Origin of the sequence: Nocardia brevicatena NBRC 12119 (assembly GCF_000308495.1) — a bacterium.
GTDB classification, from domain to species: Bacteria; Actinomycetota; Actinomycetes; order Mycobacteriales; family Mycobacteriaceae; genus Nocardia; species Nocardia brevicatena.
The window spans coordinates 1-50,909 of the sequence record NZ_BAFU01000065.1; the positions used below are offsets into that span (position 1 = coordinate 1).

At 68.3% G+C, this 50,909-nt stretch carries 47 protein-coding genes and 2 tRNA genes; 12 read left to right on the forward strand and 37 right to left on the reverse strand.

What is annotated here, in order from left to right:
* The 18 genes from smc to ON20_RS17480 form a co-directional block, all read right to left on the reverse strand.
* Positions 1-2,522: chromosome segregation protein SMC (smc, locus tag ON20_RS17405; protein ID WP_040836893.1), on the reverse strand; the 2,522-nt coding region annotated here is incomplete at its 3' end.
* 382 nt (positions 2,523-2,904) lie between these two features.
* The gene (locus ON20_RS17410) at positions 2,905-3,339 is read right to left on the reverse strand and encodes a DUF1707 SHOCT-like domain-containing protein (RefSeq protein WP_040836851.1); all 435 of its coding nucleotides are present in this window, start codon (positions 3,337-3,339) and stop codon (positions 2,905-2,907) included.
* A gap of 151 nt (positions 3,340-3,490) precedes the next feature.
* Positions 3,491-3,940 (reverse strand): DUF350 domain-containing protein, encoded by a 450-nt coding sequence (locus ON20_RS17415; RefSeq protein ID WP_040836853.1) that lies wholly within the window; start codon positions 3,938-3,940, stop codon positions 3,491-3,493.
* A 52-nt stretch (positions 3,941-3,992) separates the two neighbouring features.
* A complete protein-coding gene (locus ON20_RS17420; RefSeq protein ID WP_040836856.1) occupies positions 3,993-5,156 on the reverse strand; it encodes a glutathionylspermidine synthase family protein in 1,164 nt (387 codons plus the stop codon).
* Position 5,157: 1 nt separating this feature from the next.
* Positions 5,158-5,796, reverse strand: a complete 639-nt coding sequence (locus ON20_RS17425) for a hypothetical protein (protein WP_245547288.1) — start codon at positions 5,794-5,796, stop codon at positions 5,158-5,160.
* 31 nt (positions 5,797-5,827) lie between these two features.
* Positions 5,828-6,127, reverse strand: coding sequence for an acylphosphatase (locus ON20_RS17430; RefSeq protein WP_040836857.1), 300 nt, complete (start codon positions 6,125-6,127; stop codon positions 5,828-5,830).
* Positions 6,124-6,645 (reverse strand): OsmC family protein, encoded by a 522-nt coding sequence (locus ON20_RS17435; RefSeq protein ID WP_040836859.1) that lies wholly within the window; start codon positions 6,643-6,645, stop codon positions 6,124-6,126. The genes ON20_RS17430 and ON20_RS17435 overlap by 4 nt, the downstream gene beginning before the upstream one ends.
* A 68-nt stretch (positions 6,646-6,713) precedes the next feature.
* Positions 6,714-7,418, reverse strand: a complete 705-nt coding sequence (locus ON20_RS17440) for a response regulator (RefSeq protein ID WP_040836895.1) — start codon at positions 7,416-7,418, stop codon at positions 6,714-6,716.
* 64 nt (positions 7,419-7,482) lie between these two features.
* The gene (locus tag ON20_RS17445; RefSeq protein WP_083865001.1) at positions 7,483-10,137 is read right to left on the reverse strand and encodes a sensor histidine kinase; all 2,655 of its coding nucleotides are present in this window, start codon (positions 10,135-10,137) and stop codon (positions 7,483-7,485) included.
* 7 nt (positions 10,138-10,144) lie between these two features.
* A complete protein-coding gene (locus ON20_RS39930) occupies positions 10,145-10,270 on the reverse strand; it encodes a hypothetical protein (protein WP_281032884.1) in 126 nt (41 codons plus the stop codon).
* Positions 10,271-10,444: 174 nt separating this feature from the next.
* Positions 10,445-11,965 carry a substrate-binding domain-containing protein gene (locus ON20_RS17450; RefSeq protein WP_040836897.1) on the reverse strand — a complete coding sequence of 507 codons (1,521 nt, stop codon included), beginning with the start codon at positions 11,963-11,965 and terminating at the stop codon, positions 10,445-10,447.
* A gap of 120 nt (positions 11,966-12,085) precedes the next feature.
* Positions 12,086-13,207 (reverse strand): PHP domain-containing protein, encoded by a 1,122-nt coding sequence (locus ON20_RS17455; protein ID WP_083865002.1) that lies wholly within the window; start codon positions 13,205-13,207, stop codon positions 12,086-12,088.
* A gap of 7 nt (positions 13,208-13,214) precedes the next feature.
* Positions 13,215-13,796, reverse strand: coding sequence for a dihydrofolate reductase family protein (locus tag ON20_RS17460; RefSeq protein ID WP_040836860.1), 582 nt, complete (start codon positions 13,794-13,796; stop codon positions 13,215-13,217).
* Between the two features lie 208 nt (positions 13,797-14,004).
* A complete protein-coding gene (gene mutM, locus ON20_RS17465) occupies positions 14,005-14,895 on the reverse strand; it encodes a bifunctional DNA-formamidopyrimidine glycosylase/DNA-(apurinic or apyrimidinic site) lyase (RefSeq protein ID WP_040836863.1) in 891 nt (296 codons plus the stop codon).
* Between the two features lies 1 nt (position 14,896).
* Positions 14,897-15,619, reverse strand: coding sequence for a ribonuclease III (gene rnc / locus ON20_RS17470; RefSeq protein ID WP_040836864.1), 723 nt, complete (start codon positions 15,617-15,619; stop codon positions 14,897-14,899).
* A 17-nt stretch (positions 15,620-15,636) separates the two neighbouring features.
* The gene (gene rpmF / locus ON20_RS34530; RefSeq protein WP_083865003.1) at positions 15,637-15,819 is read right to left on the reverse strand and encodes a 50S ribosomal protein L32; all 183 of its coding nucleotides are present in this window, start codon (positions 15,817-15,819) and stop codon (positions 15,637-15,639) included.
* A 2-nt stretch (positions 15,820-15,821) separates the two neighbouring features.
* Positions 15,822-16,481 carry a YceD family protein gene (locus ON20_RS17475; protein ID WP_040836900.1) on the reverse strand — a complete coding sequence of 220 codons (660 nt, stop codon included), beginning with the start codon at positions 16,479-16,481 and terminating at the stop codon, positions 15,822-15,824.
* Positions 16,482-17,052: 571 nt separating this feature from the next.
* Positions 17,053-17,799 carry a flotillin family protein gene (locus ON20_RS17480; protein ID WP_040836865.1) on the reverse strand — a complete coding sequence of 249 codons (747 nt, stop codon included), beginning with the start codon at positions 17,797-17,799 and terminating at the stop codon, positions 17,053-17,055.
* 223 nt (positions 17,800-18,022) lie between these two features.
* Between ON20_RS17480 and ON20_RS17485 the strand changes: the two genes are divergently transcribed.
* Complete coding sequence (locus ON20_RS17485; protein ID WP_157228875.1) at positions 18,023-18,550, forward strand: GtrA family protein; 528 nt, start codon at positions 18,023-18,025, stop codon at positions 18,548-18,550.
* A 58-nt stretch (positions 18,551-18,608) separates the two neighbouring features.
* Here ON20_RS17485 and coaD read toward each other — a convergent pair whose 3' ends face one another.
* The 3 genes from coaD to ON20_RS17500 are packed head-to-tail and all read right to left on the reverse strand — an operon-like array spanning position 18,609 to position 23,083.
* Positions 18,609-19,094: a pantetheine-phosphate adenylyltransferase gene (gene coaD / locus ON20_RS17490; protein ID WP_040836866.1), complete on the reverse strand. Its 486-nt coding sequence runs from the start codon at positions 19,092-19,094 to the stop codon at positions 18,609-18,611.
* Positions 19,095-19,097: 3 nt separating this feature from the next.
* Positions 19,098-19,688 carry a 16S rRNA (guanine(966)-N(2))-methyltransferase RsmD gene (gene rsmD / locus ON20_RS17495; protein ID WP_040836867.1) on the reverse strand — a complete coding sequence of 197 codons (591 nt, stop codon included), beginning with the start codon at positions 19,686-19,688 and terminating at the stop codon, positions 19,098-19,100.
* Positions 19,685-23,083 carry a pyruvate carboxylase gene (locus ON20_RS17500; protein WP_040836868.1) on the reverse strand — a complete coding sequence of 1,133 codons (3,399 nt, stop codon included), beginning with the start codon at positions 23,081-23,083 and terminating at the stop codon, positions 19,685-19,687. Before ON20_RS17500 ends, rsmD begins: the two co-directional genes overlap by 4 nt.
* Before the next feature lie 566 nt (positions 23,084-23,649).
* Between ON20_RS17500 and ON20_RS17505 the strand changes: the two genes are divergently transcribed.
* Complete coding sequence (locus ON20_RS17505) at positions 23,650-25,146, forward strand: short-chain fatty acyl-CoA regulator family protein (protein ID WP_174361904.1); 1,497 nt, start codon at positions 23,650-23,652, stop codon at positions 25,144-25,146.
* Positions 25,147-25,149: 3 nt separating this feature from the next.
* Here ON20_RS17505 and recG read toward each other — a convergent pair whose 3' ends face one another.
* Complete coding sequence (recG, locus tag ON20_RS17510) at positions 25,150-27,417, reverse strand: ATP-dependent DNA helicase RecG (protein ID WP_040836869.1); 2,268 nt, start codon at positions 27,415-27,417, stop codon at positions 25,150-25,152.
* 69 nt (positions 27,418-27,486) lie between these two features.
* The gene (locus ON20_RS17515; RefSeq protein WP_083865007.1) at positions 27,487-29,187 is read right to left on the reverse strand and encodes a DAK2 domain-containing protein; all 1,701 of its coding nucleotides are present in this window, start codon (positions 29,185-29,187) and stop codon (positions 27,487-27,489) included.
* 435 nt (positions 29,188-29,622) lie between these two features.
* On the opposite strand from ON20_RS17515, the gene rpmB reads away from it, so the two are divergent.
* Positions 29,623-29,814 carry a 50S ribosomal protein L28 gene (rpmB, locus tag ON20_RS17520; protein WP_040791580.1) on the forward strand — a complete coding sequence of 64 codons (192 nt, stop codon included), beginning with the start codon at positions 29,623-29,625 and terminating at the stop codon, positions 29,812-29,814.
* Positions 29,815-29,928: 114 nt separating this feature from the next.
* Positions 29,929-30,462, forward strand: coding sequence for a GNAT family N-acetyltransferase (locus tag ON20_RS17525; protein WP_051162701.1), 534 nt, complete (start codon positions 29,929-29,931; stop codon positions 30,460-30,462).
* Between the two features lie 143 nt (positions 30,463-30,605).
* Here the strand turns inward: ON20_RS17525 and ON20_RS17530 are convergent, their stop codons facing one another.
* From ON20_RS17530 to ON20_RS17545, 4 genes are read right to left on the reverse strand one after another with little or no spacing between them, the layout of a single operon-like run.
* Positions 30,606-31,487 carry an alpha/beta fold hydrolase gene (locus ON20_RS17530; protein WP_040836870.1) on the reverse strand — a complete coding sequence of 294 codons (882 nt, stop codon included), beginning with the start codon at positions 31,485-31,487 and terminating at the stop codon, positions 30,606-30,608.
* Positions 31,488-31,535: 48 nt separating this feature from the next.
* Positions 31,536-31,799: a hypothetical protein gene (locus tag ON20_RS17535; protein WP_040836871.1), complete on the reverse strand. Its 264-nt coding sequence runs from the start codon at positions 31,797-31,799 to the stop codon at positions 31,536-31,538.
* Between the two features lie 36 nt (positions 31,800-31,835).
* The gene (locus tag ON20_RS17540) at positions 31,836-32,519 is read right to left on the reverse strand and encodes a uracil-DNA glycosylase (protein ID WP_040836872.1); all 684 of its coding nucleotides are present in this window, start codon (positions 32,517-32,519) and stop codon (positions 31,836-31,838) included.
* Between the two features lie 11 nt (positions 32,520-32,530).
* Positions 32,531-33,532 carry a thiamine-phosphate kinase gene (locus ON20_RS17545; protein ID WP_040836905.1) on the reverse strand — a complete coding sequence of 334 codons (1,002 nt, stop codon included), beginning with the start codon at positions 33,530-33,532 and terminating at the stop codon, positions 32,531-32,533.
* A 143-nt stretch (positions 33,533-33,675) separates the two neighbouring features.
* Here ON20_RS17545 and ON20_RS17550 point away from each other — a divergent pair, with 143 nt between their 5' ends.
* Positions 33,676-34,293, forward strand: a complete 618-nt coding sequence (locus ON20_RS17550) for a DUF3515 domain-containing protein (protein WP_040836873.1) — start codon at positions 33,676-33,678, stop codon at positions 34,291-34,293.
* Between the two features lie 9 nt (positions 34,294-34,302).
* Here ON20_RS17550 and ON20_RS17555 read toward each other — a convergent pair whose 3' ends face one another.
* Both ON20_RS17555 and ON20_RS17560 read right to left on the reverse strand, forming a co-directional pair.
* Complete coding sequence (locus ON20_RS17555) at positions 34,303-35,415, reverse strand: D-alanine--D-alanine ligase family protein (RefSeq protein WP_040836874.1); 1,113 nt, start codon at positions 35,413-35,415, stop codon at positions 34,303-34,305.
* Positions 35,416-35,482: 67 nt separating this feature from the next.
* Complete coding sequence (locus tag ON20_RS17560; RefSeq protein ID WP_040836875.1) at positions 35,483-36,478, reverse strand: NAD(P)H-dependent glycerol-3-phosphate dehydrogenase; 996 nt, start codon at positions 36,476-36,478, stop codon at positions 35,483-35,485.
* A gap of 30 nt (positions 36,479-36,508) precedes the next feature.
* Between ON20_RS17560 and cofC the strand changes: the two genes are divergently transcribed.
* The 3 genes from cofC to ON20_RS17575 all read left to right on the forward strand — a co-directional run bounded on the left by cofC (position 36,509) and on the right by ON20_RS17575 (position 40,456).
* Positions 36,509-37,246, forward strand: a complete 738-nt coding sequence (gene cofC / locus ON20_RS17565; RefSeq protein WP_083865004.1) for a 2-phospho-L-lactate guanylyltransferase — start codon at positions 36,509-36,511, stop codon at positions 37,244-37,246.
* Between the two features lie 70 nt (positions 37,247-37,316).
* Positions 37,317-39,488, forward strand: a complete 2,172-nt coding sequence (locus ON20_RS17570; protein ID WP_040836877.1) for an RNA degradosome polyphosphate kinase — start codon at positions 37,317-37,319, stop codon at positions 39,486-39,488.
* Positions 39,489-39,508: 20 nt separating this feature from the next.
* Entirely contained in the window at positions 39,509-40,456 is a 948-nt protein-coding gene (locus ON20_RS17575) for an NUDIX hydrolase (protein ID WP_040836908.1), read from the forward strand.
* 304 nt (positions 40,457-40,760) lie between these two features.
* On the opposite strand, the gene ON20_RS17580 is transcribed toward ON20_RS17575, so the two are convergent.
* From ON20_RS17580 to leuC, 3 genes are all read right to left on the reverse strand, one after another.
* Positions 40,761-41,390 (reverse strand): HU family DNA-binding protein, encoded by a 630-nt coding sequence (locus ON20_RS17580; RefSeq protein ID WP_040836878.1) that lies wholly within the window; start codon positions 41,388-41,390, stop codon positions 40,761-40,763.
* Positions 41,391-41,546: 156 nt separating this feature from the next.
* Positions 41,547-42,155 carry a 3-isopropylmalate dehydratase small subunit gene (gene leuD / locus ON20_RS17585; RefSeq protein ID WP_040836880.1) on the reverse strand — a complete coding sequence of 203 codons (609 nt, stop codon included), beginning with the start codon at positions 42,153-42,155 and terminating at the stop codon, positions 41,547-41,549.
* A 111-nt stretch (positions 42,156-42,266) separates the two neighbouring features.
* Positions 42,267-43,682 carry a 3-isopropylmalate dehydratase large subunit gene (gene leuC, locus ON20_RS17590; protein WP_040836883.1) on the reverse strand — a complete coding sequence of 472 codons (1,416 nt, stop codon included), beginning with the start codon at positions 43,680-43,682 and terminating at the stop codon, positions 42,267-42,269.
* Between the two features lie 172 nt (positions 43,683-43,854).
* Here leuC and ON20_RS17595 point away from each other — a divergent pair, with 172 nt between their 5' ends.
* From ON20_RS17595 to ON20_RS17605, 3 genes are all read left to right on the forward strand, one after another.
* Positions 43,855-44,556: an IclR family transcriptional regulator gene (locus ON20_RS17595; protein WP_040836884.1), complete on the forward strand. Its 702-nt coding sequence runs from the start codon at positions 43,855-43,857 to the stop codon at positions 44,554-44,556.
* Between the two features lie 83 nt (positions 44,557-44,639).
* Positions 44,640-45,164 carry a pyridoxamine 5'-phosphate oxidase family protein gene (locus ON20_RS17600; protein ID WP_040836886.1) on the forward strand — a complete coding sequence of 175 codons (525 nt, stop codon included), beginning with the start codon at positions 44,640-44,642 and terminating at the stop codon, positions 45,162-45,164.
* A gap of 170 nt (positions 45,165-45,334) precedes the next feature.
* Positions 45,335-45,517 carry a DUF5302 domain-containing protein gene (locus ON20_RS17605; protein ID WP_040836888.1) on the forward strand — a complete coding sequence of 61 codons (183 nt, stop codon included), beginning with the start codon at positions 45,335-45,337 and terminating at the stop codon, positions 45,515-45,517.
* Between the two features lie 625 nt (positions 45,518-46,142).
* Here ON20_RS17605 and ON20_RS17610 read toward each other — a convergent pair.
* The 4 genes from ON20_RS17610 to ON20_RS17625 form a co-directional block, all read right to left on the reverse strand.
* Positions 46,143-46,215, reverse strand: a tRNA-Glu gene (locus tag ON20_RS17610).
* Positions 46,216-46,402: 187 nt separating this feature from the next.
* Positions 46,403-46,474, reverse strand: a tRNA-Gln gene (locus tag ON20_RS17615).
* A gap of 276 nt (positions 46,475-46,750) precedes the next feature.
* On the reverse strand, positions 46,751-48,223 hold the full coding sequence (gene gltX, locus ON20_RS17620) for a glutamate--tRNA ligase (protein ID WP_040836890.1): 1,473 nt from the start codon (positions 48,221-48,223) through the stop codon (positions 46,751-46,753).
* Between the two features lie 13 nt (positions 48,224-48,236).
* Positions 48,237-49,013 carry a fumarylacetoacetate hydrolase family protein gene (locus ON20_RS17625; RefSeq protein ID WP_040836891.1) on the reverse strand — a complete coding sequence of 259 codons (777 nt, stop codon included), beginning with the start codon at positions 49,011-49,013 and terminating at the stop codon, positions 48,237-48,239.
* A gap of 274 nt (positions 49,014-49,287) precedes the next feature.
* Here ON20_RS17625 and ON20_RS17630 point away from each other — a divergent pair, with 274 nt between their 5' ends.
* On the forward strand, positions 49,288-50,442 hold the full coding sequence (locus ON20_RS17630) for an MFS transporter (protein ID WP_169332352.1): 1,155 nt from the start codon (positions 49,288-49,290) through the stop codon (positions 50,440-50,442).
* A gap of 78 nt (positions 50,443-50,520) precedes the next feature.
* Here the strand turns inward: ON20_RS17630 and ON20_RS17635 are convergent.
* Positions 50,521-50,909 (reverse strand): Uma2 family endonuclease (locus ON20_RS17635; RefSeq protein WP_040836909.1); only part of this gene is annotated, 389 nt, incomplete at its 5' end.

Below are 50,909 nucleotides of genomic sequence, written 5' to 3' on the forward strand. Positions count from 1 at the left end.
TGGGCCCGCTCGGCGCGGGCGCGGGTCTCGCGTTCGATTCGGGCGGCGCGGCGCAGCGAATCGGCCTTACCCCGCACCGATTCCGCCCGCTCCTCGGCGGTGCGCACGGTGAGCCGGGCCTCCACCTCTATGGCGCGCGCCTCGGCCAGGGCGGCGGCGGCTTCCTCCCGGGCCTGGGCGGCGGATTCGGTACCGGCCGCACCGAGACCGTCGGCGTCGATACCATCCTGTTCCCGTTCGGCGTGGCGCAGCCGGTCCTCGAGTTCGGCGAGCGCGGTCACCGCCTCCTCTCGGCCCGTCTCGGCCTGCGCTCGCTGCGTGGTGAGCCGTTCACATTCGGCCTGCGCGGTGCGGGCGGCCTGGCCGAGGCGGCCGAGTCGGTCGTAGATGGCCACCAACGCCTGATCGGATTCATACAAGGCGAGCAGGGCGTGGTCGACGGCCTCCTTGCGTTCGGCCTGTTCCTCGAGCGCCCCGGCCAGAGCCGCCTCCAGTTCCTCGGCATGCCGGCGGGCCGCGACCAGTTCCGCCTCGGCCGCATCGATATCGGCTTGAATCTCCAACCGGTTGGGGGCCCGATCGGAACCACCGATGAGCCAGCCGGACCCGGCCAGGTCGCCGTCGCGGGTGACCGCCCGCAGAGTCGGATGCGCGACCAGCAGATCGGCGGCGGCATCCAGATCGTCCACCACGACGACCCGGTCGGTGAGGGCCACGATGGCGGCGCGCACCGAGTCCGGGCAGTCCACCACGTCGACCAGCCGGTGCGCCGTCGCCGGCAGTTCCGGAATCTCCGACTCGGCGAAACCGGCGGCGCTGCCGTAGACCAGCGCCGCGCGTCCGCCGTCGGCCTGTTTGAGGTCGCGAACGGCGGTGTAGGCGGTGGTACCGGATTCGGCGGCCACGGCGTCGGCGACCGGCCCCAGGACCGCGGCCGCGGCGGCCTCGAAACCGGCGTGCACCCGGAGCAGCCCGGACAACGGGCCCAGCAGTCCGTCGGAGTGGTGCTCGGCGAGCCAGGCGGCGCCGTCGCCGCGGGCCAGATTCATCCGGAGCGCATCGATGCGGGCGGTCAATGAGGCGACCCGTTTGCCGGCATCCCGGTCTTGGGCACGGAGTTCGGCGACCCGCTGATCGGCCAGGACCATGGCCTCGACGGCATGTTCGTGCTGAGCGTCCAGTCCGGCCTCGCCCGCGTCGAGTTCGGCGAGCTCGTCCTGGACGGCGTCGTATTCCACCTGCGCGTCCTCGCCGCGGGCCCGGGCCTCGGTGATGGCCGTGGACAGCCGAGCGATATCCGCATCCATCGATTGGGCCCTGGTGCGCATGTTCTCCACCTGCCCGGAAAGGCGGACCAGGCCCTCACGGCGGTCGGCGATGGCGCGGACGGCGGCCAGATGCGCCTGCTCGGCGGCCTTGGCGGCGCGCTCGCGTTCGGCGAGGGCGTCGCGGGCGGATTCCAGGGTTTCGATCGCGATCTCCACCGCCGCACGGAGCTCGGCCTCCTCGGCCTCCACCCGGTCGGCCTCGGCCTCGAGCTGTTCGGGATCGCGGCCGGTACCGGCCGGGGCGGCGGTGTCGAGGTGCCGGGCCCGCTCGCGGGCGATGCGGATGGTGGCGTTGACCCGTTCGGCCAGCGCCGACAGCTGGAACCACAGCCGGCCCGCGGCCTCCGCGCTGGGGGTGAGCCGGGACAGCTCGAACTCCTGCTCGGTCAGCGCGGCATTGGCGGCGTCCAGCTCCGCCCGCACCGTGATCTGCTGTTCCCGGGCGTAGGCTTCCTTGCTCTGTTGGCTTTCCAGCTCGGCGCGCCGGGTGACCAGGTCGTCGGCGGCCAGGCGCAGCCGAGCGTCACGCAGGTCGGCCTGGACGGTCTGGGCGCGGCGTGCGACCTCGGCCTGGCGCCCCAGCGGCTTGAGCTGGCGGCGCAGCTCGGTGGTGAGGTCGGTGAGTCGGGCCAGGTTGGCCTGCATGGCCTCCAGTTTGCGGAGAGCTTTTTCCTTGCGTTTGCGGTGTTTGAGGACGCCCGCGGCCTCTTCGATGAAGGCGCGGCGGTCCTCGGGGCGTGATTCCAGGATGGCCGAGAGTTGGCCTTGGCCGACGATCACGTGCATTTCCCGGCCGATACCGGAGTCGCTGAGCAGTTCCTGGACGTCCATCAGCCGGCAGGAGCTGCCGTTGATCTCGTATTCGCCCGCACCGTCGCGGAACATCCGCCGGGTGATGGACACCTCGGCGTAGTCGATGGGCAGCGCGCCGTCGGAATTGTCGATGGTGAGGGTGACCTCGGCGCGGCCCAGCGGCGCCCGGCCGGCCGTGCCGGCGAAAATGACGTCCTGCATCTTGCCGCCGCGCAGCGCCTTGGCGCCCTGCTCCCCCATCACCCAGGTGAGCGCGTCGACGACATTGGACTTACCGGAGCCGTTGGGCCCGACCACGCAGGTGATGCCCGGTTCGAACCGCAGTGTCGTCGCGGACGCGAAGGACTTGAAGCCCTTCAACGTCAAGCTCTTCAAGTGCAATCCGGCGACCCTTCTGTGTTCGATGGCGCCGCCTTCGACGGCGCGGGTCGGGGCCCTCGTGGCCTCGGGCCTTCCCTCCCTCCGCACCGCCGCCGACGCGACGTCGCTCCGGTCGGTCCGGATTCCGACCACCGAGGTGAGGCTTCCGCGAGGGCAGGGGTCGAGTATCGGCTGTCTCGATTTCCCTCCGCTCACCGCTCCGGTCGGTCCGGACCCGAGGCGGCCCCGGCCACCACGGCGAATGGTATAGACAGCGATGTTATGCGACCGGAGTATCGGGACAGGTTCGGGTCCATCCCCTGGTCCCGGCGCCGCCGCGCCTGCGGCCTACGGGACAGCCCTGGGGTGTTTCGGAAGAACTCGGTAGCTCGGGCGATACGGTTCAGGCCCGCCGTCTCCCCAAACCGGCTTCGATACCGGTGACGGCGCGGAATGCCAGGACAACGCCCCACGGGACGATCACCCAGAACGGCCAGAAGTAGGTGAACTCGCCGACCCCGATCGAGATGGCGGCCCAGATCAGGAGCACCAGCGCACTCACCGACAGCCAAGCGCCCGCTTCGATCCGCTGCCAGATCGGGATACGGGGCCGCCGCCGGGGGGAGCTCTTGTCGAGACCGGTGGATTCGACGGCCGGCGTGGGCAGATCCGATAGAACCAGCGTCAGCGCCTCACGGGTCGGCGTGCGGTAGACCTGCGCGACCCGCTGGTCGTATTCGGCCATCTCGATCCGGCCGTCGGCCATATGCCTGCCGAGCAGACGCACCACCTGATCACGTTCGGCATCGGAGGCCCGGGTGCCCGACGAGATATCCATAACCACCACTCCCTCGAGACAGGTCCACGCTCCATAGTGGAATGCAACCAGAATGGTCCTTCCACTATGGGATGTCAAGGTGTCGTGGTTGACGATCCGACCGGAACTCCCGAGCCGCCGCCGAACCGGGCCGAGACGTCCGGCGACAGGCTCAGAGGATCGCGAAGGCGATGACCAGCCCGAGCGCGAAATGCGCCGCCGCGACCACCAACACCTCGGTCGTATAGCCGTCCGCGTGCAGCACGGCGCCGATATCGACACCGGCCACCCGCTCGACCACCCGCACCGAGACCACCTGCGCGACAATGCCGACCAGACCGAAGATCAGCGCGGCGATGAGCCCCTCCAACAGCCGGCCCCCCGAAGAGAAGATCGCCAACACCACGATCAGCGCCATACTCACCATCCCAGCGGCCGCCACGATGATGGCGTTCGGCTTGCCCTCCAGCACCAGATCGCGCAGCCGGCCCGGGGTGGTCACATCGATGGCGAAGAAGCCGATCAACATCAGCACCAGACCGATGAGAGCGTAGAGGAGAATCGCCCCCACGCCCTCACCCAGCGAACTCCAGTAGCCCGATTCGAGGGCGAGTGCGGTCATCTATGTCCCTTCCGAGGAGTGACGAGAACGAGAGGGGAGCCCGGTGGCGCCCTCAGGTGACGATTCGGTGCGGTACGAAGGCGGCACCGTCATCGGTGATCAGGCCCGCGGTCTCGCGGATCCCAAGCCCGGCGGCGCTGTCACCGACGATCCAGGCGCCCAGCACCGGACGCATATCGTCGAAGACCGGCAGCGGATCGAGCAGCTGATACACATAGCCCTCTTCGCCGTAGACCCCACCGGTGGAGGTTTCCATTCCGGCGCCCACGATCGTCATATTCGCGCCTTCGCGCCCGAGTTTCGGCTTCTTGATGTACTCGGTCAGCTCATTCGGGCGATCCAGGTAGGCGGGCAGCAGATTCGGGTGACCGGGATACATCTCCCACAGCACGGCCAGAATCGCCTTGTTGCTGAGCAGGGTCTTCCACAGCGGCTCGATCCACAGCACCTCCGGCAGACTGTCCACCACCCGCCTGCCGAATTCGTCGTCGAGCGCCCATTCCCAGGGATACAGCTTGAAAATCGATTCGATCGGCGCCTCGGCCAGGTCCACGAACCGCCCCAGCTCGGTATCGAAGCCGACTTCCTCGATAGGCAGCGCGACGGTGTCGAACCCGGCCTCGGCCGCGGTCTCCTGCAGATAGGCCGTGGTGACATTGTCCTCACCGGTGGCGTCGGCACTCGACCAGCTGAAATGCAGATGGCTGCCGGGCAGCACCTCCCGCAGCGAACGCCAACGCTGCACCAGCTGTTCGTGCAGCGAATTCCACTGGTCGTCATCGGGGTACACATCGGTGAGCCAATGCCACTGTACGATAGCCGCTTCCAACAGCGAGGTCGGGGTATCGGCGTTGTACTCGAGCAGTGTGGGAGGACGACGGCCGTCGTAGCGCAGGTCGAACCGTCCGTAGACGTGCGGATCGGCACGCCGCCAGGATTCGGTGATCGGACCCCAACTCCATTCGGGCAGGCCGAAATCGGCGAACCGCTCGGTGAGCACGATCTGTTCGACCGCCTTCAGGCACATGGTGTGCAGCAGTTCGACAGCGGCCTCGAGCGCGAGGATCTCGTCCATCTCGAACTCGTAGTACACCGACTCGTCCCAGTAGGGTCGCGGCTGCCCACTCGCGTCCCGACCCGGCGCGCCGTACACCAGTCCCTGGTTCTCGATGGTCTGTTGCCACCCCGGCCTGGGGTTCGCGCGGACACGACGCATATCAGGTGCTCCCGCCGGACCGGCTGCCGAGCCCACCGCGCTGGATCACCATTCCGCTCTTGGTCTTGATCTCGGCACTCTTGGGTTTGACGGTGGTGCCGCCGGTGGGCGGTTTGCCGATCGTATTGGGGCCGCCGTAGTAGTACCGGTACTGCGTCCCGTGCAGCAGCAGGATCCCGCCGACCCCGGTGGAACCGGAGCGCGAAGCCCGCTCGCAGTAGTCGTCGTCCACGACGACCTCGTTGCCCTTCTCATCGAGCACGGTGCAGTAGGCGGTGACCCGGTCCGGAGCGGCGATCGCCCGGTAGGCGAGATAGCCGCCCCCCACCAGCGCGGCGACACCGACCACGGCGGCCCCGCCCATCATCACCCGCTTGCGGGTGCGCCGTTTGGCCTGCTCCGCCGCCTCCTCGGCCCGGGCCGCCTCCTCGGCACGTCTGCGGGCCTTGTCCCTGGCCCGCGCCTCGGCGACCGTCGGCGGGCGTGGGCGGGTGACACCTGGCTCCTGGCGTTCGATACTGCCCGGCGGCTGTTCCGGCGGTCCCGGTGGCCGTTGATCCGGCCGGGGCTCGTCCCCGCCCGACGTACCACCGCTATTCGGGTCCTGCGGACCATCCGCACCTGGGTACTGGTCGCTCATCGCCGCCTCCCCCGAGTCACCGAACCCTGCACTACCGCTCCTCGAATCCACGCAGATCTCCCCGCGCGGGCTCCCAGCTTTCCACAACCAGAGTCACCCGACCGGGGGTTTCGCCGGATCGCAACAACTCGAGCAACCTTCCGGCCGCGGACCGCGGTCCCTCCGCGACCACCCGCACCCGTCCGTCGGCGGTATTGGTGGCATGCCCGACCAGACCCAGTTCCAGTGCCCGGGAGCGGGTCCACCAACGGAAACCCACACCCTGGACCAGCCCGTGCACCCAGGCGGCGAGCCGGACGGTTTCCGCGTCGCTCGACGGAAGGGGCGTCACGCGGGTGTCTCGCGCTCGTCGAGGGTATCGATATCGAACGACAACGTCACCGTGGTACCCGCCTTCAGGGTCCGGCCCACGGTGCAGACCTTGTCGACGGCGCGCTGGACGGTCACCAGCAGCCGCTCCCGCGCCTGTTCGTCGAGCTCGCTCAGATCCAGTTCGACAACCTCGTCCAACTGCGGGTAGACCTCGTTCTCCCGATCGGCGGCGCCGGAGACCCGGATGGTGGTGTCGTAGTCGTCACCCAGCCGGCGCGAGAGCGGGAAATCCGAGCTCATACCGGTGCACGCGGCCAAGGCGATCTTGAGCAGTTCGCCGGGTGTGAAGACACCGGGAACACCCTCCGACCCGATCAACACCTCGGCACCGCGGGAGCTGCGGCCGGTATAGCGCCTGGTTCCGGTGCGTTCCACCCACAACGTGGTGGGACCGGGCGCGGGTGTCGCGGACGGTCCCGCACCGGCGGTCGGCGCGGCGGTATCTGTTGTCACTGGGGTGGCGGTGTGTTCGGCCATGGCTCCGATCCTGCCATCCGGAAAGCGGCACCTGTTCGCCCGCCGTGCGCCGGCCGTGGGCGCCGCGGTCATTCTTGGAAGCGATACCCCATCCCGGCCTCGGTGAGCAGGTGCTTGGGTCGGGACGGGTCGTCTTCGAGTTTGCGCCGCAGCTGCGCCAGATACACCCGCAGGTAATGCGTTTCGGTGGCATACGACGGCCCCCACACCTCGCGCAGCAACTCCCGGCGCCCGACAAGTTTGCCGCGGTGGCGAACCAGCATCTCGAGCATGCCCCACTCGGTGGGCGTCAGATGCACGGGAACGCCGTTGCGGATCACCTGTTTGGCGGCCAGGTCGACGGTGAACGAGGCCGTGACCACCACCGGCTCCGCGGGCGGCGCGTCGGTGGCGCCCCGCCGCACCGCGGCGCGCAGCCGGGCGAGGAGTTCGTCCATGCCGAAGGGTTTGGTGACGTAGTCGTCCGCGCCGGCGTCGAGCGCCTCGACCTTGTCCGCGGAATCGGTACGGGCCGAGAGCACGATCACCGGCACCGAGGTCCAGCCGCGGAGTCCGGCCAGCACCTCGAACCCGTCCATATCCGGTAGACCGAGGTCGAGGATCACCACATCCGGATGCCTGTCCGCGGCGATCCGCAACGCCGCGGTTCCGGTGCCGGCGATATGCACCTCGTAACCACGCACCGACAGGTTGATACGCAGCGCACGCACGATCTGCGGTTCGTCGTCGACCACCAGCACCCTGGTCGTCGGTCCCGGTGAGGTCTCGGTCATCACAGTTTCCTGTTTCGGCGAAGGTATGCCGACCGTACCGTCCCCGACGGGTGCGACGGTGCGGTCAACGGTGGGCGTCGTCATGTGCGCCTCTCGAGGGGGACGATGCGCGGTCGGCGGAGCCGGCGGAGCGGACGGCGCCCGGCGATGCCGACCCATCGGCGGGCGCGGTATCGACGGCCCCCGCGCACGCGGTATCGGGCGCATCCGAGGCGGACCGCGGCGGCACGGAATCCGCGGCCGGTAGCTCCACCAGCATGGTCAATCCCCCGCCGGGGGTCGGTTCGGCATGGACGGTGCCCGACATCGCCTCCACGAACCCGCGCACCACCGTCAAACCGAGTCCGATACCGGTGGTGTTGTCTCGATCCCCGAGCCGCTGGAACGGCTCGAACAGCCGATCCTCCGCCCCGTCCGGAACGCCGGGACCGCTATCGATGACGGCGATGAGAACCTGCTCACCGTCGCGCTCGGCGGTGACCCGCACCGGCGTGCCCGGAGGGGAATGCCGCAGCGCGTTATCGATCAGGTTGGCCAACACCCGTTCCAGCAGACCGCCGTCGGCGCGGACCGCGTGCGCGCCGACCGAGACGCTCACCCGTTCCATCGCCGCCCGGCGCAGTCCCCGGGCACCCATCCCGACACCGATGAGCGCCTGGTGCACGACCTCGTCCAGGTACACCCGGCGCAGCTGCGGGGTCACCACCCCGACCGCGAGCCGCGACGAATCCAGCAGGTTGCCGACCAGGGCGGTGAGCTGGTCCACCGATTCCTCCACGGTCTCCAGGAGTTCGGCGGTGTCCTCGGCCGAGAACTCCACCTCGTCGCTGCGCAGGCTCGATACCGCGGCCTTGGCGCCCGCCAGCGGCGTACGCAGATCGTGGCCCACGGCCTCCAGCAACGCGCGCCGCAACCGGTCGGCCTCCAGCAACGCCGCCGCGGCACCGGCCTCTTCGGCCAGCAGGGCCTGACGCACCAGGCCCACCGCCTGATTGGCCACGGCCGCGAGCACGGGGCGGTCTCCCGGGGCCAGCGGACGCCCGGAGAGCAGCAACCAGTGCAACCCGTCGCCCGCCTCGACCGCGGTCTCGGCGGCCGCGGGGTCGCGCGGGGGGTCCGAACCGACAGAGGCATGCACCGTATCGCCGGCCACCAGGGCGACCGCGCGCTGACCGTAGGTCTCGCGTACCTGCTCCAAGAGCTTCGGCAGGTCCGCGCCGTGCAGTACCGCGCCGGCGAACATGGTCAGCAGTTGGGCCTGCCGCGACGCCTTGCGGGCCTGTCCGGCGCGTGCCGCCGCCATATCCACCAGCGCGGCGACCGCGACGGCGACGATGAGCAGCACCACAATGGTGATGAAACTGTCCGGGTCGGCAATGGTGAAGCTGCGGCGCGGCGGGGCGAAGAACCAGTTCAACAGCAGTCCCGCCAACAACGCGGAGACCGCGGCGGGAGCGACACCGCCGAGCAGCGCCACCGCGACGACCCCCACGAAGAACACCGCGCTCAGCCCGCCGAGCGCGAGCACCGGGTCCAGGATGGCGATACCGAGGCCGCAGACCATGGCGGGCACCGCGACCGCCGCGACCCACGCCCACAGGCGACGGTGCGTGGTGAAGGAACGCCGCCGCAGACCGCGCCGCCCCGCCTCCTCATGGGTGACCATGTGCACGTCGATCTTGCCGGACTGCTGCACCACCGCGGTGCCGATGCCCTCGTCGAGCACCCGCGCCCAGCGTGAGCGCCGCGAGGTTCCGAGCACCAGCTGGGTGGCGTTGACCTCGCGCGCGAACTCCAGCAGCGCCTCGGGCACGTCGTCGCCGGTCACCGTGTGCAGGGACGCGCCCAGGCCGGTGGCCAGTTCCCGCAGCCGGGCCAGACGCTCGGTCGACACCCCGGCAAGCCCGTCGCCGCGCACCACGTGCACGACCAGCAGGTCGGCACTGGACTTGCTCGCGATCCGTCCGGCCCGACGGACCACGGTCTCCGACTCGGGCCCGCCCGTGACCGCGACAACCACCCGTTCGCGCGCCTCCCACAGTTCGGTGATGTGATGGTCGGCCCGGTATTTCGCCAGCGCCGCATCGACCTGGTCGGCCAGCCACAACAGGGCCAACTCGCGCAGGGCGGTGAGATTGCCGGGCCGGAAATAGTTGCGCAGCGCGGCATCGACCCGTTCGGCGGCGTAGACATTGCCGTGGGAGAGCCGCCGGCGCAGGGCCTCGGGTGTGATGTCGACCAGTTCGATCTGCTCGGCGCGGCGTACCACCGCGTCCGGTACGGTTTCGCGCTGATGCACCCCGGTGATCTGTTCAACCACGTCGTTGAGGCTTTCCAGATGCTGGATATTCACCGTGGAGATGACATCGATCCCCGCGTCGAGCAGCTCTTCGATGTCCTGCCAGCGCTTGTCGTGCGCACTGCCGGGGACGTTGGTATGGGCCAGTTCGTCGACCAGTACCACCGCCGGGCGGCGCCGCAGCACCGCCTCGACATCGAGTTCACCGAATTCGGCACCCCGATAGCGCACAGTCTTCGACGGTATCCGTTCGATACCGGCCAGGAGTTCCGCCGTTTTGGCCCGACCGTGCGTCTCCACCACGGCCGCTACCACGTCACGGCCGCGTTCGATCCTGCGGTGCGCCTCGGCGAGCATGGCATAGGTCTTACCGACCCCGGGAGCGGCGCCGAGGTAGATCCGTAGTTTGCCGCGCCTCACCGTGCCGTCATCGCCTGCTGCGCACCGCCACCCGTACCCGGCGATCCCGAGCGGCCGCGGCCGTGCCCGCGGCCCGGATGAGCAGGGCGGCGCAGATGAAACCGACGATCAGCGCACATGTCACCAGCGACATCGCAATCCTCTCCGCATCCGATACAACGACCGGTTGCGCCGGAGTGTTTCCGTCTGGCCGGTCTCCTGTTTCTACCCGTGCGACCACGGCGCGAGACGGATCTTTACGGGGTCTTGACGCTTCGGCGACGGTGATGTGTACCACCGCGAGCCTCGTGACCTGGGGAAGGCGAGGTCATCGCCGGGGACTGCACAGCGACGGATCGGCCAGTTCCGCACAGGGCGTGTTGCCGTGGGCCCGTACCACGTCCTGACCGGTGTCGTGGGTGAGGAACCGCAGGAAACCGGCTCCCAGTGATCCGGCCGGAAAATCGCCGTGACCGAACGCGTACTCCACACCCCAGAACGGATAGGCGCGATCGGTGACCGTGGCCCGGTCGGCGCGGTGTCCACCGATCGTCACGGTCACCACCCCGGAGGTCGCCGAAGCGGTGCCGAACTCGCTGTAGCCGATGGCGCCGGGTGTCGCCGCCACCTCGGTGAGCACATTCTCGCTCACCGCCACCTGACAGCGCCCCGGCCCGGTCCCGCGTCGCAGGTCCCGACAGGTGATATCCGGGGTGGGCGGCTGTTGGGCGTCGAGCAGCCGAGCCTCGAACGTATAGCGGGTGCCCGAACCGGCGTATCGGTTGATCACCCGCACCGGCAGGTCGGCACCCCCGAGCCGGTTCCAATTGTCGACCCGGCCCAGGAACAGGTCACGGATCTGCTCGACCGTCAGGTCCCGGACGCCGGTACTCGGATGCACCACCATCGCGAACAGTGACAGCGCCAACGGCCGCTGCACCAGCGTCGGATAGTCGCCCCCCTTGGGGGCGTCCCCGATCACCAGCAGGCCGGGGTGTTCGGCGCCCTCGTCCTCGAGCCGGTTCATACCGAGCTCGCTGCCCTCGAAGTCGAACTCGAAGCGCGCACCGGGGCATGTGGTGGCGTACCTGTCCGCGGCATCCCGGATGACCGGCGCGAACGCCGTGGAGCCGATCACCGTGAGCTCACCGGTCGCACAGCCCAACGGCAGCCGATCCGGTTCGACGGCGGCGACGACGAACTGCGCGCCGATCACGAGCACCAGGAACGCGACGAGCGCCATCATGAGCAGCGACACCCGGCTCCGACTCTGGGTCAAGACGATCCGACCACCCTTGATCAGGCCGTGCAGCTGAGGGTCCGGGTATATCCCCGACCCGGCCGAGCGCTGCAGAATCGCCAGGATCTTGTAGTGATCGGCCCGGTTCAACGGCACCTTCGGCAGATCGATCATGCCGGTACGCGTGTCGGTGTCCTCGCGCACACCGATACCGGAGGCGGGGTCCAAACAGTCTCCGAGGCCCGGATCGCTCAGCTCGGTGACCGCCATCCCGATGACCCGCCGCTGCGGGAAACGCAGGTGCAGGCCGACCCTCGCGTTCGACGGCCCCGCGTAATCCTCGGCATCGATACTGGTAGCGCCGTTGTTCTCGATCCGAATCAGGACCACCGACAGATCTCGCAACGGTGGGCCGCTCCCGTCACCGGTCGGGCGCAACTGTGGCAGCACGCCGGGGTACACCGATTCGATCTCACCGGTGACCGGAGTATCCATCTGCACGCGCCAGCCGAGCTGTTTACGTCCGACGAATACGAACTCCCAGAGGAATGCCCCCACCGGCACCGCGATACCGATGATCGCGAGCACGATATTCACAGCGTCGCCCACCAGTTCCCCATCCCCGGATCCGGACACCGCACCCGAACTTTCGGCCGCCGATCACCGAATCAGCGCGGGCACCAAGACTATTCGACAGCCAGTAAACCCGAACACCGACGGCCGTGCCAGTCAGCTCCCGCGGCTGCCAGTCCACTCCAGCAGACCGTCCACGGGGAAGGTGTTGATGATCCGGGCCGGCGGTACACCGTTTGCCACGGCGCGAGCGCACCCGTACCCCTGCCAGTCGAGGTGGCCGGGGGCGTGCGCGTCGGTGTCGATGGCCAGATCACAGCCTGTCTCGACCGCGAGCCGAATCAGCCGCCCGGGCGGACCCCGCCGCTCCGGGCGGCTGTTGATCTCGACCGCCGTACCATGGCGGCGGCAGGCCTCGAACACCGCCTCGGCGTCGAACACCGATTCCGGGCGGGTGCCGCGCCCTCCTTCCACCAGCCGGCCGGTGCAGTGACCCAGGATGTCCACATTCGGGTTCGCCACCGCGGACACCATGCGGCGGGTCATCGTGTCGTGGTCGTCGCGCAACCGCGAATGCACGCTCGCCACAACGATATCCAGTTCGGCGAGGAGCTCGGCGTCCTGGTCGAGCCCCCCGTCGGCGAGGATATCGACCTCGATACCGGTGAGGACGCGGAAGGGGGCGAGTTCGGCGTTCAGCTCGGCGACCATCTCGAGTTGGCGGCGCAAACGCCGCGCCGGCAGGCCATTGGCGATGGTGAGCCGCGGCGAATGATCGGTGAGCGCACAGTATTCATGCCCGAGCGACCGGGCACAGGCCATCATCTCGACGATCGGACTACCGCCGTCCGACCAGTTGGAATGGGTGTGCAGATCGCCCCGCAGCAGGGTGCGCAGTGGGCGACCCTCCGGTCTGATCGGACGGGCCGCGGTGCGCAGCTCGCACAGGTACTCGGGCACCCGGCCCGCATATGCCTGTTCGATCACAGCGGCAGTCTTCGGGCCGATACCGGATAGTTCCCGCCAACTATCGACCTCACGGTGCCGAGCCAATTCTTCGTCGGTCAGCCCGGCCAGGGTATCGGCGGCCCGCCGGTACGCCTGTACCCGATGGGTCGACTCTCGGGCCCACTCCAACCAGAAACCGATTTCCCGCAGGGCCGCGATCGGGTCGGGAGGCCGTGGATCAGCGGCCGGACTCCCGGCCGTGCCGCCGGGACCGTCGTCGTCCGGTCCCGCGGTCGGACCGGACGATACGTCCTCGCCACCGTTGCCCATGCCGGTATCAGCGGGCCCGGGCGTATTTCACGAACACGACACCGTCGTCGAACATCTGACTGGTGACCACCCGGAACCGCTCCGGTTCGGGCAGCCGCCGACCGGTCCCGAACAATGACCGTCCCCGCCCGAGCACGATCGGATACAGCTTGAGGAAGAGCTGATCGATCTCCGGCAGCAGCGCTTGGGCCAGTTCACCGCCGCCACACAGCCAGATCCCCAGTCCGGGTTCTCGTTTGAGTTCCCGCACCCGGCCGACGGGGTCGGCCGGGATCAGCTCTACCGCCGGGTCCGGGCTCTCGGGCAGGGTGGTGGACACCACGAACTGGCGCAGATGCGCGTACGGGCTCGAGGTGCCGGTGCGCACGCCGAAGTCGTGGGTTTTGCGGCCCATCAGCACGGTGTCGAAAGTGGCGTTGCGTTTATCGATGCCGAGGGCCTCGCGCACCTTCGTCGGCAGTGTTTCCGGATACTGAGCGGTGATGGCCGGACTGTGGTCGCCACCGACCGGGAAGAAATCCACGGCCCCGTCCTCGGTGGCGATGAAACCGTCGATGGTCGCGGCGACGTAATAGGTGAGCTTGCGCATGGCTCCTTCCCGGGCGACCGGAATGGTCCGGTTCGTCAGGACACGAACGGGCGTGCTCCGCGGCCTCGACTGCCTCCTCCGGGACCGCCCCCTCGTGCCACTTTCCGGTTTGCCCGTTAAAACGGTAACTCGCCATCGGGCACTAGAGCGACCCTGTGACGTCGAACGGAAGACATCGCCACTGCCCGTGCGGGCGGTTCTCAGGGGACTACCGTCGCCGGGCCCGCTCGGCGGCCACCGCGGGCTGGCACCGGGGGCAGGAATACGAGGAACGGTTCATGAACTTCTCCCGCACGATCGGCGCGCCGCAGCGGGTGCAGGGTTCGTCACCCCGTCCGTACACGGCCAGTGATCGCTCGAAGTATCCGGACTGCCCGTTGACGTTCACATACAGGGCGTCGAACGAGGTGCCGCCCGCGGCCAGGGCGTCCGCCATCACGGCCCGGACCTCGGCGAGCAGGGTGCGGACCACGGGTCGGGTGAGGTCGGCGGCCATCCGCCCGCCGTGGATACGGGTACGCCACAGTGCCTCGTCGGCATAGATATTGCCGATACCCGAGACCACGGTCTGGTCCAACAGCACCCGTTTGATCTCGGTGCGTTTACCGCGCACGGCCGCCACCGCGGCCTCGATGTCGAACCGGGGATCGAGCGGATCTCGGGCGATGTGAGCGACCGGTTCGGGTACGGCGGCACCGTCCACCTCGACCAACGGTGCCAGCGCCCACCCGCCGAAGGTGCGCTGGTCGACGAACCGGAGTTGGGTGCCGTCGTCGAGGTCGGCACGGATATGGGCGTGCTTCTCCAAGGGGGCGTCCGCGGGCTGCACCAGCATCTGCCCGCTCATCCCCAGATGGACGACGAGCGCGGTGCCACCGGGGCCCGAGCCCGGCTCGTCGAAGGTCAACCACAGGTATTTGCCCCGCCGCCGAGCGGCGTCCACCCGCAGTCCGGTGAGCCGCGCCGCCAAATCCGCGGCACCGGCGATATGCCGACGCACCGAACGCGAATGGGTGACGGTGACCGACTCGATGACACGACCGCGCACATGCTCGTCCAGACCGCGCCGGACGACCTCGACCTCGGGTAGTTCCGGCATATCAGGATTCGGCTGTCAACGCCCGGTACGCCGCACCTGCGGCCTTCTGCTCGGCTTCCTTCTTCGACCGGCCGACGCCCTGACCGTAGGGGTTGCCGCTGATCACGGTGGTGGCGGTGAACTCCTTGTCGTGGTCGGGGCCGGTGGAAGTGATCTCGTAGCCGGGCACTCCGAGTCCGCGTTCGGCGGTCAGCTCCTGGAGGCTGGTCTTCCAGTCCAGGCCGGCGCCCATGCGGGGACCGCGTTCGAGCAGGTCGGCGAACAAACGCAGCACCACACCGCGGGCCACATCGATACCGTGCTCCAGGTGCACCGCGCCGAGCAGCGATTCCATCCCGTCGGCGAGGATGCTCGGTTTGTCCCGGCCGCCGGTGAGTTCCTCGCCCTTGCCGAGCAGCAGGTGCGCACCCAGTCCATCCTCGCCGAGCCCGCGGGCCACCTCGGCGAGCGCGTGCATGTTCACCACGCTCGCGCGCAGTTTCGCCAGCTCGCCCTCGGATTTGTCCGGGTGCTCGTGGTAGAGCCGCTCGGTGATGCTCAGGCCGAGCACCGAGTCACCGAGGAATTCGAGGCGCTCATTGGTCGGCAGGCCGCCGTTCTCGTACGCGTAGGAACGATGAGTGAGCGCCAGTCTCAGCAGATCCGGCGAGATCTCGACGCCGAGCGCCGCGAGCAGGCTCGTGTGGTCACCGGTGGCGCGGGGTGCGTCCTTGCTCGCTGTCACGAGTGCCCCGCCCCGAATCAGACGGCCGAGGCGACCTGACGGCCCCGGTAGGTACCGCAGGACGGGCACGCGATATGCGGCAGGGTCTTCTCGCCACAGGCCCGGTTCGGGCAGGTGATCAGGGTAGGCGCAGCGGCCTTCCACTGGCTGCGCCGCGACCTGGTGTTGGAACGGGACATCCGGCGCTTGGGAACGGCCACGACTACTTCTCCTCTGTGCTCTTACGTGATGTATGGGCGGTATGGTCCTCGGTGGCCGCACCCTCGTCGGGGCTGCCGCTGCCGGGCGATCCGGTGGCGAATCTCGCCAGCCCGGCCCAGCGGGGGTCAAGTATCTCATGCCGGTGATCGGGACCCGCAATCGCCATCCGCACGCCACATTCCGGGCACAGTCCCGCACAGTCGGGGGTGCACAGCGGCTGCAACGGCAGCTCCAGTCCGAGCGTGTCGACGATCAGCGGTCCCAGATCGATCAGGTCGTCGTCCATCCGATAGATCTCGTCGTCATCGGCGGTCTGATCGGTGGCGCTGTCGGGGTAGGCGAACAGCTCGGTCAGTGGCAGTTCGATGCGGTCGGTGAACGACTCCAGACAGCGCGAGCACTCACCGGCCAGCGGTGCCGCGACGGTTCCGGTGACGAGCACCCCTTCCGATACCGCCTGCAACCGCAGATCCAGGCCCACCTCGGCGTCGGCGGGCACCCCGATCAGGTCGAGGCCGATACGGTCGGTCGTGGTGACCGTCCGTCGCAGATCGCGCATGGATCCCGGCGCACGGCCGAGGCTGCGCACGTCCAGCGCGAAACCGGAGTCCGGCGCACGGCGCGTGCCGCTGCGTGAACGCGAAGCGGAGTCGGCGGGCATCGAGATCACTCCAGAAGGGGTCGGCTGTTCGGGACGGTTGACCAAAGGGCAACCACTCCACAGTACGCGAACAGAATATCGTCCACCACGGTGACCGGAACGGCCCCGACCCGTACCGCAGCCTGATGCCCGTCCGCACAGTCCACTTCGGGCCGGTGCCCACCGGAGCGACGTCGCGCCGGCGATATCGGCCGGCGAAGCCCACCGAGACACCGCCCCATCTCCACCCTCCCGGACACCTCACCACGGTGGGTGGAACCCCTGAGTCCGGATGACCGCAGCGATGTCGGGCAGCGGCGGCGCGGAGAGAAAGACCCGGGTCACGAGAGCCCGAACAGCACCCCGAAGGAGGCGAAATCCCACACCGCCTACCTCGGCCTCCGGACCGATCGCAGCAACACCACGCGGCGGCGCGTGGAAAAATCCGGGGCTACGAAAACCACAAAGGGTTGCGGCCCGTCTCGCGTTTCAGCGCCCGAAGCGCATGTGCCGAAGGCACGAGTCTCGGGCGCTGAAACGCGAGACCCGCCAGGGCCGCAACCCCGCGCCGGCGGAGCCGGCGCAATCGGATTCAGCGTCGGTACTCGGTGGCGTAGTCGGGGACGGCGATCCCGCTGCGCAGTTGCTGCCGGCCTCGGCCGACGGTGCGCAGGGTAGTGGTGAGCGTCTCCTCGAGTTCGGCGAGTTTGGTGTCGACATAATGGTCGCAGTCCGCGCGCATCCGGTCCGAATCGGCGTGCGCGGCATCGATGAGCCGCGCCGATTCGGCGTGCGCGGCCCGCACCACTTCGGTCTGCTCCACCAGCCGCGCCTGTTCCGCCCGGCCCTCGGCCACGGAACGGTCGTAGGACGCCTTGCCCGCTTCGGTCATCCGCTCGGATTCGACCCGGGCCCGCCCGGTCACCGTCTCGTATTCGGCCTTGGCCTCGGCCAGGACGCGGTCGGCCTCCTTCTGCGCGGTGTCGACCAGCCGGTCGGCGTGTGCGGTGGCCTCGGCGACCATCCGATCGGCGTGGGCCTTGGCCTCGGCGAGGATGCGGTCGGCCTCGATGCGGGATGTCTCGAGGGTTTCGGCGGCCCGTTCGTCGGCGGCGGCCACGGTCTGCTCGGCGCCCGCGCGAGCGTCGGAGACGATTTTGTCCCGATGGTCGAGCACATCCTGGGCATCGTCGATTTCGCTCGGCAGCGCGTCGCGCACATCGTCGAGTAGGTCGAGCACTTCACCGCGCGGCACGATGCAGTTGCGGGTGGGCGGGATACCACGCGCCTCTTCGACGATGGCGACCAGCTCGTCGAGCGCTTCGAATACCCGATACATGCTCTCTACCCTCCTGCGGACTTTCGGCGACATATCCCGCCGTGCCCAGTGTGCCTGCCGTTACGGCCTGCCGCCGGGGCAATTGTGGGTGTGTCGCGGATTGGACCGAATGTTCGATGTGACAGAAACCAAATGGAGGGATGCCCTCCACTTGGTGTTTAATGCATAAGAGTCCGACGTCACCGCGCCGGACCTTGTGTACCCGTGCCCGATCGGAACAACCATGACCGTCCTGCCACTGCCCCAGACACCCCTCACCGTGGGGGAGTTGGGCGCCGCGGTCGGGGAGTTGGGGGTCGAGTGGACCGATCGCTACACCGGACGGCGGGGCACCCGAGGGGCCGGGCGATTCCTGCATTATCTGCGCGGAGACCGCGTACTCCCCCAGCTGCTCCGGTTCGCTCTGGTGGGCGGCACCAGCAATATCGCCTACGTACTGCTGTTCCTGACCATGACCGCCGCCGGCCCCCTGGCGGCGAATATCGTCGGCTCGGTCGTCAGCACCGCGTTGGCCAATGAACTACACCGCCGGCTTACCTTCCACGCGGCCGCCCGGGTCGGCTGGTTCACCGCACAGTGGGAGGGCGGCGGGCTGGCGCTGGTCGGACTGGGTATCAGCACCGCCGCGCTGGCCGCACTGGAATTCTGGACCCCCGGCCTCGGCGAGCTCACCCAGGCCGCGGCCGTCCTGGCGATCACCGCGGCGGTCGGTGGGTTGCGCTTCCTGGCATTGCGGGGACTCGTCTTCTGAGCGGCCCACCGGCCACCGCGTCGTTCGGTCGACGCACGCGGCCGGCCGGAGGTACCGTTCAGCCCGCCCGTTCGGACAGGCGTTCCAACAGCCGCTTGTGCACCATCGGCGGCAGCATATCGCTCACATCCCCGCCGAAACTCGCCACTTCCTTGACCAGAGAACTGGACAGATAACCGAAGGCCGGGTTGGTGGCGACGAAGAAGGTGTCCACCCCCGACAGCTTCTTGTTCATCTGTGCCATCTGTAGTTCGTAGCCGAAATCGCCGGCATCGCGCAGACCCTTGACGATGGCGGTGATGCCCTGTTCGCGGGCGAAGTCGACGAGCAGGCCGTGCCAGGACGCGACCCGGACGTTCGGCAGATGCGCGGTGGCGTCACGCAGCATCTCCATGCGCTCGTCGACATCGAACATGCCCTTCTTGTTCTTGTTGATCATGACCGTGATGACGACTTCGTCGAATTGGGCCGCCACCCGCTCGAACACGTCGATATGTCCATTGGTCACCGGGTCGAACGAACCCGGGCACAGCGCTCCAGCCATGGCTCAGACGCTAGCAGGCGAGGCCGCACCGGACTCCGAGCGCTCGTACTCGGCCATTTCGATTCGCGTCTCGCCGTAGCGGCGCGCACGCCGGGCGAGAAAACCCGCGGGCCAGGTGATCTCCTCCGAGCGATCGGACCGTTCGACCACCACCAGGGCCTCGGACGCGAGCCACCCGGTCCCCGCCAGCGCGGTCAGGTCCGCGATCACGGCGGTCGTCGACAGGTCGTAGGGCGGATCGGAGAACACCAGATCGAATTCGCCGGCCCCGCCGGATGCCAACACCTGCGCCACCGCGCCGACGCGCACCTGCGCCCCGACCAGACCCAGGTCGGCGATATTGCCGCGCACCACCGCCGCCGCCCTGCGGTCGGATTCCACCAACAAGGCGGTGCTCGCGCCGCGAGACAGCGCCTCCAGGGCGAGCCCACCGGAGCCGGCGTACAGATCGAGCACCCGGGCGCCGTCGAGGTCCATTCGCGCCTCGATCGCGGAGAACAGCGCTTCGCGTACCCGGTCGGAGGTGGGGCGGGTACCGGCCGGCGGAACCCGCAATCGGCGCCCGCCCACCGTTCCGGCGACGATGCGGGTCATTCGGACTGGCGCACGGTGAGCTCGACCAGCAGGTCACCGCCTTCGACCTGTTGCACCCGGCCGATGGCCACGCGACCGACCACGCCGCCGCGCGGGGCGGTGATGGCGGCCTCCATCTTCATGGCCTCGATGGTGCCGACGGTGTCTCCGGCGGAGATGGTGTCGCCCTCGGTGACCGACAGTGTCACCACCCCGGCGAACGGGGCCGCGATATGGCCGGGGTTGGTTTTGTCGGCCTTCTCCGCCGTCGGGATCTCGCCGGCGACCGACCGGTCCCGCACCTCCACCGGACGCAGTTGGCCGTTCAGAATGCACATCACGGTACGCATACCGCGCTCGTCGGGTTCGGAGATGGCCTCGAGACCGATGAGCAGGGTGACACCCTTCTCGAGTTGTACCCGGTGTTCCTCGCCGCGGCGCAGGCCGTAGAAGAACTGGTTGGCCGACAGTCCGGAGGTGTCACCGTATTTCTCCCGATGCGCCAGGAATTCGGCGGTCGGCCCGGGGAACAGCAGGCGGTTGAGGGTGACGCGGCGCCGGCCGGGGTCACCGACGAGCCCGGCCTCGTCGTCGGGACTCAACGGGGTTTCCGGTTTGGCCGGACCGCGGCCTGTCAAGGCCTTGCTGCGGAACGGTTCGGGCCAGCCACCGGCGGGAGTGCCGAGTTCGCCGCGCAGGAATCCGATCACCGAATCCGGGATATCGTAACGGCCCGGGTCGGCGGCGAAATCCTCGATGTCGATACCGCTGCCGACCAGCGCCAACGCCAGGTCGCCGACCACCTTCGAGGAGGGGGTGACCTTGATCAGCCGGCCCAGCAGCCGGTCGGCCGCGGCGTATTTGGCCTCGACCTCCTCGAACCGGTCGCCCAATCCGAGCGCGATGGCCTGCTGGCGCAGATTCGACAGCTGACCGCCGGGGATCTCGTGGGTGTACACGCGGCCGGTGGGAGACGGCAGCCCGGATTCGAACGGCGCGTAGACCTTGCGCAGCGCCTCCCAGTACGGTTCCAGATCGCAGACGTTGCGCAGGCTCAGACCGGTGTCGTGGTCGCTGTTGGCCGCCGCCGCCACGATCGCCGACAGCGCCGGCTGGCTGGTGGTGCCGGCCATGGGGGCGGCCGCGCCGTCGACGGCGTCGGCCCCGGCGGTCCAGGCCGCCAGGTAGGTGGCCAGCTGACCGCCCGGGGTGTCGTGGGTGTGCACGTGCACCGGCAGATCGAAGTTGGCACGCAGCGCGGTCACCAGCTTGGTCGCCGCCGGGACGCGCAGCAGACCGGCCATGTCCTTGATCGCCAGCACGTGCGCGCCGGCATCCACGATCTGCTCGGCCAGTTTCAGGTAGTAGTCGAGGGTGTAGAGGGTCTCGCCCGGATCGGCCAGATCACCGGTGTAGGACAGGGCGACCTCGGCCACCGCCGTCCCGGTCTCGCGCACCGCGTCGATGGCCGGACGCATCTGGTCCACATTGTTGAGGGCGTCGAAGATCCGGAAGATATCGATACCCGTCGCGGTCGCCTCGGCGACGAACGCGCGGGTGACCCGTTCCGGATACGGCGTGTAGCCGACGGTGTTGCGCCCGCGCAGCAGCATCTGCAGGCAAATGTTCGGGATCGCCTCGCGCAATGCGGCCAGCCGCTCCCACGGATCCTCGTACAGAAACCGCAGCGCCACATCATAAGTGGCCCCACCCCAGCACTCCACCGACAACAGTTCGGGGGTCAACCGCGCGATATGCCCGGCCACATCCAACAAACCGTTCGTCCGCACCCGGGTGGCCAACAGCGACTGGTGCGCGTCCCGAAACGTGGTGTCGGTGACTCCGACCGCCTTCTGCTCCCGCAGCGCCCGCGCGAAACCCTCCGGCCCCAACCGCAGCAGCTTCTGGCGTGACCCGTCCGGCGGCGGCACCGACAGATCGATGGCCGGCAGCTTGTCGTGTGGATACACCGCGGTCGGCCGTTTGCCGTGCGGGGAGTTGACGGTGATATCCGCCAGGTATTTCAGGATCTTGGTGCCGCGGTCGGCCGGCTCCGGCAGCGCCAGCAGCTGCGGACGTTCATCGATGAACGAGGTGGTAACCCGGCCCGCCGTGAAATCGGGGTCGTCGAGCACCGCGAGCAGGAAAGGGATATTGGTGGTCACGCCGCGGATCCGGAATTCGGCCAGTGCGCGCCGCGCCCGGGCCACCGCGGCCGGGAAATCACGTCCCCGGCAGGTGAGCTTGACCAGCATGGAGTCGAAGTAGGCGCCGATCTCCGCGCCCAGATTCGCCCCACCGTCGAGCCGGATCCCCGCCCCGCCCGGAGTGCGGTAGCCGGTGATGCGGCCGGTGTCGGGCCGGAACCCGTTGGCCGGATCCTCGGTGGTGATCCGACACTGCAGCGCCGCACCGCGGATGGTCACCGAATCCTGGCTCAAACCCAGATCCGACAGGCTCTCCCCGGCCGCGATCCGTAGCTGCGCCTGCACCAGGTCCACATCGGTGACCTCCTCGGTCACCGTATGCTCCACCTGGATCCGCGGATTCATCTCGATGAACACGTGATTGCCGCGCTCGTCCAGCAAGAACTCCACCGTACCGGCGCAGCTGTAGCCGATCTGCCGGGCGAACGCCACCGCATCCGCGCAGATCCGTTCCCGCAGTTCCGGATCCAGATTCGGTGCCGGCGCCAACTCGATCACCTTCTGATGCCGCCGCTGCAGCGAACAGTCCCGCTCGAACAGGTGCATCACATTGCCCTGGGTATCGGCCAGGACCTGTACCTCGATATGACGTGGGTTCACCACCGCCTGCTCCAGGAACACCGTCGGATCGCCGAACGCCGACTCGGCCTCCCTACAGGCCGCCTCGATCGCCTCACGCAGCCCCTCCGGCGCGGCCACCCGGCGCATACCCCGCCCACCACCGCCGGCCACCGCCTTGACGAACACCGGGAACTCCAGTTCCTCGGCGGCCGTCAGCAACTCCTCGACATCGGAGGAAGGAGCACTGGACTGCAACACCGGCAGGCCCGCCGCCCGCGCCGCCTCCACCGCGCGGGCCTTGTTCCCCGCCAACTCCAGTACCCGTGCCGACGGGCCGATGAAGGTGATGCCCTCCCGTGCGCACGCCGCAGCGAGATCGGGGTTTTCCGACAGGAACCCGTATCCCGGGTAGATGGCATCCGCTCCCGCGGTCTTGGCCGCCTCGATGATCGCATCGATCGACAGGTACGCCCGGACCGGGTGTCCCTCCTCGCCGATCTGATACGCCTCGTCCGCCTTCAGGCGGTGAACCGAATTACGGTCCTCGTACGGGAACACGGCCACCGTACCGATGCCGAGCTCATAGGCCGCGCGAAAGGCGCGAATAGCGATCTCGCCACGATTGGCAACCAAGACTTTCGAGAACATTGACCCAAGGTACCCGGCCCTACTACCTGAGGGGACACCGAAGTCCCCTTCGCGGGGTTTTTCACAAGAAATCCTCGCAACGTTGCGAAGACGCGGCGATTCCGGCTCCCCCACTGCCGGAGCCGGAATCGCCCGCACCGCGTTCACGACGGAACACCCCGCTCAGTCGAGTTCCCCCGGTCCGCCCTTCCGACGGTGCCGACACCGGTACCCCCGATCACCGACCGCCCGAAACACCGGGCGCCGCCGCGGTGCGTTCCCCATTCGCCGTCCTACCGACCGGCAGCCGCGTTGTCGTTCCACGATCACCTCCTGTTCGCGCCGAAACATCCTTCTCGCCTTGTTTCGACGCGGCCGGCGCGTATCCGGTTCCCCTCCGCGCGATTTTCGACGGGCACCTCGGCTCGTCCGGTATTCCGCCGTCGAGGAATACGGCGATTCCGCGGCCCTGCTTCGCATGCTACGCATCCACCGGTAACAGCAAATCTCCATGCAAACCGACTAGTCTTGAACGACAAGTAGACACCTTGCGATGTTTGCGAAGCCACACTGGGTACGATCGCGCCGTGCGCAAGATGTACGCGGGGGCCCGACTTCGGCGGCTCCGTGAGGAACGCCGGATGACCCAGGCGGCGCTGGCGAAATCGCTGGACCTTTCGCCCAGCTATCTCAACCAGCTCGAGCGCGACCAGCGTCCGCTCACCATTCCCGTACTCCTCAAGTTGAACGCCACCTTCGATCTGGACGGAGATTTCTTCACCGCGGATGCCAACGCGCGACTGGTCTCGGACCTGCATGAGGTCCTGATGGACGCGGCCGGCGGCAGCGCACCGGTCGCGCAGGTCGAGGAGCTGGCGACCCGTCAGCCGGAGATCGCCCGATTGGTTGTCTCCATGCACCGACGACTCCGCGCGGCCACCGACCAGCTCGATCTCTTCTCGGCCCGGGCCACCGCGACCGACGGCGTATCGGCCCAGTCCATGCCGTATGAGGATGTCCGCGATTTCTTCTACGACCATCACAACCACATCGCCTCACTCGACCTGGCCGCCGAGCGGCTGTTCGACAAGTGTGGTCTCACGATCGGCTCACTGGATCGCCAGCTCGCCCGGGTCGCCGAGGAACGCGCCGGGGTGAAGGTACTGGTCCGCGGCGACGGGGCCGATACATCCATCCCGAAACGCCACTACGATCCGACCGCCCGCACCCTCATCCTGGCCCGACGGCTGCGGCCGGGACAGCGTGCCTTCCAGATCGCCGCCACCCTGGCCTTCCTGCTGTACGGCACCGAACTCGACGACGTGTTGAACGAAACCCCGTCGCTGACCGGTGAATCCCGTGCCCTCACCCGTGTCGCGCTGGCCAATTATTTCGCGGCGGCGCTGCTGCTGCCCTACGGACGGTTTCTGCGCTCGGCCGAGGAACTGCGCTACGACATCGACCTGCTCGGCTTGCGCTTCGAGGTGGGGTTCGAAACCGTCTGCCACCGGTTGACCACCCTGCAGCGGCAGGGGCAGCGCGGAGTGCCGTTCTTCTTCGTCCGCACCGACCGGGCGGGCAATATCTCCAAACGCCAATCCTCGGGTGCGTTCCATTTCTCCCGTGTCGGCGGCAGCTGCCCACTGTGGGTGGTGCACGAGGCCTTCACACACCCGGGGCAGACCCTCACCCAGATCGCCGAACTGCCGGACGGCCGCCGCTATTTCTGGGTCGCGCGCACCGTCGCGTCCGCGACCCAGGCCTTCGACGCCACCACACAGCATTTCGCGATCGGTCTCGGCTGCGATATCGAGTACGCCGACCGGCTGGCCTACGCCCGGAACACGCCACTCGACGATCCGACCGCCGCGGTCCCGATCGGGGCCGGCTGCAAGGTCTGCGACCGGCCGGCCTGCCCACAGCGGGCCTTCCCGCAGATCGGCACCCCACTGGCGGTTTCGGAGCACACCTCCATGGACCTGCCCTATCCTCGCGTGGTCCGCACGAACGGCCTCCCTGCCTCCATCTCCGACCCACCCACCGATCAGCAGCATTACGGGCCGCTCACGCGACGACGGCCCTGAATCTCAGGATTTGGCCAGATACTCGAGCCGTTCGGCATCGACCGCGGCATGCATCATGGCCGCCAGGCCCGGATGCCGCACCAACCCCGGGTCCTCGTCGACCACCCGCCGGGCGAGTTCCTGTGCGGTGGTGATGACCTCCAGATCGTCCAACAGCGACAGCAGCCGCAGCGACCGCGTGGTACCCGATTGGGCCGCGCCCAGCACATCACCCTCGCGACGCTGCCGCAGATCCAGTACCGCCAACTCGAACCCGTCGGTGGTGCCCGCCACCGCCTCCAGCCGCAGCATGGCCGAACTCCCCGGTCCCGCGTCGGTGACGAGCAGGCACAGACCCGGATGCCGCCCGCGTCCGACCCGTCCGCGCAGCTGGTGCAGCTGGCTCACCCCGAACCGGTCGGCGTCCACGATCACCATGACCGTCGCGTTCGGCACATCGACGCCGACCTCGATCACCGTGGTGCACACCAGCACATCGATCCGGCCCTCGGTGAAGGCACGCATCACCGTGTCCTTCTCGTCCGCCGGAAGCCGCCCGTGCAGCAGACCGACCCGCAGTCCCGACAGCGGCCCGGCGCGCAGCTTGTCGTACATATCCACCACAGCCTGCGTGGTGGGGGGCTCCTTGCCGTTCGAACCGGCCCGCCGGGACCTGCCGGTGCCCGCACCGTCCTCGTCGTCGCCGATCCGCGAACACACCACATACGCCTGACGCCCGGCCCGCACCTCCTCGGCAATCCGCTCCCAGGCGCGGTCCACCCAGTTCGGATGCACCCGGCGCGGAACGACCTTCGAGACGATGGGGGACCGTCCGCGCGGCAGTTGGGTGAGGGTGGAGGTCTCCAGATCCCCCAGGGTGGTCATGGCGATGGTGCGCGGGATGGGGGTGGCCGTCATCACCAGCAGATGCGGGCTCGTTCCGGGTTTCGCCTTGGCACGCAGGGCATCCCGCTGCTCCACGCCGAACCGGTGCTGTTCGTCGACCACCACCATGCCCAGATCGAAGAATTCCACCGCGTCCTGGATCAGGGCATGGGTACCGATCACGATGCCGGCGTCACCGTTCACGGCGGCCAGCAGCGCGGCCCGTTTCGCCGCGGCGGGCATGGAACCGGTCACCAACACCAGCTGCGTCGCCTGCTCGGCGGCACCCAGTTCTCCCGCCGTGCCGAGGTCGCCCAGCATCGAGCTCAGTGACCGATAGTGCTGGGCGGCAAGCACTTCGGTGGGCGCCAACAGAACACACTGCTGGCCGGCGTCGACCACCTGGAGCATGGCGTGCAGCGCGACGATGGTCTTGCCCGAACCCACCTCGCCCTGAAGCAGTCGGTGCATGGGCCGGCTACGGGACAGATCCGCGGAGATCTCCGCGATCACCTGTCGCTGCCCCTCGGTGAGTTCGAACGGCAGCCGTTCGTCGAAGGCGGTGGCGATACCGTCGGGGCGCGGCGGACACTGTCGGGCGGTACGGGCGGCGACCTCGTGCCGCCGGTCGGCCAGCACCAGTTGCAGGGCCAGGGCCTCGTCGAAGCGCAGCCGGGCACGCGCGGAATCGATATCGGATTTGCGTTCCGGCAGATGGATCAGTCGCAGCGCGTCGACGACGGGCAGCAGACCCTGTTCGTCCCGGATCCGCTGCGGCAGTGGGTCTTCGATCGGATCTAGCTGGTCGAGTACCTGCCGCACACAGGCCAGAATCTCCCAACTCTGCACCTTGGCGGTGGCCGGATAGACCGGGATGAACTCGCGCTCGAAAAACGACATGTCCACGCCGTCGGCGCCTTTCGCGCTCTGCGCCAGTCCGCGCAGATCCCCGCCACCGCGCACGGTGGTCAGGGCGAGTTCGTCGTCGCCGGCCTCGGGCAGGATCAGATAACCAGGGTGGCTCAGGTTCCACTGGCCGGGCCGCCAGTAGTTCACCGTGCCGGACATCATGGCCCGCACACCCTGGCGAACCGCGTATTTCACCTTGTCGCCATTGAAGAACGTCACATCGACGCCGCGACCGGAGCCGGTGTCGAGCACGACCTTGAGCAGCGACCCACGCCGCTGCCGCATCGGCCGCAGCTCCGCCTTGGCGACCCGGCCGATCACCGTGATATGCGAACCGTCCTCGGGCGCTTCCTCGGTGAGCGGCTGCCCCTGGGTGGCGTATCGCAGCGGATAGTGTCGCAGCAGATCCTCGACGGTGTGCATATCGAAGGCATCGGCCAGCGAGCCGGCGGCCTTCGCGCCGAGCAGATGGTCCAGCCGGTCGCTCAGGGTCGCCATGGCCTCGTTCCCGTCGTCATCCCGTGCCGTCGCACCCGACCACCTCGTTCCACACCCGTCCGTATCCGATTATTCGACGCCCAGCTGCACCAGATCACCGTGCTGGCCCCCGGTATACACGGTGACCTCGACACCGGGGAATTCCGCGCCGATATGCTCCACCAACTCGTCGACGAGCCCGGGCGGCGCGACCGCGCCCACCAGCAGGGTGACCAGTTCACCGCCCAGCCCGAGCATGCGATCCAGCAGTATCTGTCCGGCGGCCCGGACATCCCGGTCGATCACCACCACATCGTGGCCGACCAACCCCAGTCCGTCACCGGTCTCGCAGGTACCGACCATGGTGAGCGCACGGCCCCGCGCGACCCGCAGCGAACCCCAGCGGGTCGCCGCGGCCGCCTCGGACATGGCGAAGGCATCGTCCACCGCGATCCGCGCCCGGTCGTGAACGGCCAGCGCCGCCAGCCCCTGCACCATGCTGCCGCTCGGCAGCAACAGCACATCCCGACGCGCGTGGCGGGCCGCGACACCGACCGCGACCAACTCCTGTGCGGGCAGCGCGCCGTTCGGCAGCACCAGCACCTCCCGGTGCGGCATCCGGCGGATCGCCGCCAGTAGCGTCGCCGTATCGACCGGGCCGTCACCGCCCACCACCACCGCGCCCGACGCCTCGAACAGGGCAACGGCCCCCGCCCCCGAGGCCACCGCGAGCACCCCCCGGCCGTGCCCGGTATTCGGTTTCCGAGGCGGTGGCCCGGTGTCCGCGACCTCTTCGGCTCGCGGGGGACTCACCCGCTCGGTCCATAACCGCGCGTCGATACCCCCCGGGGACGCGGAACCGGCCCATGTCGATGGGGCACCGGGTTCCGCGCACTCGTGCGGGTCGACGGTGAAACTTTCGACCCGAATTCCGCGCAGCGACCCCGCCGCCAACCCGGCCTCCACCGCCGCGCCGGCGTCCGCGCAGTGCACATGCGCCGACCAGGTGCGCTCACCGTCACCGACGACGACCACTGAATCCCCCAGTTCCGCGAGCCGGCGCCGAAGGGCTGCCACCCGGCGTTCATCGGTCTCGGCGATCCGGTACATCACCTCGTATCCGATCGGCGGACGACGGTCGCGCGCGGCGGCGCCGGGCCCGTCGCGCCGATATTCCGGCCGGACGGGTGGTCGGCCCGTGATGAGCGCGACCGCGCTGTCCAGCAGCACCAGCAATCCGCGGGCACCCGCGTCGACGACGCCCGCCTCGGCCAGCACACCGAGCTGCGTGGGAGTATCCTCCAGCGCTCGCGCCGCGCCCTCGGCCGCCGCTGCCGCGACCGCGGCCAGTTCGGGATCGGTGCAGTCGGCGGCCGCGCGGCCGGCCCGGTCGAGCACGGTCAGCACGGTTCCCTCGACAGGCGTACTGAGGCCGGCACGCACCAGGGCGGCCGCGCGCGCCAGCGCCGCCCGATATGTCTCGCCGGTCAACGGTCCCGCCGCGGCCGCTTCGGCGATGCCCCGCAATACCTGGGACAGGATGATTCCCGAGTTTCCCCGCGCTCCCGCCGTCGCGCCCCGCGCCATGGCCGCCGCCACCGGATGGGCCGATACCCGCACCGCACCGTCCCCGAGCCCGGCCCGCTGTCGCGCCCCCGTTCCTTCCACGGTCCCGTCGGACGCCGCGACATATCCCCCGTCGCTCGGGACCGTGCGGGTCGATTCCCCGGCCACCGTATCGCCGTGGCCGGTGCGGACGGCCGACTCCGCGGCGGATACGGCGGCGCGCATGGTGGCCAGCAGGTTCGTACCGGTATCCCCATCGGGGATCGGGAAGACGTTGAGCGCGTCGATCTCCGCGCGCCGTTCCTCGAGCCCGGCCAGGCAGATCCGGCCCCAGTGCAGCAGCGCCGCACCATCGAGCGTTTCGTGCTCGAGGACCTCCGGACCGCTCACCTGCCGGGATTCGGGCAACGTCACCTCGTTCCTGTCGTCGGGTCGGTGCCCGCCAGGTTAGTCGGCGGCACCCGTGCCGCATCCGTCACCCGAGGACCAACCCGGTTTGGTGGATCGCCGCGGCGGCAGATACTCTTGCAGGGTTGCCGCGCGTGGCCGTTGCCGGCCTGCGCTCGCCGACCGATATCGGCAGGCATGAAGACATATGATCCCGGACCGGCTGTCGCACCACAGCGGGTCCCCCTCGAGGACACGAAGGAGTTCGCGACTATGGCTGCCGTCTGCGACGTCTGCGCCAAGGGCCCCGGCTTCGGGAAGTCGGTCTCGCACTCGCACCGACGCACCAACCGTCGTTGGAACCCGAACATCCAGACCGTGCGTGCGCAGGTCTCCCCGGGCAACACCCGCCGGATGAACGTGTGCACCTCCTGCCTGAAGGCGGGCAAGGTCGTCCGCGGCTGAATCGGCCGACAGAGCGCAGTTTCCCAGCGTCGCCCCGGCACCTGTACGGGTGGTCCGGGGCTTCCTCGTTCCCGCGCCCACCATGGGTTGGGCACCGGCCTGCAAGGGACACCGATGAACACCTCGCCCGAGCCCGACGGTCCGTGGCATATCGCCCCTCTCTCCGCCGGACACACCCGCTCGCTGGCCGAATGCCATATCGCCTGTTGGCGTGAGGCGTACCGCGGCCTGGTCCCCGACCACGTGCCGGCCGCGTTCGACGTGGACCGGCGCGCCGAACAGTGGGACCGGATATATCACGAAGGCCTCGGACAGACCTGGGTCGCGCTGCTGGGCGACGAGGTCATCGGATTCGCCGGTGCCGGGCCGCCCCGCGACGAACCGCCGGTGGCGGAGACCGAGCTCGGGGCCATGTACGTCCGCGCGATCTGGTACGGCACCGGCATCGCCCACGCGCTCATGCGCACCGCGCTGGACCCGCGCCGGTCGTGCTCACTGTGGGTCTTCGAACGTAACCCTCGGGCCAGGGCGTTCTACACCAAATACGGATTCGAACCCGACGGCACCGCCCGGGCCGAACGTTTCGCAGGCGTCACCGAGATCAGATTGGTGCGCCCGAGGGCCGACGCCCACTGTCCGACGGCGTAATCGGAGGTCCACGCCCCCGGACCGGGGCCCGGGTTCCCGATCGCGCACGGCCGCGGCCCCGGTGGAAACGGCCCGGCCGGTCGTGAGAACATCCGCCATGCGTGGTCCCGCCCCGCGGCGCTTCTCCGTCCGGTCGGCCCCGCTCAGCCCACCCGGAGCACGAATCCGGTGACCGCCTCGGTGAACGCGTCATTGTCGTCACCGGCCGCGGTATGCGCCGCGTCACCGATCTCCACCAACTCGGCGTGCGGCACCAACTCCCGGAACTCCGCGGCCGCCGCGGCGCTCACCACATCCGAGCGCAGGCCGCGGACCAGCAGTACCGGGATGGTCAGCGCCCGGGCGGCGCGCTCCATCGTGCGGGTCGTCTCCTCGGAGTCCACGAGTTGGGTCGTGTCCGCCGCGCGGTCGCCGAGCATGCCCGGGTCCCAGTGCCAGTACCACCGGCCGTCGCGTTGCCGCAGGTTGCGCAGCAGCCCGTGGGTGCTCTTCGGGCGTGGCCGGTGCGGCAGGTACGCGGCCACGGCGTCGGCGGCCTGATCGAGGGTGTCGAAACCGTCGCGGTGTCTGCCGAGGAAATCGAGCACCCGGGTCACTCCCTCGGGTTCGGGTCGGGTGACGATGTCGACCAGGACCAGCGCGGAGATCGCCTCCCCGCCCGGGGCGGCGGTGGCCAGCAGTCCGGTGATACCTCCCATACTGGCCCCCACCACGACAGCGGGGCCGCCGCCCAGTTGGTCCAGCACCTCGATCAGGTCGGCCACCATGACCTCGCGGCTGTAGTCGCGGTCCGGCGCCCACTGGCTGTCGCCGTGCCCGCGGGCATCGACGGTGACGGCCCGGATCCCGGCCGCGCCCAGTGCGGTGCCGCTACGCTTCCACGAATGTCTGGTCTGGCCGCCGCCGTGCAGGAAGACGACCAGTGGACCGTCGGAAGGCCCGTAACGGTCCGCAACGAGCTCGATCCCGCCCGAACCGCGCAGCCGCAGTCGGACGGGATCGAGCAGATTGTTCGCATTACTCACGATCCGAGGATCGCACAACGCCGGAGTTACGCCGTAAAAACGGCGGGATCAGCAGTCCAGCTTCATCCCGCTGAAGGTCCGCTGGAACAGGCACGCGGCCGAGCCGGTAGCCGACGAGGAGATCGTCGACGAACCGCTGGAGGTGAACTCCTCGGCGACCGGCCGGGTCTCGGGCTCGGTGACCGGGGTCTGCTCCCGCTCCAGGGCGAGCGGGGCCGCGCTCGCGCTCGCCGCGCCGGCGGCCAGGGCCGCGCATACGGCGAACGTGGCGGTGGTACCGCGCAGTGCACCGCGAACGGTGGTGGTGTGCATGTAGGTGCTCCTCACTTCTTTTTTTCTCGACACCTGTCAGGGCAGGCGCCAGTCCACCGGTTCCGCGCCGAGTTCGTCGAGCAGCTCGTTGGCTCGGGAGAACGGACGGGAACCGAAGAATCCCCGGGACGCCGACAGCGGCGACGGGTGCGGTGACTCTATACAAGGAACCTCGGCCCGGGCCAGTGTCGGTTTCAGCGAGGCGGCGTCACGGCCCCACAGAATCGCGACCAGGGGTTCGTCCCGCGCCACCAGCGCGTGGATCGCCCGCTCGGTGACCTCTTCCCAACCCTTGCCGCGGTGCGAGGCCGGTTTGCCCGGCATCACCGTCAGCACCCGGTTCAGCAGCAGCACACCCTGGTCCGACCACGGAGTCAGATCACCGCATGACGGGGTCGGATATCCGAGGTCCTTGCTGTATTCGGCGAAGATATTGGCGAGGCTGCGCGGAACCGGCGAAACGTCCGGCGCCACCGAGAAGCTCAACCCCATCGGATGCCCGGGAGTGGGGTATGGGTCCTGGCCCACGATCAGCACTCGAACCTTGTGAAACGGACGCTGGAAAGCGCGCAGCACATGATCGCCGGCGGGTAGATAGCCGCGGCCCGCGGCGTTCTCGGCGCGGAGGAAATCACCCATTTGCGCGATGCGATCGGCCACGGGTTCCAGTGCCTGTGCCCAGCCCGGATCCACGATTTCCGACAGTGGTTTCGTGCCCATGACCGCACAACCTATCGTGATTCGCCGGTATCCGACGAGTCCACCCCGGAGAACGACTCCCACCCCCCGCGGCCCGGCCGCCGGCATCCGTCGACGGTCACCCCGTGACCAGCCGAAACGCTGCCGACCGGAACCCATCCCGGCGGTGTCGGCACCCCTGGCGGCCATACCCCGGCGAAGGCGTGGTCCTCGCCGCCGGTCAGAATCCATTGCAGCGCATCGGCTTCCAGTGCCGCCGCGCACTCGTCGAGTTCCGTGTCGCGCAGCGCGGCGGAATCGAGATCGATGGCGACCCCCGACGCGCCGGCGATATGCCCGAGATCGGCGAGCAGACCGTCGGAGATATCGGTCAGCGCGTCCGGCGCCGCACCCGCGGCGACGGCCTCGCGCACCGCCTCGTAGGGCGGCCGGGGAACCCGATGGGTGGCGAGGGCGCCGGCCCACTCCGGTTCGTCCGCGCGGCCCGCGGCCAATACCGCGAGCCCGGCCGCCGACCAGCCGAGGCGCCCGGCCACCGCGACGGTACCGCCCACCCGGGCCCCCGACCGGGTGACGGGTTCGGTGCCGATCGGATCGCCGAAGGCGGTCACCGAGATCACCACCTGCGGACTGCGCACCAGATCGCCACCGGCGATCGAACCCCCGGCCCGGGCGGCCTCGTCCCAGAGGCCGGCGGCCAACTCCTCCGCGAACGCGACGGGTGTCTCGGCCGGGCAGCCCAATGCCACCACATAACCGGTCGGCACCGCGCCCATGGCATAGACATCGGCCGCGTTCTGGGCGATGGCCTTGCGGCCGACCTCGCGCGGGCTCGACCAGTCCAGCCGGAAATGCCGATCCTGCACCAGCATGTCCGTGGTCACCACATATCGTCCGCGGGTGGCCAGCACGGCCGCGTCGTCACCCGGGCCGAGCAGGACGCCCGGCCCTTGCGCTCGACCGCCGGTGATGCGCTCGATCAGCGCGAACTCGCCGAGTTCACGCACCGTCGCCGGTTGTGCCCTGGTACTGATTTTCGGCCCTTTCCGACCCGATCCGCTCCATGTCCTTCCGGCGAGGTGTCTGCTCGACCGGAACCGTCCCGACGGTACCCTGTGCCCGGGTGACCAGGCAGTTGTGCCCACGAGAATCAGTCGCGCAGGAAGGATCGTCGACGATGGCGGCGAAAACGCCGGACGAGCCGCAGACACCGGATACCCCCGAGACCGGGGATACCTCCGAAACCGAGCGCAACCCCTACCCGCCCGCTCTCCTCGCGACCGCGGTGGCGCTGCCCATCGCACTGGTGGTCGGTGTGGTGGTCGCCGCGGTGATCGCCCTGCGCGCCCCGGTGGAACGGGAACCGCTGGCACTGGGCCCGGTACCGGCCCCGGCCGCCGCGAGTCCGGCGTGCGCGACCTTCGTCCCCGCGCTCCCCGCCGAGTTGGGCGACTTCACCGAATCGACGCTGGTGGAACCCGTCCCTCCGGCGACCCGCGCATGGCAACGCCCCGACGGCGGCGAGCCGATCGTCGTGCGTTGCGGGCTGGACCGCCCGCTGGAATTCGATCGCGCCTCCCCCATCCAGATGGTCAACGGCGTCCAGTGGTTCGAGGTCCGCGACCCGGCGGGCGGCGATACCGGCCTGAGCACCTGGTACGCGGTGGACCGGGAAGCCTATATCGCCTTGACCGTCCCCGACGGCTCGGGCCCCACCCCCCTCCAGGTGGTGTCCGACACGATCACCGCGCACCTGCCGGCCCGCCCGATCGATCCGGGCGAGCTGCCCAACTGAGCCCGCCCGCTACCGCAGCCCGGTGCCGCGCGTCAGAGCGGTCTCGATGAGAGTGGAGACCAGGGTCCGATAATCGATTCCGGTCTGCTCCCACATCCGCGGATACATCGAGATCGCGGTGAAACCGGGCATGGTGTTGATCTCGTTGATCACCGGACCGTCCGGGGTGACGAAGAAGTCCACCCGGGACAGGCCCTGGCAGTCCAGGGCGCGGAAAGCGCGCACCGCCAGGGTGCGCACCTCCTCGGCGACGGCATCGTCCAGTTTCGCGGGGACATCGAATTCGCAGACGTCGTCGAGGTATTTGGTGTCGAAATCGTAGAAGTCCGGCCCGGCCGCGCCCGTACCCGCGGGATCGGCTTCCGGCATCCGGATCTCGGCGAGCACGCTGGCCTGCACCCGACCGTCCGGGAATTCCAGCACACCGCACTCCACCTCGCGTCCGGGTATGGCGGCCTCCACGATCACCTTGGGATCGTGCGCCCGCGCCGCCGCGATGGCGGCGTCCAGATCCGCCCAGTCGGCGACCCTGGTGATACCGATCGAGGAACCGCCCCGCGCGGGTTTCACGAAAACCGGCAGCCCGAGCCGCTCTCGGTCCGCCGGCGCGACGGTGGCGTCACCGGGACGCAGCACCGCCTGCACACCCACCGGCAGTCCCTCGGCCGCCAGCAGTTTCTTGGTGAACTCCTTGTCCATCCCGGCCGCGCTGGCCAGCACACCGGGTCCCACGTACGGGATACCGGCCAGTTCCAGCAGGCCCTGGATGGTCCCGTCCTCACCGAACGGGCCGTGTAGGACGGGGAACACCACGTCCACGGTGCCCAGTACCGCGCCCGGCTCGTCGAGGGCGACCAGTGTTCCGGAGCGGCTGGGATCGGTGGCGAGCATCAGCGCGGTCCCGGTGTCGGGCACCGACGGCAGTTCCCGGTCCCGGGGAGCGAGCGCCGCGGCGTCGTCGCCGGACAGGATCCAGGTACCGTCGGTGGTGATACCGATCGGCACGGCCTCGTAGCGTTCCGGATCGAGATGACGGAGTACCGCGCCCGCCGACACACATGACACGGCGTGCTCGTTGCTGCGTCCGCCGAACACCACGGCCACCCTGATCAGGTTCGTCATGCCCCGAACCGTACCCGCCCGGTCGGTCGAATCCGGGAGCGGACCGCCGCGTCCGCGCGGTCGTTTCCTATTCCGGTTTGATCCGCCGGCCGAGCAGCTTGTCGACCGCCTGCCGCACCGCCAGCCCTTCGTGGCATACCTCGTGCACCGCCTCCGTGAGCGGCATCTCCACCTCGTACTTATGCGCCAGCGCCCGCACCGATGTACACGATTTCACACCCTCGGCGACCTGCCCATGGGTTGCCTCCTGCGCGGCCTGCATGGATCCACCCTCGCCGAGAACATGGCCGAAGGAACGGTTGCGCGACAGCGGCGAGGTACAGGTGGCCACCAGATCACCCACACCGGCCAGGCCGGCCAGCGTGACCGGTTCGGCGCCGAGCGCGGTACCCAGCCGAATGATCTCGGCCAGGCCGCGGGTGATGAGTCCGGCGATGGAGTTGTCGCCCAGCCCCATGCCGGAGGCGATCCCGCAGGCCAGCGCGATGACGTTCTTGCAGGCACCACCGATTTCGCAGCCGATCACATCGGTATTGGTGTAGGGCCGGAAATACCCGGTGGCACACGCTCGTTGAACGGAAACGGCCCGGTCGGCGTCGGTGCAGCCGATCACCGTCGCGGCGGGCTGTCCGGCGGCGATCTCCTTGGCGAGGTTCGGGCCGGTCAACACCGCGATCCGCCCCGGCTCGGCGTCGGTGACCGCGGCGATCACCTCGCTCATCCGAAGGAGGGTACCGGTTTCGATTCCCTTGGCCAGACTCAGCAGTGTGGCATCCGCGCCGATCGCCGGTGCCCAGACCCGCAGATTCGCGCGCAGCGCCTGCGACGGCACGGCCAGCACGACGATATCGGCGCCGTCGAGGGCGCGGATGTGGTCGTCGGTCGCCGCGACCGGCGGCAGCTGTACTCCCGGCAGGTAGAACGGATTGCGATGGTCGGTCGCCAAGGCCTCGGCCACCTCCGGCCGACGCGCCCAGATGGTGACCTCGGTTCCCGCGTCCGCCAAGACCTTCGCGAATGCCGTCCCCCATGATCCCGCGCCCAGTACCGCCGCCCTCGTCATCAGCCCAATATGCCATGGAAGGATTGGCCCATGCGTCAGCACACCGTGCACGCCGTGATCGCGGTGAAAAGCCTCGACCGGGCCAAGAGCCGCCTGGCCGGTGAACTGTCGCCGCCGCACCGGGCGCGGCTGGTACTGGCCATGCTCTCCGATACGCTGCGCACCGCCGGCGCCGTCGCGGCCATCGGCTCGGTCACCGTGGTCACCCCGGATACCACGGTCGCGGAACTGGCGCGCACACGCGGCGCCGCGGTCCACCCCGAACCCGCCGACCGGTCACCGGCGTCCAGCGAATCCGACCGCCTCAACGCCGCCCTGGCCGATACCGCCGACACACTACGTCGCCGCCACGGCTTCATCGATCTACTCGCCCTGCAGGCCGATCTACCGGCACTGCGGGCGGACGAATTGGCCGATATGCTCGCCACCGCGCCCGCCGATGTCCGTTCGCTGGTCGTCGACCATACGGGCACCGGCACGGCCGCGCTGCTGGCGCGCGCGGGAACACCGCTGCGTCCGCGGTTCGGGCCCGCCTCGGCCGCCCGGCATATCGCCGACGGCGCGGTCGAACTGGACGGGGAGTGGCCGGGGCTGCGGCTGGATGTCGATACCGTCGCCGACCTGGACAGAGCGTCGGCCCTCGGCGCCGGCGCCGATACCAGGGCACTGCTGCACGCCATCGGCCATCGAGCGCCGTCGTCCGGCCAGGGGTTCGCATCGCCCGGCCGCGGGCCGGGGGTGTCCGAATCGATAACTCCGGTGTGCTAGCGGATCGCCGAACCCGGAATACCGGGAAACGGCCCCACCTCCCGGCTGCACACCGAGCGGTTCGTAGGGAATGATCGTAGATGTGAGCGATACGGAAACCGTCAAGCAGCAGCGGGTGCTTCCCACTCCACCACCGGCCGCCAGCCCGGTATCCGACGGAGCCGCCGCACCGCGGTTGCCCGCCGATCGCTACCTCAACCGTGAGTTGAGCTGGTTGGACTTCAATGCCCGGGTACTGGCGCTGGCGGAGGACGATTCGCTGCCATTGCTGGAACGCGCCAAGTTCCTCGCCATCTTCGCCTCGAACCTGGACGAGTTCTACATGGTCCGCGTCGCCGGCCTCAAACGCCGCGCCGAGACCGGGCTTACGGTGCGCTCCGCCGACGGGCGTTCGCCCAACGAGCAGTTGGTGCTCATCGCCGCCCGCACCCAGGAGATCGCGGTCCGGCACGCCCGGGTGTTCCTCGACGATGTGCTACCCGCGCTCACCACCGAGGGTATCGAGATCATCGACTGGGCCGATCTCGACGACGAGGAACGGCGCAGACTGTCGGCGTACTTCCAGGATCAGGTGTTTCCGGTGCTCACCCCGCTCGCGGTGGACCCGGCGCATCCCTTCCCCTATATCAGCGGCCTGAGCCTGAATCTCGCGGTGACGGTGCAGGACGAGACCACCGGCGGCGAACATTTCGCCCGCGTGAAGGTGCCCGACAACGTCGACCGATTCGTGCGGGTGCGGCGCACCGGCTCCGCTTCGTCCATCGCGGCGTTCCTTCCGATGGAGGCGCTGATCGCGGCACATCTGGATCAGCTGTTCCCCGGGATGACCGTGGTCGAACAGCATTCGTTCCGGATCACCCGCAACGCCGATTTCGAGGTCGACGAGGACCGTGACGAGGATCTGCTGCAGGCACTGGAACGCGAACTCGCGCGCCGCCGCTTCGGTTCGCCGGTGCGGCTCGAGGTCTCCGACGATATGACCGAGCACATGCTCGAACTGCTGTTGCGCGAACTCGAGGTCGATCCGCGCGATGTCATCCAGGTCCCCGGCCTGCTGGATCTGTCCTCCCTGTGGCAGGTCTACGGGGTGGACCGTCCGGGGCTCAAGGATCCCCCGTACGTTCCCGCGACCCCGCCGGCCTTCGGTGAACGGGAGACCCCGCGCAATGTGTTCGCCGCGCTGCGCGAGGGCGATGTGCTGGTACACCACCCTTACGATTCGTTCTCCACCAGCGTGCAGCGGTTCATCGAACAGGCCGCCGCCGATCCCCAGGTGCTGGCGATCAAACAGACGCTGTACCGCACCTCCGGGGATTCACCGATCGTGAACGCGCTCATCGATGCCGCCGAGGCCGGCAAACAGGTGGTGGCGCTCGTCGAGATCAAGGCACGGTTCGACGAGCAGGCCAATATCAAATGGGCCCGGGCGCTGGAACAGGCGGGAGTCCACGTGGTCTACGGTCTGATCGGGTTGAAAACCCACTGCAAGACCTGCCTGGTGGTGCGCCGCGAGGGTGCCACCATCCGCCGCTACTGCCATATCGGCACCGGCAACTACAACCCCAAGACCGCTCGCCTCTACGAGGATGTCGGATTACTCACCGCGGCACCCGAAATCGGAGCGGACCTCACCGATCTGTTCAATTCGCTGACCGGCTATTCCCGCAAGGCCGAGTACCGCAATCTCTTGGTCGCCCCCTACGGGGTACGGTCCGGGATCATCGCCCGCATCGAGGGGGAGATCGCGGCGGCGCGGCGGGGAGGGTCCGCCCGGATCCGGATGAAGGCCAACGCCATCGTCGACGAACAGATCATCGACGCCCTCTACCGTGCCTCCCAGGCCGGTGTGCCGGTGCAGATCGTGGTGCGCAGTATCTGCGGGTTGCGGCCGGGGGTGCCGGGAATCAGCGACAATATCGAGGTCCGCTCGATCCTCGGCCGGGTGCTCGAGCATTCGCGGATCATGCATTTCCAGGCGCAGGACGAATACTGGATCGGCAGCGCCGATATGATGCACCGCAATCTGGACCGTCGAGTGGAGGTCATGGCGCAGGTCCAGGATCGCCGACTGTGCGCCCAGTTGAACGAGGTGTTCGAGTCGGCACTGCATCCGATGACCCGCTGCTGGGTGTTGCAACCCGACGGCTCTTGGACGGCTTGGCCCGACCACCGCGATATCGGTGACGGTGTTCGTGACCATCAGGTGTATCTCATGCACCTCCATCGCCCCGTACAGCAGTGAGCGACCCGACCGGCCACAAGATGTCTCGTTCGCCCCGGGTCAAGGCCAATATCCATGCCGCGGGAACGGTGTTGTGGCGTCGGGCGCCGGATGGCTCCGACGCCGTCGAGATAGCCGTGATCCACCGGCCCAAGTACCGGGACTGGTCGCTGCCGAAAGGCAAACTCGATCCCGGGGAAACCCCCGTGCTCGCGGCCGCACGGGAAACCGAGGAGGAGACCGGGCTGCGTCCCCGGCTGGGACGCTACCTCGGCAAGGTCACCTATCCGATCCCCGGGCACCGCAAGATGAAGCGGGTCGACTATTGGGCGGCCGAGGTCGCCGAGGGTGAATTCGCCGCCAACACCGAGGTCGACCAGCTGCGCTGGATTCGGCTCGACCACGTGCTGGACGAACTGTCCTATCCGATGGACCGACAGGTGGTGCGGACTTTCGCCCGGTTGCCGGCGAAAACCGCCACCGTCCTGGTGGTGCGGCACGCGAAAGCGGGCCGCCGCGACCGGTTCGACGGCCCGGACGACGAGCGTCCCCTGGAACCGGACGGGCAGCAACGGGCGTTGGACTTGGTGCCGAACCTGCTGGCGTTCGGCGCTCAGGAGATCGTCTCCGCGCCTCCGCTGCGCTGTGTGCAGACGGTGGAGCCGCTGGCCGAGGAGCTGGGGGTCGATATCGGCCTGGAACCGCTGCTGTCGGAAACGGGTTACGCGGCGGATCCGGACGCGGGCCGGGAACGGGCCCGGGAGCTGGTCTCTGATCGAGCCGTGCGCGTGCTGTGCAGCCAGGGCAAGGTAATTCCCGATCTGCTGCGGTGGTGGACCGACCGGGACGGCGTGACGCTACCGCCCGCACGCAACCGCAAAGGCAGTGTCTGGGCGCTGTCGTTCGCCGGCGGTCGGATGGTGGCCGCCGACCATCTCGAGCGGTCACTGTCGATGGCCGTGGTACCGCCCACGGATATCAACGCCTGAAACCGCGCGCCGAATACGGAATACCGGTCCCGGCCGACATTCACCCGGACGCCTTACCCTGGTGGTCGGGGCCCGGACCGACCGGAGCGAATTCGCGCCGGCGGATTCACGGAGAAAGGGAAGACCCGTGGTCACGAAGACCACGACAGCACCCCTCTGGCGGCGCAATAAAACACAGAATGCCCCCAGGGATCTCCCGGGGGCAGTGGTCCGTCCGAAACACGGGTGATGCGGGATCACCCGATGGAGCTGTCGGTGTGACGACGAGGGGCTGGGTGGGGTGGCGCCGACGCTGGACGCGGAGTCAGCGGGTGCGACGCGCCGCGGTCTTCTTGGCCGCGGTCTTCTTGGCCGGCGCCTTTTTGGCCGGCGTCTTCTTCGCGGTGGCGCTCTTGGCAGCCGTAGCCCGCTTGGTGGTGGTCTTCTTCGCGGCGGTGGTCGACTTGCTCGTAGCGGTTTTCTTGGCAGTGGTCTTGGTCGCCGCCTTTTTCGCGGGTGCCTTGGTGGCGGCCTTCTTGGCGGGCGCCTTGGTCGCGGTCGCCTTCTTGGCGGTGGCGCGTTTGGCGGCGGTCGCGGCCTTCTTCGTGGTCGACTTCTTGGCCGCAACCGGCGCGTTGACACCGCGTTTCACCGCGGGACCGGTCGCCGCGAGCTTCTGTTTACCCGCGATAACGGCCTTGAACTGGGCGCCAGGTCGGAATGCCGGCACCGAAGTGGGCTTCACCCTGACCGTTTCTCCGGTACGCGGGTTCCGGGCGACGCGAGCCGCCCGCTTGCGTTGTTCGAATACACCGAATCCGGTGATGGTGACGCTCTGCCCTTTGTGTACTGCACGGACGATGGTGTCGACCACATGCTCGACTGCCGCGGTGGCCGTGCGCCTGTCAGTACCCAACTTTTCGGTCAGAACGTCGATCAGTTCCGCCTTGTTCATTGAATCCTCCGCAGACTAATGGCCCGTCGTCGGACCGACTAGCTACCACGGTAAACCCACATAGGGCAAGAGTCTATGTGCCACGCCAAAATTCATGAGGTTTAGCACACGTTCAGTTACCGAGCGGCCCGGCACCCCGCAAACGACACCGGGTGATTACGCCCGCGAAATACGTTCCGGAAGGGTCGCGGGTTTCCATGATGGCCTTGTCTTTTCGAACTCGGCGATCTCACCCTCCCGCCGCAGCGTCAGACCGATGTCATCCAAACCTTCCAACAGCCGCCACCGGGTGTAGTCGTCAATATCGAACGGCAACACGATGGTTCCCGCCGTCACAGTGCGCGCTTCGAGATCCACCACCAATTCGAGTCCGGGCTGTTCCTCCAGCATCTTCCAGAGCATTTCGACATCATTTTGTGACATTTGCGCGGCCGGCAGTCCGCCCTTGCCCGCATTCCCACGGAAGATGTCGGCGAAGCGGGAAGAGATAACTACCCGAAAGCCATAGTCCGACAGTGCCCACACCGCGTGCTCACGCGACGATCCGGTGCCGAAATCCGGGCCTGCCACGAGCACGCTGCCGCGCTTGTACGGTTCGATGTTCAGAATGAAGTCCGGATCCGTTCGCCAGGCCGCGAAGAGTCCGTCCTCGAATCCCGTTCGGGTCACCCGCTTCAGATAGACGGCGGGGATGATCTGGTCGGTGTCGACATTCGATCGGCGCAGCGGTACCCCGATCCCCTTGTGCACGGTGAAGGGTTGCATCCTGTTTCTCCTGTTCGAGCTGCGGCAGCGGGCGGCCGCGGTTGAGCGGTGGTTGTATGCGAAATAGCGGTCCGGGCCGCGGCGGTGTTCGGATTTCACCCCGCGGCGCGGTCAGTTCAGGTCCGCGGGCGAGGCCAGGGTTCCGCGGACCGCCGTAGCGGCCGCTACCGGTGGGGACACCAGGTGGGTGCGCCCTCCCTTGCCCTGCCGGCCCTCGAAGTTACGGTTCGACGTGGACGCGCAGCGCTGGCCGGGGGCGAGCTGGTCGGGGTTCATTCCCAGGCACATCGAGCAGCCGGCCTGGCGCCATTCGGCGCCGGCGGCGGTGAAAATTTCCCCGAGTCCTTCTTTTTCCGCCTGCTCCCGTACCCGCATCGAGCCCGGCACCACCAGCATTCGCACCCCGTCGGCGACCTTACGGCCCCGCAAAACCTCCGCCACCGCACGCAAATCCTCGATACGGCCGTTGGTGCACGAACCCACGAATACCGTATCGACCGTGACATCGCGCAGTGGAGTACCCGGAAGCAAATCCATATACCGCAGCGCTTTCTCCGCGGACTCGCGTTCGGTCGGGTCGGCGATCTGCGCCGGATCGGGCACCCGCTCGCCCAGCGGAGCGCCCTGTCCCGGGTTGGTGCCCCAGGTGACGAACGGGGTCAGTGCGCTCGCATCGATGCGCACCTCGCGGTCGAAAACGGCATCCTCGTCGGTCTTCAACGCCTCCCAGGCGGCCACCGCGGCGTCCCAGTCCGCGCCCCGTGGGGCATGCGGACGGCCTTTCAGGAACTCGTAGGTGGTCTCGTCCGGGGCGATCATGCCCGCTCGGGCTCCGGCCTCGATGGACATATTGCAGATCGTCATCCGCGCTTCCATCGACATGGCGCGGATCGCCTCCCCGCGGTATTCCAGCACATACCCTTGACCGCCGCCGGTACCGATTTCGGCGATCACCGCCAGAATCAGGTCCTTGCTGGTTACCCCGGGCTGCAGCATTCCGTCGACGGTGATCGCCATGGTTTTGAACGGCCGCAGCGACAGGGTCTGCGTGGCCAGTACGTGTTCGACCTCACTGGTGCCGATTCCCATGGCCAGCGCGCCGAACGCACCGTGTGTCGAGGTGTGGCTGTCACCGCACACCACCGTCGTTCCCGGCTGGGTCAACCCCAACTGCGGTCCCACCACGTGCACGATGCCCTGGTCGAGATCCCCCATCGGATGCAGCCGGATGCCGAATTCGGCGCAGTTGCGGCGCAGGGTCTCGACCTGAGTGCGCGAAATCGGGTCGGCGATCGGTTTATCGATATCGACGGTGGGAACGTTGTGGTCCTCGGTGGCGATCGTCAGGTCGGGCCGGCGCACCGGGCGCCCCGCCGCACGAAGGCCGTCGAACGCCTGGGGACTGGTCACCTCGTGCACCAGGTGCAGGTCGATGTAGATGAGGTCGGGTTCGCGCGCGTCGCCCTCACCCGCCCCGGGGGCGACGACGTGCTGTTCCCATACCTTCTCGGCCAGCGTGCGTGGCATTGTTCTCGATCACCTTTCGGGCCGGCACCCGAGATTCGACCGCGTGGGTTCGGCGGCGCCCGGGTGCGCTACGGATGAAAGCCGCGTCCTGCGATTTCGATCTCCGATCCGGTCCGGGCTGCGGAACCACGGCGGAGTGGTATCTCAAAATACGAGACGCTAATATCGTTCTATGAGACAGCATAGCGGTATCGGCGTTCTGGACAAAGCGGTGATGGTGTTGTACGCGGTCGCCGAGCAGCCGTGCGGTCTCACCGAGTTGTGCGAGCGCACCGGTCTGCCCCGCGCCACCGCCCACCGGCTGGCCGTGGGCCTGGAAACACATCGGCTGTTGACCCGCAACGGCGATGGTGCATGGGGTCCGGGGCCCGCGTTGGCCGAACTGGCCGCCGGCGCCGCCGATCCGCTGCGGGAGGCCGCCGCGGCGGTGCTGCCGCGGTTACGGGAGATCACCGGCGAAAGTGTTCAGTTGTACTGCCGCGACGGCCACTGGCGGGTGTGTATGGCGGCGCTGGAACCGCCCGCCGGTCTCCGCGATACCGTACCGATTGGTTCCCGACTCCCGCTCACCGCCGGCTCCGCCGCGAAAGTGCTGCTGGCCTGGGCCGACCCGGAGATGCAGCGAACCGTTCTCGCCGATGCCGTATTCGGCGAACGCGCGCTGGCGGAGGTCCGCAGACGCGGCTGGGCGCAGAGCGCCGCCGAACGCGCCGCCGGCGTGGCCAGTGTGTCCGCCCCCGTACGGGACCGCAACGGGAACGTGGTGGCGGCGGTGTCGGTTTCCGGCCCGATCGATCGAATGGGCCGCCGCCCCGGGGCCCGATGGGCCACCGACCTGGTCGCCGCCGCCGACGCCCTGCACAGAAGGCTGTGACGCGGTGCACATTGGGCCGCTGAGCGAACCCCGGTACGCCGGGAGCCGCGCCGAATGAGACGCCGCTCACTAGAGTTTCTCCAATGGGAGTTAACCAACGGTCACAGATCGTGATGACCGATGCAGAGATCACCGATTTCCTGACCCGCAGCCGGGTCGCCACCCTGGCGACCCTCGGCCCGAACGGCACACCGCATCTGACCGCCATGTGGTATGCGCTGCCCGAGCCGCCCGCTGATCCGGAGGGGGTCCCCGAACTGTGGTTCGAGACGAAGGCCAAATCACAGAAGGCGGTGAATCTGCGCCGCGACCCACGTGTCACCTGCATGGTCGAGGCCGGCGAGACCTATGACACCCTGCGCGGCGTCTCCATCGAGGGCCGCGCCGAGATCATCGATGACCCCGACAAACTATTCGCGGTGGGCGTGAGCGTCTGGGAGCGCTACACCGGTCCGTACAGCGAGGAGATGCGCCCGATGGTGGAGGCCATGCTGAACAAGCGCGTGGCGGTCCGCGTGGTACCGGATCGGATCCGCAGCTGGGATCACCGCAAGCTGGGCCTACCCCCGATGCCCCTGGGCGGTTCCACTGCCCCCGCCCCGGACTGACCCCTTCGTCGCGGGCTCCGCCCCTTCTCGGCACACACCGGCCACCGCCGACAGCGCGCTACGGAAATACACCTGACACTCCCCACCTCCTGGACTAGCGTCGAGTGCGTTCCACACGACCGGCTGCGCAGGCCGCCGGCGAGCGCAGCCCGCGACGACAAGGAGCAGCCATGGCGCAGAAAAGCCGTGCCAACGCTGATACGGACGAGGTCAAACGCAAGTTCCGTGAGGCCCTGGACCGCAAGAACCAACAGCGGTCCCCATCATCCAGCCACCTGGACGGCCATTCGAAAGCCCTGACCACCCACGGCAACGAAAGCCACCAGCGCCAGTTCCGCCGCAAGAGCGGCTGACCCATCCCACCCAACCCGCCCCGCGGCATCCCACTCCGCGGGGCGGCCCCACCCACCCCGAGTAGCGAAACCATCGGTGTTCCCACGCCGCCGCCCGCCCAAAACACAGGATCCGAATCCCCCCAACGCGCTCTCCGCAGCAATCCCACCCCAAACGCAGAACCGAGCACCCCACCCGACTACAACCTTCGCCGCAACCCCGAACACACTCTCCGCGGCACCACCCCACACGGGACCCCCGCACCCCGGCAAACGCGGCTGCCTCGGTACAACTCTGAACGCACTCTCCAGCGATCCCCGCCCTCAATGCAGGACCTCGGCACCACCCGCCACGAACGCGGCCTCCGCAGTAACCCCGAACCCACCCTTCGCGGCGCCCATTCCCACGCAGAACCCCACCGAAACACCCCTCCGCGGAACCTCACCCCAACCGCGCGGTAACCCACCACGAACGCAAGATCCAACCCCAACCCACCACGAACGCCCCCGATGCCCGAAGGGCGAGCCAATGGGGGTCCCGGGGGGCGAAGCCCCTCCGGGGCGGGGTGTGGGGGTTGCACCCCCACACAACACAGCGAATCAGGAAAGGCCCATGCTCTCCATGAGCATGGGCCTTCCACCTGAGTAGCCCCGACGGGATTCGAACCCGCGCTACCGCCTTGAGAGGGCGGCGTCCTAGGCCGCTAGACGACGGGGCCAGGACATTTGCGTCAGCCCCTGGCTGGGGCGGAACCGAGTATCTTGCGATTCTCGAAGCTCGATCAGCGTAACCGACCGGCGCTCGGCGACCAAATCGCCAGGATATGCTCTGGCGATCTCGCTGGTGGTGAGTTTGTTCTCGTCAGATCCGGGTGGGATCGTGAGTTGATGCCGTGAGCTTCTCCGCTGGGGTACCAGGACTCGAACCTAGAATGGCTGAACCAGAATCAGCTGTGTTGCCAATTACACCATACCCCAATGACCTGGGCTTTCGATCTCGCCTCTGGCTGAGGAGGGACCGTCGTTCCGGCCGAGAAAGAGAGTACCAAACAGCTCCGGGTTCACCGCAAATCGCCTGGTCATCGGCCGCGTCCCGAGTGTCGACCCCCGGTTTCGGCGGTCGGATCGGCCTCGTTTTCGCCGATCCGACCGCCGCGGCCGGTTTCCGCCGGTCGTTTCGGTGCTTCGTTCCCCGGGTAGGGCTCGGCCCGTTCGTCCGCACCCGATCGACGGAATCCGCGCGATATCACCGCCTCAGTTCGGGGGTGTCCATTCGCGTGCTGCCCGCAGCCGTTCCAGGGTCGGTTCACGGCCGAGCAATTCCAGGGATTCGAACAGCGGCGGACTGATATGCGATCCGGTTACCGCGACCCGAACCGGGGCGAATGCCTTGCGCGGTTTCAGACCCATTTCTTCGATCAGCGCATTTTTCAGGGCCTCTTCGATTCCGACGGTCGTCCAGGACGGCAACGGCTCCAATGCGGTAATAGCGGCATCCAATACCGGGAGGGCATCGGGCCCCAAATTCTTGGCACCGGCCGCGGGGTCGACGGAGAAGTCTTCGGCGGGGGCGAAGAGAAAACTCAACAGGTCCCAGGCATCGGACAGAACCACAATCCTGGTCTGTACGAGGTCGGCCGCCGCGGCGAATACCTTGTCGTCGATCGTGGCGTCTATACGACCCTGTCGGGTGAGGTATTCCCGCAGCCGTCGCGCGAAATCGGCTGGTTCCAGCAACCGGATGTGCTCGGCGTTGATCGCGTCGGCCTTCTTCTGGTCGAAACGCGCCGGATTCGAATTCACGGTCGAAATGTCGAAGGCCGCCACCATCTCGTCCATGGAGAACACGTCGCGGTCGTCGGAGATGCCCCAGCCGAGCAGGGCCAGGTAGTTCAGCAGGCCTTCGGGGATGAAGCCGCGCTCCCGGTGCAGGAACAGATTGGATTCCGGATCGCGCTTGGACAGCTTCTTGTTGCCCTGTCCCATGACGAACGGCAGATGCCCGAATTCGGGAGTGCGCTCGGCGACGCCGATTCGCCGCAGGGCGGCGTAGAGAGCGAGCTGACGCGGTGTGGAGGAGAGCAGGTCTTCGCCGCGCAGGACGTGGGTTATCCGCATCATGGCGTCGTCGACCGGGTTGACCAGGGTGTAGAGCGGCTCGCCGTTGCCGCGGGTGAGGGCGAAGTCCGGGACGCTACCGGCCTTGAAGGTGGTCTCGCCGCGCACCAGGTCGTGCCAGGTGAGGTCGGTATCGGGCATCCGCAGGCGGATTACCGCGGGACGGCCTTCGGCCCGGTAGGCCGCGATCCGGTCGGCCGACAGGTCGCGGTCATGGTTGTCGTAGCCGAGTTTGGGGTCGCGCCCGGCGGCCCGGTGCCGTGCCTCGACCTCTTCCGGTGTGGAGAAGGATTCGTAGGCCTCCCCCGCCTCGACCAGTCGGCGCACCATGTCCAGGTACAGATCGCGCCGCTGCGACTGGCGGTAGGGCCCGTAGGGGCCGCCGACCTCGGGGCCTTCGTCCCAGTCCAGTCCGAGCCAGCGCAGGGCGTCCAGCAGCGCCTGATAGGACTCTTCGGTGTCGCGGGCGGCGTCGGTGTCCTCGATTCGGAAGACGAAGGTTCCGCCGTGGTGACGGGCGAAGGCCCAGTTGAACAGTGCGGTCCGGATGAGACCGACATGCGGTGTGCCGGTGGGCGACGGGCAGAAGCGGACCCGTACGTTCGTCATGGCTCTCTTTCGGTCAGCGTTGGGCGGCAACAGGTTTGGCCGCGACGGGATTGGTCAGCGTACCGATGTCCGATACGGTCACGGACACTTTCTGTCCATCGCGCATCGGACCCACTCCTTCGGGGGTTCCGGTGAGAATGACATCGCCGGGCAGCAGGGTCATCACGGTCGACACCCATTCGACGAGTTCCGGAATATCGTGCAGCAGTAGCGATGTGCGGCTGCGCTGGCGCACTTCGCCGTCGAGTTCGGTGGTGATCTCCAGATCCCGTGGGTCGACATCGGTTTCGATCCAGGGACCGAGCGGGCAGAAGGTGTCGTAACCCTTGGCCCGCGTCCATTGTCCGTCGTGGGCTTGCTGATCCCGTGCCGTCACATCGTTGGCGACGGTGTAGCCGAGGATCACGTCGCGGGCGCGGGCGGCGGGCACGTCTTTGCAGGGGCGCCCGATCACCACGGCCAGTTCGCCTTCGAAGTCGACACGGGATGAGTTGGGCGGCAACAGGACAGGGGCGTTGGGACCGACGATGGCGGTGCTCGGTTTCATGAAGATCACCGGGTCCTCGGGTGCGGAACCGCCCATTTCCGCGACGTGCGCGGCGTAGTTCTTGCCCACGCAGATCACCTTGCTGGCCAGGATCGGCGCGAGCAACCGGATATCGGCCAGCGGCCAACCGCGGCCGGTGAACGTCGGGGTGCCGAAGGGGTGTTCGGCGATCTCCTTGGCGGTCTCGCCTTCGATGGCGACGAACGCGACCCCGTCGGGACTGGCAACTCGACCTAGACGCATGATCGGAGTCTATCCACCGCCCATTACCTGCCCGAATGCACCCGACCGGACGGTGTGGTTCCCGGCCGGACCAATCTGCGCCACATCCGGCCGGCCTCGGCGAACAATTCCACCGTCCGGGGTGTACGGTGAGACAGTTGCTCATTTAATGAGATTCGTGTTCCACATGCTGAGACGACTAGGTGGCGATGCCATGGTTGAGAGGCCCTCGACGACCGAATCCGGTCCCATCGTCGAATCCCGTCCGCCCACGCCGAGCGGCTCGATTTCGGCGATGCGGCGATGGGTCATGCTCGCCCTCGGCGTCTTCGCCCAGGCATCCAGCGCGGTCGTCGTCCACGGTGTGCCGTTCCTACTGGCCGCGCTGACCGACGCGGGAATGCCGCTGCCCACCGCAGGCCTGCTGGTGGCCATGCCGACGGTCGGCCTGGTCTGCACCCTCATCGCCTGGGGATATCTGGTCGACCGCATCGGTGAGCGCACGGTCCTGGTGACGGGCACGCTCATAATGTGCGCCGCCGGCGCCGCGGCCGTGTTCACCTCGAGCTACCCCTTGCTGGGCACCCTGCTGCTTCTGGGCGGTATCGGCGCGGCCAGTACCAACGGTGCGAGCGGTCGGGTGATTGTGGGCTGGTTCCCACCGCATCGCCGCGGGCTGGCCATGGGAATCCGACAGACCGCCCAGCCGCTCGGCGTCGGTGTCGGAGCGATGGCCATCCCGTACGTGGCCGAAACCTTCGGTATCGCCGCCGCCATAGCGGTACCCGCAGCCATGGCCGGCGTGGCGGCCGTGGGCTGCCTGGTCGGGATCATCGATCCACCCCGCCCCCCGATCGCCCACACCGACCGGGTCAACCCCTACCGGAGCTCGGACACCCTGTGGCGTATCCACGGCGTCTCGATCCTGCTGGTGATTCCGCAGGGCACCCTGTGGACCTTCGCCCTGCTGTGGCTGCATCGGGATATCGGCTGGTCGATGGCCGCGGCCGGCGCGCTGGTCACCACCACCCAACTCCTGGGTGCCTTCGGCCGTATCGGCGCGGGCGCCTGGTCCGATCGGGTCGGCAGCCGGATGGGTCCGCTGCGCACCATCGCCATCGTCGCGGTCGCCACCATGGCGGTCTTGGGCATCACCGCCTGGACGCATTGGTGGTGGGCGGCCATCCCGCTGATGGTCATGGCCTCCGTGGTCACCGTCTCCGACAACGGCCTGGCCTTCACCGCCGTCGCCGAAATCGCCGGACCCTACTGGAGCGGGCGCGGCCTCGGTATCCAGAACACCGGACAGAACCTGGTGATGGCCGCCGTCCCCCCGGTTTTCGGCGCCTTGATCGTCGCCACCGGATTCCCGGCCACCTATCTACTGGCCGCGGCCGCAGCGGCTGTCGCCGTCCCGTTGGTCCCCGCCGACCCTGGCCGGCGCCGATAACCCAATGCCTGCCCCATCGCGGCCCGGTTCCGCGAAACTCCCCCAACAGTGGAGCAATGGAAACCGTATGCGGAGTGGTCAGATATCAATGAGCCCGGCCGGGTCGAACGTGACACGAACTGTCTTGTCGGCCTCGATGTCCGCGGAAAATTCGGTGCCCGCTGTCACGACCGGCTCCCAGCGGTACGCGCCTCCGTCGAGGACCGCTCGGTGGATCCGGATCGCCGATTGATGTTCGACCAGCCAGTACTGCGGAATGCCGAGCGCCGCGTACTCACGCACCTTTCGTATCCGGTCGGTGCGCTCGCTCCCGCTACCCGGTGAAATCACCTCGACCGCAAGCAACAGTTCGGTACCGGGGATCAGTTTCGGGGACTCGTCCACAATGACCGCACGCGCGACCTCCCGGGGGATGACGAACACGTCCGGCTTACGCACCCCGACCGGTGTACTGATTTCCCACTCCC

Coding starts and splice junctions, on each gene's coding strand:
- ON20_RS17410 (WP_040836851.1), bottom strand. CDS start 3,339: ATGGATATCTCGTCGGGCACCCGGGCCTCCGATGCCGAACGTGATCAG.
- ON20_RS17415 (WP_040836853.1), bottom strand. CDS start 3,940: ATGACCGCACTCGCCCTCGAATCGGGCTACTGGAGTTCGCTGGGTGAG.
- ON20_RS17420 (WP_040836856.1), bottom strand. CDS start 5,156: ATGCGTCGTGTCCGCGCGAACCCCAGGCCGGGGTGGCAACAGACCATC.
- ON20_RS17425 (WP_245547288.1), bottom strand. CDS start 5,796: ATGAGCGACCAGTACCCAGGTGCGGATGGTCCGCAGGACCCGAATAGC.
- ON20_RS17435 (WP_040836859.1), bottom strand. CDS start 6,645: ATGGCCGAACACACCGCCACCCCAGTGACAACAGATACCGCCGCGCCG.
- ON20_RS17440 (WP_040836895.1), bottom strand. CDS start 7,418: ATGACCGAGACCTCACCGGGACCGACGACCAGGGTGCTGGTGGTCGAC.
- ON20_RS39930 (WP_281032884.1), bottom strand. CDS start 10,270: ATGTCGCTGGTGACATGTGCGCTGATCGTCGGTTTCATCTGCGCCGCC.
- ON20_RS17455 (WP_083865002.1), bottom strand. CDS start 13,207: ATGGGCAACGGTGGCGAGGACGTATCGTCCGGTCCGACCGCGGGACCG.
- ON20_RS17460 (WP_040836860.1), bottom strand. CDS start 13,796: ATGCGCAAGCTCACCTATTACGTCGCCGCGACCATCGACGGTTTCATC.
- mutM (WP_040836863.1), bottom strand. CDS start 14,895: ATGCCGGAACTACCCGAGGTCGAGGTCGTCCGGCGCGGTCTGGACGAG.
- ON20_RS17475 (WP_040836900.1), bottom strand. CDS start 16,481: ATGCCCGCCGACTCCGCTTCGCGTTCACGCAGCGGCACGCGCCGTGCG.
- ON20_RS17480 (WP_040836865.1), bottom strand. CDS start 17,799: ATGTATCGGGTATTCGAAGCGCTCGACGAGCTGGTCGCCATCGTCGAA.
- ON20_RS17485 (WP_157228875.1), top strand. CDS start 18,023: ATGACCGTCCTGCCACTGCCCCAGACACCCCTCACCGTGGGGGAGTTG.
- coaD (WP_040836866.1), bottom strand. CDS start 19,094: ATGGCTGGAGCGCTGTGCCCGGGTTCGTTCGACCCGGTGACCAATGGA.
- rsmD (WP_040836867.1), bottom strand. CDS start 19,688: ATGACCCGCATCGTCGCCGGAACGGTGGGCGGGCGCCGATTGCGGGTT.
- ON20_RS17500 (WP_040836868.1), bottom strand. CDS start 23,083: ATGTTCTCGAAAGTCTTGGTTGCCAATCGTGGCGAGATCGCTATTCGC.
- recG (WP_040836869.1), bottom strand. CDS start 27,417: ATGGCGACCCTGAGCGACCGGCTGGACCATCTGCTCGGCGCGAAGGCC.
- ON20_RS17515 (WP_083865007.1), bottom strand. CDS start 29,187: ATGCGCGCCGCCGTATCCGCCGCGGAGTCGGCCGTCCGCACCGGCCAC.
- rpmB (WP_040791580.1), top strand. CDS start 29,623: ATGGCTGCCGTCTGCGACGTCTGCGCCAAGGGCCCCGGCTTCGGGAAG.
- ON20_RS17525 (WP_051162701.1), top strand. CDS start 29,929: ATGAACACCTCGCCCGAGCCCGACGGTCCGTGGCATATCGCCCCTCTC.
- ON20_RS17535 (WP_040836871.1), bottom strand. CDS start 31,799: ATGCACACCACCACCGTTCGCGGTGCACTGCGCGGTACCACCGCCACG.
- ON20_RS17540 (WP_040836872.1), bottom strand. CDS start 32,519: ATGGGCACGAAACCACTGTCGGAAATCGTGGATCCGGGCTGGGCACAG.
- ON20_RS17550 (WP_040836873.1), top strand. CDS start 33,676: ATGGCGGCGAAAACGCCGGACGAGCCGCAGACACCGGATACCCCCGAG.
- ON20_RS17555 (WP_040836874.1), bottom strand. CDS start 35,415: ATGACGAACCTGATCAGGGTGGCCGTGGTGTTCGGCGGACGCAGCAAC.
- ON20_RS17560 (WP_040836875.1), bottom strand. CDS start 36,478: ATGACGAGGGCGGCGGTACTGGGCGCGGGATCATGGGGGACGGCATTC.
- cofC (WP_083865004.1), top strand. CDS start 36,509: ATGCGTCAGCACACCGTGCACGCCGTGATCGCGGTGAAAAGCCTCGAC.
- ON20_RS17570 (WP_040836877.1), top strand. CDS start 37,317: ATGATCGTAGATGTGAGCGATACGGAAACCGTCAAGCAGCAGCGGGTG.
- ON20_RS17575 (WP_040836908.1), top strand. CDS start 39,509: ATGTCTCGTTCGCCCCGGGTCAAGGCCAATATCCATGCCGCGGGAACG.
- ON20_RS17580 (WP_040836878.1), bottom strand. CDS start 41,390: ATGAACAAGGCGGAACTGATCGACGTTCTGACCGAAAAGTTGGGTACT.
- leuD (WP_040836880.1), bottom strand. CDS start 42,155: ATGCAACCCTTCACCGTGCACAAGGGGATCGGGGTACCGCTGCGCCGA.
- leuC (WP_040836883.1), bottom strand. CDS start 43,682: ATGCCACGCACGCTGGCCGAGAAGGTATGGGAACAGCACGTCGTCGCC.
- ON20_RS17595 (WP_040836884.1), top strand. CDS start 43,855: ATGAGACAGCATAGCGGTATCGGCGTTCTGGACAAAGCGGTGATGGTG.
- ON20_RS17600 (WP_040836886.1), top strand. CDS start 44,640: ATGGGAGTTAACCAACGGTCACAGATCGTGATGACCGATGCAGAGATC.
- ON20_RS17605 (WP_040836888.1), top strand. CDS start 45,335: ATGGCGCAGAAAAGCCGTGCCAACGCTGATACGGACGAGGTCAAACGC.
- gltX (WP_040836890.1), bottom strand. CDS start 48,223: ATGACGAACGTACGGGTCCGCTTCTGCCCGTCGCCCACCGGCACACCG.
- ON20_RS17625 (WP_040836891.1), bottom strand. CDS start 49,013: ATGCGTCTAGGTCGAGTTGCCAGTCCCGACGGGGTCGCGTTCGTCGCC.
- ON20_RS17630 (WP_169332352.1), top strand. CDS start 49,288: ATGCGGCGATGGGTCATGCTCGCCCTCGGCGTCTTCGCCCAGGCATCC.